This window comes from Winogradskyella sp. (assembly GCF_028282165.1).
Taxonomy (GTDB): domain Bacteria; phylum Bacteroidota; class Bacteroidia; order Flavobacteriales; family Flavobacteriaceae; genus Winogradskyella.
Window position 1 is genome coordinate 1 of the sequence record NZ_JANQIM010000014.1, and the last position, 57,671, is coordinate 57,671.

Sequence of the window (57,671 nt, forward strand, 5' to 3'; positions counted from 1 at the left end):
TCTTATTCCCGTAGAGTTTGTTGACATGAGCGTACTATCAGGCGATAGTTCTACGTGGGTCATTACGGACCAAGCCACAGGCGATATTTTGGGCGCACCAGCGATGCAACCGGCGGGAGGCTTTAATCTAGAGGGTGCACCGACAGGAATCTGCGATATTTGGTACTTACGCTACACAGGTGATATCGGTTTAGGGACGGCAACCAATGTAGCAGACCTATCGGGATGCTTTGACCTATCGAACCCGATCTCAGTATCTAGAAACGCGGTTAATGGAGGAGCGATCCAAATCGCTGGTACTACGGATACTACTCTTTCTATTTGTGTAGGTGAAGGCGTTGATGATTTAATTGATGTGGAGTTTGTTGATGCTGGTGTATTGTCAGGAGATAGTTCTACATGGGTCATCACCGATCAAGCGACTGGTGATATTTTGGGAACTCCTACAGCAGGGCCATTCAATTTGGAAGGTGCACCAGCAGGGATTTGTGATATCTGGTACTTAAGATATACGGGAGACATAGGATTAGCAACTGCAACGAATGTAGTCGATTTGTCAGGTTGTTTTGATCTGTCCAATCCTATTTCTGTGACACGGTTCACTGGTACGGATTGTGATGCTTTAAGTCTTAATGATTTTGATGCTGCTTTCGATTTTAGTGTTTATCCAAATCCTTCAAGAGGTATTGTAAATATTACATTTCAAGAGAATAGGACATTAGACTTGGAAATTCAGGTTATTGATATATTAGGTAAGCAGGTGTATGTTGGTAATTTGACAAATGAAGATGATATGACTGTTGATATCAGCAACTTAGAAAATGGTACTTATTTTATGAATATTATTGATATAGCATCAGGAAATAGAATAGTGAAACGCGTGATTAAAAACTAGCTACAGTTTTTGTAAATGTTTGTTTAAAAAAGAAAGAGCATCAAAATTTGATGCTCTTTTTTATTTGTTAGTTCTAAATTTTAATGCTTGAAGTGACGTGTTCCTGTAAACACCATGGCAACATCATTTTCATCACAATAAATGATGCTTAATTCATCTTTAATAGAACCACCTGGTTGAATAACCGCAGTAATACCAGCTTTATGTGCTATTTCGACACAGTCGGGAAACGGAAAGAACGCATCGCTGGCCATTACTGCACCTTCTAGATCAAAATAAAAGGTTTTTGCTTTGTGAATGGCCTGATTGAGTGCATCTACCCGACTCGTTTGACCCGTACCACTAGCACATAACTGCTTATTTTTGACCAAAACAATAGTATTGGATTTTGTGTGTTTGCACAACTTTGAAGCGAAGATGAGATCTTCAAGTTCATTTTGGGTAGGAGATGAATTTGTTACGGTTTTTAAGTCTTCCAAAGTGTCGGTCTTAGCATCACGATCTTGAACCAAGACACCGTTCAAGCATGTTCTAACTGTAGTTTTTGGAAGGTCTACATCGTTAAGTATCAAAAGAATTCTTTTTTTCTTGCCTTTTAAAATTTCTAAAGCTTCTTCAGTAAAAGAAGGTGCAATGACGACTTCGCAGAATAGTTTGTGAATTTCTTCTGCTGTAACCTTATCAATTTCAGTATTGCTAATTAAAATACCACCAAATGCCGAGACAGGATCGCCTGCTAAGGCACTTAGGTAGGCTTGATGAACGGTTTTTCGCTGCGCAAAACCACAGGCATTGTTGTGTTTTAAGATGGCGAATGTTGGATCTTCTCCTTTAAACTCTAAGATTAAATTTACGGCTGCATCTACATCCAATAAATTATTATAGCTTAATTCTTTACCATGTAATTTGGTAAACATAGCATCAAAATCACCAAAGAAAAACCCTTTCTGGTGTGGATTTTCACCATAGCGCAACACCTTACCTTTGGTCTCACTTATTTTAAGAACTGCTTCGTCATTATTTTTATTGAAATAATTGAAAATAGCAGTATCATAATGGGATGACACATTAAAAGCCTTTGTTGCAAATCGTTTTCTGTCATCTTCAGATGTTTCCCCATGTTTTGTCTCTAGTAATTCTAAAAATTCAGAATAATCTTCGACTGAGGATACACAGGTGACATCGGCGTAATTTTTAGCTGCCGCTCTAATCAGAGAGATCCCTCCAATGTCTATTTTTTCGATGATATCCTGATTGCTTGCCCCAGAAGCTACGGTTTTTTCAAAAGGGTAGAGGTCAACTATGACCAAATCGATTTGAGGAATCTCATATTCTGCTAATTCAGCGATATCGCCATCGTGATTTTGTCGATTTAAAATACCACCAAAAACTTTGGGGTGTAATGTTTTTACACGCCCTCCAAGAATAGAAGGATAAGAGGTAACTTCTTCAATAGGCACCACATCAATACCCAAATTCTTAATAAACTTTTCTGTTCCTCCTGTTGAGTAAATCGTAACGTTGAGATCGGCTAGTTTTTTTACTATTGGTTCTAATCCATCTTTACTAAATACGGAAATCAGTGCAGAGGATATAGTTTTACTATTCATAATATTGTGTTGTGATTTTGATGGTGCAAAAATAAAATAATCAACACGATAATTGTATGGGTTAAGCTAGTTTCTTTAAGTTTTTTGTAACAATACATTGTTGAAAACGTCCTATGTTTAAAATGTTTTAAAACAGTCAATTTATGCTTGTCTATTTGAGGGTTTTTAAGGAGAGTTTTGCGTTTGCACTAAATGCACTTAGAAACAATAAACTGCGTACATTTTTATCACTCTTAGGCGTAACGGTTGGCATTTTCTCTATCATTGCCGTTTTAGCTGCAGTTGACTCTTTGGATAGAGATATAAAAGAAAATCTTTCAGGTTTAGATAAGAATACAATGTATCTTACCAAGTATTCATTCGGTCCTACTGATGTTCCACGCTGGAAACGCGATAATTTCCCTCAAACGGAGTATGATGATTATGAATTTGTAAGACGCAATATCCCAGATATTGAAGAATCGGCTTATGTTATATTTGGTGGAAATGAAACCGTACGTTATCAAGCTGAAACAGTAAGTAATGTTGAGATAACGCCTATATCACATGGTATTTATGTAATCGATGATTTAAAAGTTGAGCAAGGAAGATTTTATTCGGAGTTAGAGTCTGACACAGGGGCACCAGTCATTGTGATTGGTTCTGAATTGGCTGAAAATTTGTTTGGTGAATCAAATCCAATTGGAAAGGTAATTAGGGTCTATGGCAGAAAGCTAACAGTTGTAGGAGTACTTAAAAAGTATGGATCTACTTTAGGTGATTCGCCCGATGGCAAAGGATTTGTGCCAGCAAATTTTGTACGACGATTTAGAAATGGAGGTGTTGATGGTTTGCCTGGAGCAGTAGTCATTAAACCAAAAGCGGGTGTGGATATAGGTGCTTTTGAAAACGTATTAAGACAAAAATTCAGGGCATACAGAGGTCTTAAGGCAGACGAGGATGATGATTTCTTTATCAATAAACTTTCGGGTTTGGTGTCGTTTATAGATGCGATTATCGGAACATTAAATCTTGTAGGTTGGGTCATCAGTGGTTTTTCGTTGTTAGTGGGAGGTTTTGGTATTGCTAATATTATGTTTGTTAGTGTAAAAGAGCGTACTAATTTAATTGGAATTCAAAAGTCTTTGGGCGCCAAAAACCGTTTTATAATGTTTCAATTTTTATTTGAGGCTGTAATTTTAGCTATTGTTGGCGGTTTTATTGGATTGTTCCTTGTTTGGATTACGTCCCTGATAATGAACGGTATTGTGGGTGAAGATTTTAGATTTGTATTGTCCGTTGGTAATATGTTCTTAGGTTTTGCTCTATCGACTCTTATTGGATTGATTTCTGGTGTTATCCCTGCATTTTCAGCATCACGCTTAGACCCAGTCGAAGCGATAAGAACAGGAATGTAGATTCTTGTAGATATTTTAAGCATTTTATAACCTTTTTTATAAAGTAAAGCCATTATCTTTAGGCATCTATTAATGATGCTCTATGCTATTATACTTGCGCTTACTTAAAGAGAGTTTCTCATTTGCTTTTAACGCATTAAGAAATAATAAGCTTCGTACCTTTTTATCTTTATTGGGTGTAACCATAGGAATATTTTCTATTATAGCTGTGCTTGCTGCAGTAGATTCTTTGGACAAACAAATAAAGTCTCAACTCAGTTCATTGGATAGTAATACTATGTATGTGGCCAATATTTCTTTTGGCCCTACTGAAGTCCCTAGATGGAAATACGAAACGTTTGATGAGATTTCGTACAATGAATATAAGTTTCTAAAAGCTGGTTTAACAGATGCCGAGTACGTTGCTTTCCAGTTGTTTGTTAGACGCGAAAATATTAGATACGAGTCTGAATTGGTCAGTAGCGTTAATACTGTAGTAGTTTCTAATGAGTTTACCGATATTCAATATTTAGAGTTTGATAAAGGTCGTTTTTATAACGAATCCGAATCTAATGCAGGAAAACCTGTTGTTGTCATTGGTTCAGAGATTGCAAAATCATTATTTGGGAACCTAGAGCCCATAGGAAAGAAAGTACGTATTTATGGGCAAAAATTTACGGTTATTGGAGTGGTAAAAAAAGAGGGTTCTGGTCTATTTGGTGACAGTAACGATATTTCTATTTTTTTGCCTGCTAACTACGTTAGAAATCGTTATGGTGATAATAATGAAAACTTCAAAAACATAGTTATTATTAAACCTAAAAAAGGGGTCGATATTGCAGGCCTAAAGGCAGATGTGGTACAGATTTTACGAAATAGAAGAGGTCTTAAACCCGACGAAATCGATTCGTTCTTCATTAATATCATCTCTGGTTTACAGGATGCTATAGATAGAATCATTGGGACTATGAATACCATAGGTTGGGTAATCAGTGGTTTTTCACTCTTGGTAGGAGGATTTGGTATCGCTAATATTATGTTTGTGAGCGTAAAAGAACGCACCAATTTAATAGGGATTCAAAAATCATTAGGCGCTAAGAATAGATTTATTTTGTTTCAGTTTTTGTTTGAAGCTATCATACTAGCTTTGGTTGGAGGTTTAATCGGATTGGTAATGGTTTGGATTGGAACACTAATAGGGAATAATGTTACCGAGGACTTTGAGTTTGTACTATCTACAAAAAATATGTTACTAGGGTTTTCAATCTCTTCATTTATTGGATTGATTTCTGGTGTAATTCCGGCTCTTACCGCATCAAGATTAGATCCTGTAGAAGCAATTAGAACTGGAATGTAGTATTTTGGTTAGGAGTTAGGAGCCAATACTTTGCCAAGTTGACAATCTCATTCTAGCCTAAAATTTTTGCAACTTCCTTACAGACAAATTCCAAAAACCGTTCATCAGCTTCGGTAAAAGGGTCGGCAGTGTTGGAGTCAATATCTATCTGGCCAATATTTTCACCATTAACAAAAATAGGAACTACGATTTCAGCTTTAACGGTTATACTACAGGCAATGTAGTTATCTTGCGCCGACACATCTGGTACCACAAAGTTTTGGTTGCTAACAGCAACTTGCCCGCAAATACCTTTGCCAAAAGGAATAATGGTATGATCTGTAGCCTCACCAACATAAGGTCCTAGCTTTAGTTCCATCTTATCGCCGTTCTTAAAATAGAAACCTACCCAATTATAGTAATCGATATGAGCTTCTAGTAGTTCGCAAATATTAAGAAGACGTGCGTCTACACTTAAGTCAGTTTGTGCAACAATTTTTTTTATTTCAGGTTTTAAGGTTTCAAAGGTCATAATTGTATAAACTTTTGGTAAAAGTATTTAAAACGTTCAATTTTAAAATAGGGTTTTCATAAATTTAACAGCAAACTCATACATCTTTTTTATTGAGAGAACTCTTAACAAAATATAAATTGGTTATTCGTTTCATAATCACTTTTTTAGTGGTTTATGGTGTATTGACTATTGGTCACCATTTATATTTAAGCCTTTCGGATGGTTCTAAGTTTTATCCTGATTATATGACCAACTTAGTAGCAAGACAAACCAATACCTTACTGAATAGTATTGGTTATAATGCCGAAGTTCTGCCACATCCCGATGAACCTTCAATAAAAGTTATTATTAACGGAAAATTTATTGCCAGAGTGATTGAAGGCTGCAATGCCTTAAGCATTATTATTTTATTCATGTCATTTATTGTGGCTTTTGCAGGTAAGCTTAAAACTACTATTTTCTATTGCTTTGCAGGAAGCATTATTATCTATGCCTTTAACTTAATCCGTATTGTTATACTATCTGCTGGTTTGTATCATTACCCATGGAGAGAGGAGATTTTGCATAAGGTGATTTTTCCAATGTTGATTTACGGGACTGTGTTTTTACTTTGGATGGTTTGGGTGAATCGTTTTTCAAAATCTGTGAAGACCAATGCCTAAATTAACACGTTACATATTTGTCTTTTTACTGATTCTCGTTTTGGCAGCCATTCGTGGATTTGAAGACTACTTATTCTATGATCCATACTTAACATTTTTTGAAAATGATTATTTGTATATCGACAATCCCAGGCGTGAGGTGGTAAAGCTCATATTTTTTACAAGCCTTAGATTTTTACTCAATACATTGGCATCATTAGGTATTCTTTACCTCATATTTAATGACAAGATAATGATAAAGTTCTCGGTTTTGCTGTATGGTATTGCGTATGTGCTATTGCTTATTCCGTTTTTATATTTTGTCATTAATCCAAGGCAAGAAGACTATTACTTATTTTTTAATGTAAGACGTTTTTTAATTCAGCCTATAGGATTAATTCTGCTTTTGCCAGCTTTTTATTATTATAAATTGAATCGTTAAGGATTTTATAATTTCTGCCATACTAATTGCATTTTCGTAACTTTGCATTATGAAATTGTCCCTTCCATATAAAGTATTTTCAATAGTATTGGCACTTTTAGTGCTGGTATCTACTTTGTCAGTGGCTATAGAAAAACATTTCTGTGGAGGCGTTTTGGTAGATGTTGCTGTATTTACTGATGTTGATAAATGCTGTGGTGACTCTAAGAGTGAAAGCCAGGAAATCACTAAGAATTCCTGTTGCAAGAACGAGATTGATATTGTTGAAGGCCAAGATGAAATCACTATAAAAGCTTTTGAAGATTTAGATATTATTCAGGAGCAAGTCTTAGTTGCCTACGCATATGCTTTTGTAAATCTTTACGAAAGTCTTCCAAAACAAATAATTCCACACAAAGACTATTCGCCTCCCTTGCTCATAAGGGACATACAGGTTTTAGACGAAACTTACCTCATTTGATTGTAGTATAGTATAACGCATAATTGCATTTCGACTGTGCTTACGCTAGCCGACTTCGCCTTAGTAGCAAAAGCTACCACGGTAGAGAAGCTTCAACTATACGCGTGCGCTCTATGTGACAGTAGAAATGCTTATTTCAAGTCATACCTACAATCAAAATAAATGAAGACATATTTAATTATAATATTTATGTTCTTGTTGCACACCATAACAGCGCAAGAACAATTAAAAGGCATCGTTCTAGAATCGAGTGTTTCTAAGGAAATGCCGCTATCGGGAGCCAATATATATTGGCTGGGTTCGTCCATTGGTACGATTACAGCAGATGATGGTACCTTTTCATTACCTTATAAATTTTCGTTTAATAAGTTAGTGATTAGCTATGTTGGTTTTAAAACGGATACATTAACAGTTACAGAAAACAAGTTTATTAGGCATGTTTTACAGGCTTCTGATGAGCTTGATGCCGTTACTGTAACGTCCCGAAAACAAACCACATCTAAATCGTACTTAAAAGCCACCAACACATTTACCGTTAGTGCTGAAGAATTATTAAAAGCTGCTTGCTGTAATTTATCCGAGAGTTTTGAAACCAATCCGTCAATCGATGTTAATTTTGCCGATGCTGTTTCAGGGACCAAACAAATAAAAATGTTGGGCTTAAACTCACCTTACATACTGATTACAACGGAAAATATTCCTGCAATTCGTGGTGCTTCTCAGGCCTATGGATTAAGTTTTATTCCAGGGACTTGGGTAGAGAGTATCCAAATTACAAAAGGAGCAGGAAGCGTTGTCAACGGTTTTGAAAGTATTACAGGACAGATCAATACAGAATTGGTAAAACCAGCTACCGATGATAAGTTTTATCTCAACGCTTATGGGGCGACAAGTGAACGGTTGGAACTAAATACGCATTTTAATACTAAGGTATCCGATAAATGGAGAATGGGTTTATACTTGCATGGTAATACCCATCAAGAAAAACATGATGTTAATGACGATGGATTTTTAGATATGCCGTTGTTTAATCAAATCAATGTGATGAACAGATGGCAATATACCGACCCAGAAAAAGGAGTGGTGAGCTTTATTAATCTAAGGTATTTATATGATGAAAAACAAGCTGGGCAAGTTAGCTTTAATCCAGATAGTTTTAATCCGAGAAACCCTGTGCTGAGTGGAGGGCAAGCTTGGGGAAGTGAAATTAATACAGAGCGTATTGATATCACTACTAAAATGGGATACGTTAACCCAGAGGTTCCTCACCAAAGTCTAGGCTTTCAAACGGCTTTTAGCCATCATAGGCAAGATTCCTATTTTGGTTTGAATATCTATGATATTCAGCATAATAGCTTTTATTCAAATTTGGTTTACAACAGTATCATCTCAGACTCGCGCCACAAGATAAAAACGGGTGTAAGCTTTACCTATGACCATTATGACGAACTGGTAAACACACAAACGTTTGAGCGTACAGAAAATTCCATAGGCACCTTTTTTGAGTATGCCTATGACAATTTGGATAAATTGACGATGACTGCAGGTGTACGTGTAGATCAGCATAATCGACTAGGCTTTTTTGTAACACCCCGTTTGCATGTGCGTTACACACCTTGGGAAAGATCGGCTTTTAGAGCATCCGTTGGACGTGGTAAGCGCAGTGCTAATATTTTTGTTGAAAATCAGAATCTGTTTTCGAGTTCTAGGCAGATAAATATTCAAAATGCAGGAGGAAAGATCTACGGTTTGGATCCAGAAATTGCTTGGAATTATGGTGTCAGTTATCTCCAAGGTTTTAGTCTATTTAACAGAAAAGCCGATGTGACATTTGATTTTTACAGAACCGATTTTCAAAATCAAGTGGTAGTGGATTGGGAGAATCCTTTTGAAATCAGCTTTTACAACCTTGATGGTAAAAGCTATGCCAATAGCTTTCAGTTTGAATTTAATTATAACGCTTTTGAAGGTTTTGATTTAAGAACAGCCTACAAGTATTACGATATAAAAACGGATTATAATTCAGGACGATTAGAAAAACCACTGATTCCAGAAAACCGTTTGTTTGCTAATGCAGCTTACGAAACTAAAATAAGTGATAATGGAAGCCAATGGAAATTTGATGCGACTTATAATTGGTTGGATTCGCAACGTTTTCCGAGTACGGAGCTGAGTACACCAGAGTTTCAATTGGATGAGTTTTCACCAACGGTTGGGACATTGAACTTGCAAGTTACAAAAGTCTTTTCTCCTAAATTTGAAGTATATTTAGGTGGAGAAAATGTAACTAATGTAAGGCAATCTGATCCCATTATTAGTCCGGATGATCCTTTTGGATCAAATTTTGATAGTAATTTTGTGTATGGACCCATTTTTGGAAGTCTCTATTACGCAGGATTACGCTTTAGAATAAACTAACTGTCACTTCGAGTGATTCAGATGTATGATTGAGTAAATGCGAAATCAAACCTGAATTGTATCGAGAAGTATTGAAAAGGTCTCGATACGATTTCGATAACATCGAAATCACTCGACCTGACGAAACGGTCATTTAAATTAGAAAGATTGCCACGACTTTTTTAAAGTCTCGCAATGACAAAAACGAAATGAAATGAAACAAATAATTTTAATTTTTACAGTATTAATTACAACAGCAACCTTTGCGCAAGACAAAAATGCAAAAGCCACTATCGAAGTCGATGGTGTTTGTGAGATGTGCAAAGCACGAATAGAAAAAGCAGCCATACGCACTAAAGGTGTAAAATCTGCCGTTTGGAATATAGATACCCACGAGCTTCAATTGATTTATGATGAGCGTAAAACCGATTTAAAAACTATAGCTCAAAAGTTAGCAGACGTTGGTCACGACACTAAAGAAATTAAAGCAACCGATGAAGCTTATGATTCGGTACATCCATGCTGTAAATATCGCGATAAAGATGTTGTAAAAGACCATGAGGGAGAAAAGAAAACAGAAAACAAGAACTAAAAGTAAAAGAAAAGCCTGAATCGATAGTTCAGGCTTTTTTATTTTCCTTTATTAATCGTTCTCAAGGCCTTCTTGATTATATAGGCCGTCTCTTTGGTCGCAGATTCTTTTTCCCATCTCTTACATACCGAAATCACCCAACTGGGTTTAGATTTGCTGGCGTCATTGAGCCAATTGCCAACAGAGTCGCGTACATACTTTGACGGGTCGGATTTTAAGGGTTCTAATAGGGGTAATCCTCTTTCGGGAGATTCTTGAAAAGTAGGAATCTTTTTTGTCCAAACACCTACAGGGCGAAGCGACTCAATCGCAAAACGACGAATATTCTCATTTTCGTTAATAGTCCATTTTGATAATATGGATATGGCAGTGTCTAAATCTTCAATCATCCGTTCCTTACTTGCAAAAATCACAACTTCACGAACACCAAAATGAGCATCGGAAGCATAAACTTGCATGGCTTTAATTAAGTCTGTAACTGCATCATGATGTGTGCCTTCCGCCCAACAGGCCCAACATCGTACCAAATCTGAAGTATGTGCTTTTAAGGTTTTGTAAATTGATTTATCAGAAGTCAATAAACCCAAAGTTTCACCAATTATTTTAGTATTGCTATTTGCTGTAGGCTTTTTTTGCGCATTTACGGCGACTTCAAAATTTGGATACCAATCATTTTTACCTAAATCGTTTAGTACTAGTTTTAATAATGCCAATTGATCTGTGGCCAACCATTCCATCAGGTTTTTGGTTTCCACTAAACCTTTATTGAGGTAGTCTATGACTTCAGTATCCAAATCTTTTAAACTTCTGGCACCTTTTCGGTTTTGTATGTGTTCTGGTATCATTTTCCTGTATTTACTGCTATCTTGAAGAGTTTCATACTTCTAAGTTATAAAAATAGTCACTGTAAAATAAAAAGCCCTTGATTTTCATCAAAGGCTTTTCAATGTAGCAATATTTTTACTCACAATTATCCGTAAAAATGAGCTTTTTGCCTGTCCGTGCTATGGACTACATCATGCCAGGCATTCCACCGCCACCCATTGGAGGCATAGCTGGAGTTTCTTCTTTTATATCAACTAAAGCACATTCAGTGGTTAAGATCATACCAGCAACAGAAGCTGCATTCTCTAAAGCGATACGTGTTACTTTCTTAGGGTCAATAATCCCTTCCTTAAGCATATCTACATATTCTTCGTTTTTAGCATCGTAACCAAAGTCTTTCTTACCTTCTAAAACTTTGTTGATGACTACTGAACCTTCACCACCAGCATTTTCTACGATAGTTCGCAATGGAGACTCAATCGCCTTATTCACGATTTGCACACCTGTAGTTTCGTCTAGATTTTCAGTTTCTAGCTTTTCAAGTGTTTTCTTAGCTCTTACCAAAGCTACACCACCACCAGCAACGATACCTTCTTCAACCGCTGCTCTAGTAGCATGTAAGGCATCGTCAACACGATCTTTCTTTTCTTTCATTTCAACTTCAGAAGCCGCACCAACATATAGCACTGCAACGCCACCAGCTAATTTGGCTAAACGCTCTTGAAGTTTTTCTTTGTCGTAATCTGACGTTGTAGTTTCTATCTGCGCTTTAATTTGGTTAACGCGTGCCTTAATGTCCGAAGACTTTCCGTTTCCATTAACTATCGTCGTATTGTCTTTATCAATCATTACAGACTCTGCAGTTCCTAGCATTGAAAGGTCAGCGTTCTCAAGAGAAAAACCTCTTTCTTCAGAAATAACGGTTCCTCCTGTTAAGATGGCGATATCCTCGAGCATGGCTTTACGTCTGTCACCAAATCCTGGAGCTTTTACTGCTGCAATTTTTAATCCTCCACGTAGTTTGTTAACCACTAAGGTTGCTAAAGCTTGCCCTTCAACGTCTTCTGCGATAATTAATAATGGACGACCAGATTGTGCAACAGGTTCTAGTATTGGAAGAATTTCTTGTAAGTTAGAAATCTTTTTGTCGAATAATAAGATGTAAGGGTTTTCAAGATCAGCAACCATTTTGTCTGCGTCAGTTACAAAGTAAGGTGACAAATAGCCTCTGTCGAATTGCATACCTTCAACAACATCAACATATGTGTCAGTACCTTTTGCTTCTTCAACTGTAATAACACCTTCTTTACCTACCTTACCAAAAGCTTCTGCAATTAATTCACCAATGGTATTGTCATTATTTGCAGAGATTGAGGCTACTTGCTGAATCTTCTCTGATGAATTGCCTACTTTTTTAGCTTGTTTTTCTAAATCGGAAGTAATGGCATTTACGGCTTTTTCAATACCACGTTTTAAGTCCATTGGGTTTGCACCAGCAGCGACATTTTTAAGTCCTTCTTTTACGATGGCTTGGGCTAAAACAGTGGCGGTTGTTGTACCATCACCAGCTAGATCGTTAGTTTTAGAAGCCACTTCTTTTACCATTTGTGCTCCCATGTTTTCTAATTCGTCTTCTAGCTCAATTTCTTTTGCCACAGAAACTCCATCTTTTGTAACCTGTGGTGCTCCAAACGATTTACCTACAATAACATTTCGACCTTTAGGACCTAATGTTACTTTTACTGCGTTTGCCAAAGCATCGACTCCGCGTTTTAGTCCGTCGCGTGCTTCAATATCAAATTTTATATCTTTTGCCATTTTTTAATATGCTTTATGCCCTTAGCCATATGCTTTAGGCGTTAGTTTAATTTTTGTTTTAGTGTATAGATTTTTCTTTTAATTGTATTGATTTCTTCATTCAATTTCATGAATGATTCACTATCGATATAGTTTAAGTCTTTAGATAGAATAATTAAGTATTCTGCTTCACAAGCTGAGCCCAGAGCTATTGTTAAAAAACGATTGAATTCAGTATCACTAGTTCTTCCGCAGCCCTCACTAATATTTGTTGGGATTGATGAAGAAGCTCTTCGAATTTGAGAGATTACTCCGTAGATTTCTTCTTTGGGAAATGACTGGGATACTTCGTATATCTTAAGTGCAAAAGCATGGCTTAATTCCCAAATATCATATTTTTTAAAATCTCTCATCGCTTGGAGCTTAAGGCTAACTGCTTAAAGCTGATTAAACAATTGCCAGAATGTCGCTCTCGCGCATCATTAAATAGTCTTTACCTTCTAGTTTTAATTCAGTGCCTCCATATTTTCCGTACAATACAGTGTCACCAACCTTAACAGTTAAGGGTTCATCTTTTTTTCCGTTGCCAACAGCAACAACAGTTCCCTTTTGCGGTTTTTCTTTAGCATTATCTGGAATAATAATACCAGAAGCTGTAGTTGTTTCTGCTTCCATCGGTTCTACGAGAACGCGATCTGCTAAAGGTTTAATGTTTAAGCTCATTCTATTTGAATTTTTTATAATTAATTATTGTTTTAACGCTATAGCGTTATTCGAAAATTATGCCAAGTCAAAACAACTGACAAACTTACAGTAATACCTGTATTTTTTGGAAATGAAAAAGCCAACTCTAAAAGCCGGCTTTAAATCTTTAAATAATGTATAAAATTAATTATCCACCTATGGAGTCATTTAAATTAGTTGTGTCTTCTGATGTAGATGGTAATGTAGCTGGCGTTTCAGTGGCTTCATCTTCATCTAAAGCTGTAGAGCCGACACCATTACCACCGTCTAGTGTTAAGTTAGAAGCTAAGATTAAAACAATTAGTGCTGTAGCCAAAAACCAAGTACTTTTGTCTAAAAAATCACCAGTTTTCTTTACACCACCCAATTGCTGGGTGCCACCACCACCAAATGATGATGAAAGACCACCTCCTTTAGGATTTTGAACCATAATTACAGCAACTAATAAAAAAGCTACTACAACAATTAATATTAAGAATATAGTAAATGGACTCATTTTATTTTGTATTATCTTTTAATTCTTCTACCAATTTTATTTGGTCTGCAAAGAAACTACTTTTTTCTGGATATTTCAAACTTAAAATTTTATAAGATTGAATGGCTTTGTCATAGTTTTTCTGCTCTAAATAAATACGTGCCAAAGTTTCTGTCATTAAGTTCTCAGAGACATCATCTTCATTATTGATTAATTTAGGTTTTGGCGTATGGCCTGTTACCGGTTTTATCCTAGGATTTTCAGTAATGAATTTGTCTATAAGATCCAATTTGTTTTGGAGAGGTTGTGTTGTTTTACTCTCGAGTTCAACTTTTGCCGTGGAGCTTTCTTCTCTCACAATAGGCTTAAAGTTTGTGATCTTTAACCATTCGGTAAATGAATGGCTCTCGTTTTTATCGAATTCTAAAGGTTTTCCAATATTAAGTTGCTCTGCTGGTGTAATATTAGCGACATCAACAGCAATGATGGAATCTTCAATCTTTGGAGCTTCTACTTGTGATACAGGATCTATTTTAGCTTTAAATAGGTCAGGATCTAAAACACCCTCAGTAGCTTTAATGTGTTCCTTTAGTGCATCATCGATGGTTACACTTTTATTTACTGAAATATCGTCAACATCACTAACCTCCAATGCTTTAATGTGTTGTGAGTTTTGCTTTATTTGCTCTGAAATTTCGTTTTGGTTAAATACTTCTGAAGTTATATAATCGAACAATACGCTACGGTCTGTTGTATGCGCTGCTGTGATTTTTAATGTACTGTTATACTTGTAGCTTTCTTTTTGTTTTAGGCCTTTAAGATATAAAGCACGTAATGGTTGAAAGTAAGGGAACTCATTAATTCTTTCAGAAAGTGCCTCTGTCTGGGAGTTGGTTATTGCCTCAGGGTGTTGTAAAAGATATGTGAGTTCTTTGACTAGCATAGGTTACCAATTCGCTAATGAAGTATTAAAAATATCTTGGGTTAAACGTTCAAAAATGACTTCGAAAGCTTCATCCTTAATTGCGCCTGCCAATTGTGCGTCGGCATCAAAATCATAGAAGAATGAGAAACTTTGCTCAAAATCTTTTTCTTCGTCTAGTGTATTGAAATAGCGTACATTGACACCGATTGTTAATCGGTTTTGTGCTGCAGTATTTTCTGCAGTAGCCGTCATAGGCGCAATTCGGTATTCTGTTATTTCACCTTCAAAAAGCAAGTCACCACCAGAATTTACCAAGTTGAGACTTGTTTGGTTTTGAATTAAATCTTGCAACGCATTTGTAAAATCGATGTCCAAACCTGGTTCTACCAAATCGGCATTATTCTGAAAGAAATTGACTTGAAATGTTTCGGCATTACCAGTATCGGCTCCCGTAAACGAATAAGTGACTTTACAGGCAGTTAAAAGAGCACATAAAATGAATAATGTTAAGATGTATTTTAAAACTTTCATTTAATAGGTGTTTGGCCGTTTCATAGTCACAAAAGCATAGATATAACCTGCATTATCGGCAACATCAAAATCCACATTGATGAGTCGATATCCTTGATAATGCTTTTCATTGATTAGGTCTTCGGCTTCTTTGCGAATGGCTTCAGAACTGTTTGGTCTAAATGACTTTCGGATCATAAATATTTCTACTGCTTTCATGCTTTGTATTTCTCTTGAGTTTGAATTTTGTAGACTCAACTTTGAAGTAGAACTTTTAAAAAAGTAATTTCTTGTGGCTGATGTCATAAAGTTTTCAAAAATACCAGATTAATTAGGAGGGATGTCATCTCCTTGGTAATAATATTTTGCTGATACATATTCATTCTCTAAGACACCAACAAAGTAAGAACGTACAATACTACTTACGGGTAGGCTTAATGTGTTAAAATCATAAGTGTACTCTTCGTGATGTGGATTTTCGGGGTGATCTGTACTATCCATGTTGTTTTTAGAAAGCAAGTGCGGATTAAAAAGCATATTCGTTAGTGTATTTCCAATATCTTGGAGAAACGAGAATACATAGACAAAATTTGTGTTTTCTTGAAACAAGGGATTAAGACTATCATCATAAGATGGGGTTGAATCTGCGTCAACATTACCATATAAAACAATATTTTGGTCTGAATAATTGAGAACATAATGATCAAAAGCTGCTTCTTGGTATGTTGTACCGTCAGGAAAATAATACACATGGTAACCATATCCTCCATGTATCTCTCTTATTAGACCATTTTCTCCTTCGAATAATAATCTAAATGAAAATACCGCTTCGTTTTCATCGTCGGGCTCAGGAAGTGAGTCCGGTCCACTAAAGCTAGAGTCTTCTATGTAAAAATTATAATCGTTTGGGTTGTCTAGGAGAAAATCATCTATTGGAATATAGTCTGTAATAGTTGGATTATACACAAAAGTTCTATCATTAACTTGAGTTATTCTATTATTTTCATCGTATGAAATGCTATACAACGTAGTTTCCATTGTACCATTAATACTAGCAATAGATGTTAATTGGTTAGACTCATTAAAATTATAAGTATAAGTGTTTTCTTGGGTTTCTAGAGATTCTAATCTTCCGTTTTCATCAAATTTATATCTTGATTTTATTGAACCATCTAGATTAAGTTGATGGTATTCTGCAATTGTTGTAGGATCTGGTGTAATTTCATTGGTTTCGTCTGTATTATTACACGAAACAAAAAATAGGCTATAGATTATAATTAGTAGAATTGTTCTCATATTGTTAAGTTTAGATATACTAAGATAAAAAACTACAGATCGTATTGTTTAATTTTGCGATATAAAGTACGCTCGCTGATGCCTAATTCGGCAGCCGCAAGTTTACGTTTCCCTTTGTGGCGTTCCAAGGATTTTTTAATCAATTCGAGTTCCTTATCCTGTAAAGATAAGGTTTCTTCTTCTTCAATTTCTTCGGCAAAATGATATTTGTCTTCAACTTCTACTGTGGTCGGGTCACTAGATTCCGTATGTTCTGGTATGGATAAGACCTCTAGGTTATCAACGGTTGATGCAGTTTCAAATCCCTCATTGGTTTTATCGCCATATATTTTCTGGATAAGATGTTCATGTTCTTTCTGAACATCAGACACACTGTCCTTCTTCATCAGCTCCATAGTGAGTTTCTTTAGATCGTTAAGGTCACTTTTCATGTCAAACAGGACTTTGTAAAGTATCTCTCGTTCATTGCTAAAATCACTATCATTTTTGGTGCTGTTAACTACAGCTGGTAGATTGGTTCCTGTATTGGGAAGATAAGTCTGAAGGGTTTGCGCATTAATAGTTCGGTTGTGTTCTAATACAGAAACTTGTTCGGCCACATTTCTCAGTTGACGGATATTTCCGTTCCATCTATATTTTAGTAGCAATGCAATGGCATCGTCTGTTAGCTTTATGGTAGGCATTTTGTATTTAAGTGCAAAGTCGCTTGCAAATTTTCTAAACAGTAAATGGATATCGTCTTTACGCTCGCGAAGGGCTGGTAAATTAATTTCAATCGTACTCAAACGGTAGTAAAGATCTTCTCTAAACTTTTCGCGTTTTATGGCTTCGAACATATTGACATTCGTAGCTGCTACGATTCTTACATTGGTTTTTTGAACCTTACTAGAACCTACTTTTATAAACTCTCCATTTTCCAAAACACGTAGCAATCTTACTTGAGTGGTTAATGGTAATTCACCAACTTCATCTAAGAATATGGTGCCACCATCTGCTACTTCGAAATAACCCGAACGTGTTTGTGTAGCACCAGTAAAAGCGCCTTTTTCATGACCAAAAAGTTCACTGTCTATAGTGCCTTCTGGTATAGCTCCGCAGTTAACCGCAATGTACTTACCATGTTTACGATGTGAGAGCTGGTGTATGATTTTTGGAATACTCTCTTTACCAACGCCGCTTTCTCCGGTAACTAATACAGAAATATCTGTGGCCGCCACCTGGATCGCCTTTTCTATAGCACGATTAAGTTTAGGGTCGTTCCCTATAATACCAAAGCGTTGCTTTATGGCTTGAATGGATTCCATTAAACTATCTTTCGTAATACTTGTATTAATTGACGTAATTAAATTCTTCGTCCATGCTGACCGAAAAAACATCACCAAAACTATAGTCAACATCGCGTCTAGTGATTCTTCCGACTGAATTGTATTCTAAATCGAAAGTGAATGTGTCTTCATCAGAAGAAATGCCGGTCCAATTATTTGTGGAATGAAATTGGGCAATGTATTGGCCAATTTCATCAGAGTACTCATCTGCGAGGAAGTTGAGCAAATAATTATCATTATAAACTACTTGCAAGGGATTGGTATTATCATCAAAAGTATACGAATAATCACTATCTAATTCTCCAGTACCCAGGCTACTATTAATATTTCCTACACCATTGTAGGTAATAGTTTCGCTCTGAATGGAAAAACCACCATCGAATGATTCTTTTTTTATGATACGGTCAAAACCATCTAAAGTGAATACTGTAGATATGCTCGAGCCGACTTCTGTCCGAGTGATGGTATTGTCTGCATATTCGAAATTATAAACATAGTCATCAAAATCATCTTCAAAATAGTCATACGTGATTTGAGAGATGCGACCATCTGTGTAAGTAATCAAATATTCATTTGTTGTGACTCCACTAGTATTTACAGAAATATTACTTATAATTTGTCCCTCATTGTTACGTGTGTATGTTTGAGTTTCGGTTTCCGAGGGTGTTCCTTCAACTTCTAAAACAATATTGCTCGATACTATTTTATCGTCGGATATATTGATATCAGAGTTGGTTATGGTGCGAAGTGTAAGGCCAAAAAACTCAATTGAGATATCAGTGTCAAGTTCAAAGACCGAAAGGGTTAAATCTCCACTTTCGCTTCCACTGCCACCTCCGACATCATCGCCACCACCATCATCACCTCCTCCACTTTGTTCGGTTAAATCAGAATCTATAGGTTCGTTGTCACAAGCGGTTAATAACGCCAAGATTAAAAAGGACAATAATAATTTTTTCATTGAAATATTAATTTAATTCGTTGTTTTTAGAATAGCCAACTGCTTTACCAATAAGTGTAGCACTGGTACAATCTAATATTTTTATATTAACAAAGTCACCTGGTTTATAGTGTTCTTTCGGGAATACTGCAACCATGTTTTGGTTGTTTCTACCTGCCCAATGGGCATCAGATTTTCTCGATGTTTTTTCGATTAAGACTTCCTGAGTTTTTCCAACGTGCTGTTGGGCTCTATATAAACTATGTCTTCTTTGTAGTGCTTGGATTTCGTTAAGCCGTCTCTTCTTAACGTCTGCAGGTATATCATCTTCCATTTTGCGACCTGCTAATGTACCAGGGCGCTCAGAATAGGCAAACATAAAACCATAGTCGTATTTAACATAGTCCATTAAGGTCAGAGTGTCTTGATGATCTTCTTCGGTTTCCGTAGGAAATCCGGCAATCATGTCTTGGCTAATACCAACATCAGGGATAATTCGACGGATATTGTCTATAAGCTCAAAATACTCTTCTCTGGTATGTAAGCGGTTCATAGCTTTTAAAATACGATTACTTCCACTTTGTACTGGTAGATGTATATAATTACAGATATTTTCGTATTTAGCCATGGTTTCTATAACATCAATGGTCATATCCTGAGGGTTCGATGTAGAAAAACGAAAACGCATTTTGGGTTGTGCCTTGGCACATAACTCAAGTAGTTTAGCAAAGTTTACTGCTGTCGCTTTTTGTAGTTCTGAGGCTTTATCAAAATCTTTTTTCAAACCACCACCATACCATAGATAACTGTCTACATTTTGGCCTAAAAGCGTCACCTCTCTATAGCCCTTACCCCATAGGTCATTAACTTCTTCTATAACACTCTGAGGATCTCTACTGCGTTCCCTGCCTCTGGTAAAGGGTACAACGCAAAATGTACACATATTATCACAGCCTCTGGTAATAGATACAAAAGCAGTAACTCCGTTACTATTCAATCTTACAGGAGAAATATCGCCGTAGGTTTCTTCTTTAGAGAGAATAACATTTATAGCTTCCCTGCCTTCTTCAACTTCGGATAAAAGGTTGGGTAAGTCTTTGTAAGCATCTGGTCCAACAACTAAATCAACGATTTTTTCTTCTTCGAGGAATTTTGTTTTTAAGCGTTCTGCCATACAACCCAAAACTCCAACTTTCATATTTGGATTTTTGTCTTTAATTGTATTATAGTATTTTAAACGCTTTCTTACAGTTTGCTCGGCTTTGTCCCTGATAGAGCATGTGTTAACCAGAACCAAATCGGCATCTTCTAAACTCTGTGTGGTATTATAACCTTGATTAGATAATATAGAGGCTACTATCTCACTATCACTAAAATTCATTTGGCAACCATAACTCTCAATAAAGAGTTTTTTTTGATTTCCCTCTTTTTGATCTAATATTAAGGCTTCCCCTTGTTTGTTCTCGTCGATAATTTTTTCCATTCTAAATATTTCGCTAATACGAAAAGTCTTAATGTTCTGTGTAAACTCAATAAACATGCAAAGATAGTATTATTTTAGGGATTATGACAAAGTGTCAGCCATATATTTAGTTTGTTAATAGCGAGTAGGTTTTGATATTGCAACTGATAATTCGAAGCTTGATAAAAAAAAGTAGTATTTTAATGCAACCTTTTTATATTTTTACGTCTTATAAAAAAAAGAGGATGAATTTTAGAAAGTTTAGTCATATACTGTTATACGCCTTGTTTTTATTAAATTTTCAGTGTTTTGAAGATGACGCAAATACAGACTTACCGGATAATTGTGGTACCTTTGCACTAATAGATAGTGGTACATTTCAGAACGGTGCCACTAGTCTATATAGCATAATTGGTGTAGATATAACCGATGATTGTATGTCTATAAATTTCTCAGCAACTGGATGTGATGGCTCTACATGGATCATGCAATTGATAGATTCTGGTGAAGTACAGGAAACTTCCCCGCCCCAACGTTCCATTAAACTATTTTTGATTAATGATGAAGCGTGTCTTGCAGAAATTAGCGCTGTACAGATTTTCGACCTTTCAACATTGAGAGTGGAGGGTGAAAGTGAAATAATTCTTAATCTAGAAGGGTTCGATGAGCCAATAACCTATACATATTAAAAGTAAAATATTACAAATTTTTCGCAAATCTATTAAGCCTTGTTTTTCGCAAGGTTTTTTGTTTTGTGATAATTAAAGAGAAGTTAAAATGCGCTGTATTTAAGACCAAATTAGGATTGTAACTTAATTTTCCTATACATTTGTAACCTCAAAAAATAAAGTATGCCGAAGAATCTAGTCATAGTTGAGTCACCTGCCAAAGCAAAAACCATAGAAAAATTTTTAGGAAAGGATTATAAAGTTGAGTCGAGTTTTGGGCATATCTCCGACTTACCGTCAAAAGAGCTAGGCGTTGATGTAGATGGCGATTTTGAACCTAAATATAGAGTCTCTAGCGACAAGAGAGATATTGTAAAAAAGCTTAAGGAATTAGCCAAAAAAGCAGAAATGGTTTGGCTGGCAAGTGATGAAGATAGAGAGGGAGAAGCTATAGCATGGCATTTAGCTGAAGCTTTAGGTCTAGATAAGGACAAAACAAAACGTATTGTGTTTCATGAGATTACTAAAGGAGCAATTAAAAAGGCTATTGAGAATCCCAGAAGTATCGATTACAATTTAGTTGATGCACAACAAGCCAGACGTGTTTTAGACCGCATAGTAGGATATGAACTCTCGCCCGTTCTTTGGAGAAAAGTTAAAGGAGGTTTATCCGCAGGTAGGGTACAATCGGTTTCAGTAAGATTAATTGTAGAGCGCGAAAGAGATATTCAAAATTTCAAGACCAATACGTCTTATAGGATTGATGCAGAATTTACATCTCAAGAAGGTAAATCATTTAAAGCAAAACTCCCAAAGAACTTTAGTTCAGAAGAAGAAGCACTAGATTTTTTAAAAGCTAATAAAGAAGCTTCGTATCAAGTTTCGGATCTACAGAAAAAACCTGCTAAGAAATCACCGGCTGCACCTTTTACAACATCTACACTACAACAAGAAGCCTCTAGAAAATTAGGATTTTCTGTGAGCCGGACTATGAGTAATGCCCAACGTCTATATGAAGCTGGTCTTATTACTTACATGAGAACAGATAGTGTAAACTTATCTGAAGAAGCAAGAAAAAGTGCAGAAAGTGAAATCATTTCGACTTATGGGGTTTCATACAGTAATCCAAGAAATTATAAAGGAAAATCCAAAGGAGCACAAGAAGCTCATGAAGCCATCAGACCAACTGATTTTGGTAACCAAACAGTAAATGTTGAGAGAGACCAAGCGAGACTATACGATTTGATATGGAAACGAGCTATTGCTTCGCAAATGAGTGATGCTAAATTAGAACGTACGAGCTTAAGGATTAAAGTTAATGCATCTAATAAGATAAGCGAGCAATTCATTGCAAATGGAGAGATCATTACATTTGATGGGTTCCTTAAAGTTTATTTGGAAGGCACCGATGATGAAGATGCAGAGCAAGAAGGTATTTTACCACATATGGAGATAGGCGAGGAGCTTAATAATAAATATATTACAGCAACACAACGTTTTACCAGACCACCTTCTAGATATACCGAAGCCTCGTTGGTTAAACAGTTAGAGGAATTGGGTATAGGACGTCCTTCGACATATGCGCCTACCATATCAACAATTCAGAACAGAAATTATATAGAAAAGGGATCCAATGAAGGAGAAGAGAGAAATTATCAACAGCTGACTTTGCAAAATGGTACAATCAATAATATATTACTTTCTGAAAAAGTAGGGGCCAATAAAGGTAAACTAGTACCCACAGATACAGGAATGATAGTAACCGATTTTCTGGTTAACCATTTTGAAAATATCCTAGATTATAATTTTACAGCTAAAGTAGAAGAAAGCTTTGATGATATAGCTGAGGGTAAGGAAGATTGGAAGGCAATGATGAAAGACTTCTACAAAGGATTTCACCCTCAGGTTGAAGATGTTCAGGAAAATGCAGAGCGTGAATCGGGCGAACGTATCCTAGGGGTGGACCCTAAAACAGGTCGTCAAGTGAGTGTACGCCTAGGAAAATTTGGACCTATGGTCCAAGTTGGTACCGTAGAGGATGAAGAAAAACCAAAGTTTGCAAGTCTATCGCCAGATCAACAGTTGAGTTCTATCACGTTTGAAGAGGCTATGGATTTATTTAAGTTACCTAAAGCTTTAGGTCATTACAAGGACGATGAGGTTGAGGTGAATAATGGTCGTTTTGGTCCATATGTTCGTTTTGGTAAAAAGTTTGTATCCTTACCAAAAGGTGTAGATCCGCTCGGTATAGATTTGGATGAAGCCATAATCTATATAAAACAGAAAGAAAAAGCTGATGCTCCAATATATAAGTACCAAGGATTGGAAGTGACTAAAGGGAAAGGTCGTTTTGGACCATTTATAAAGTGGAACAACATGTTTATAAATGTTAATAAAAAATACGATTGGGACAACTTATCTGAAGAAGACATCGTAACTTTGATCGAAGATAAAATTCAAAAGGAGAAAGACAAGCTTATCCATGTTTGGGAAGATGAAGGCATAAGAGTAGAAAAGGCAAGATGGGGGAGGCACAATGTTATTAAGGGGAAGCAGAAAGTTGAACTAGCCAAAACCGTTGATGTCTCTGATATGACGCTAGAAGAAGCAACAGCCATTCTCGAGAAAAACGCACCTAAAAAGAAAACAAAAAAAGCACCGGCTAAAAAGAAATAATAGATAATATGAATTTTAATTTTCTAACGCCTGTTTCAGATGCGGTTTTAGCTCACAACGAGTTAATAGCACAACAAGCACTAGGAAAAAAAATCAAAGTTCATTCGCGACAAAATGGGATTCCAGATTTAGATAATGTGCAGTTAGCTATCATTGGAGTTCAAGAAAATCGAAATGATGTCAATTATATGGGAGCTGACATTAACTTCGATTCGGTAAGAAAAGCACTCTACACTTTATTTCCAGGAAACTGGAATACTACAATAGCAGATTTAGGGGATATTGAACCTGGTGAATCCGTAGAGGATACATATTTTGCAATTAAGACTGCAATCACAGTCTTGATAGAACGAAATATCATACCAATTATATTAGGTGGAAGCCAGGATTTAACCTATGCAAATTATCGGGCTTACGACACGGTTATGCCCATGGTAAATATTGTCAATGTCGATACCAATTTTGATTTAGGCGATGCCAATTTGCCTATTAGAAATAATAGTTATGTTGGTAAAATCATAGTTGAAGAGCCTTACAACCTCTTTAATTATTCAACAATAGGGTATCAAACATATTTTAACTCCCAAGAGGAGATAGATCTCATGGAAAAGTTGTATTTTGAGGCCTATCGTTTGGGTGAAATTTCAAATGAGATAATTAGGGTAGAACCATTATTGCGCGACGCACATATTGTATCCGTTGATTTAAGATCAGTGAGGGCGGCAGAAGTGAGTGACAACCAAAAATACTCACCTAATGGATTTTCGGGCAAAGAGATTTGCGCTATATCGCGTTATGCTGGCATAAGCAATAAAGTGTCTTCTTTTGGTGTCTATGAGTATAAGCATTCAAAAAATGACAATGCTACATCAATGTTGTTAGCCCAAATAATTTGGTATTTTATCGAGGGGGTTAATTGCAGGGTTAAGGATGACGATTTTACAAATGATAATCATTTTCAGAAGTTCAATGTGTTGGTCGATAGTGATGAACTCATTTTTTATAAGAGCCTAAAAACGGGTCGTTGGTGGATTGAAATTCCATTTTTGCCAGATGTTAATAATAAATTAAAAAAGCACACGTTATTACCATGCATGCACTCTGATTATGTTAGCGCTACTCAAGGCGAAATACCAGAAAGGTGGTATAAGGCTTACAGGAAGAACAGTTTTTGAGTATTACGTTTTATCGATAATTTAACATTAAAAGTATCGACGAAATGCATTTTTCAAGGACGAAATGCAAAAAAAATTAGAAAAAAGTTGTTTTTTCGAAAATATATAAATATGTTTACGACCTTAAAATTAAGGACGACTAATTTAACCTCGAGTTACTATGAATATTAAGAAATTTATTTTACTAAGCACTGTATTGGTTTTAGTAGCCAGTTGTAATTCTGGAGACCGTGGACAGCTAGTAGGTGTTAAAGGTAAAAAGTGGCACCCAGAAAAACCTTATGGTATGACACTAGTTCCTGGTGGAGCTTTTATTATGGGTAAATCAGATGATGACATCGCTGGTGTTAAAGATGCGCCTACAAAGACGGCTACAGTACGTGCTTTTTACATGGATGAGACCGAGATTACCAATAGTGAGTACAGACAGTTTGTACACTGGGTAAGAGATTCTATACTTAGACTTAAGTTAGCAGAAATGGCAGACTTAGAGGGTAAAACTCCTGGTAACGGTGATATAGGCGAGTTTGCATATTTAGATTCTAACCCTGAAGAGTTAAATGCTTACGAAAGTTATATGCAAAATACTTATGGTAACGAGCAAAGAAAAATAAATCGTGATGCCGATTTAATTTTTGATACAGATGACTATCCAGACGAATTATATGCAGAAGTAATGGATGGTATGTATTTGCCACTAGAAGAGTCTTATAATGGACAACGTACTTGGGATGTAAAGCAATTTAAGTTTCAATATACTTATATGGACATTGCCAAAGCCGCTAAAGATAGAAGCTTAAGGCGTTCGCAAGTCATAGAACAAGAGGAAGTAGAAGTGTATCCAGATACAACGGCATGGATAAGAGATTTCGCCTATTCTTACAACGAGCCAATGCACAATGATTATTTCTGGCACGATGCTTATGGCGATTATCCTGTAGTAGGTGTGTCTTGGAAACAAGCACAAGCATTCTGCCAATGGCGAACTTTATATCATAACGGATACCAAAAGAGTAAAGGGAGACAGCCTGTTAACTCTTACAGATTACCTTCTGAAGCAGAATGGGAATATGCTGCACGTGGTGGACTTCAAGGTGCTTCTTATCCTTGGGGTGGACCATATACAAAAAATGATAGAGGCTGCTTCATGGCAAACTTCAAACCTTTACGTGGAGACTATGCAGCAGATCAAGCTCTTTACACAGTAGAAGCAGATGCATACGACCCTAATGATTTCAATTTGTATAATATGGCTGGGAATGTTTCAGAATGGGTAAACGGATCTTATGACCCTGCATCTTACGAATATTCTTCAACAATTAACCCAAATGTCAACGACCCAGACAACTCCCGTAAAGTTGTAAGAGGAGGTTCTTGGAAAGATGTTTCTTACTTCTTACAAGTTAGTTCAAGAGATTATGAATACGCGGATTCTGCAAGAAGTTATATAGGATTTAGAACCGTTCAGGACTACATGGGAACTGAGGTGACTAAAAATGCAGCAACGAATTAACAACAATACAAACTTTAACCCGAATTAAATTAACCTACTTAAGTTACGTCCAATTAACTTAAACTAAAAACTAAACAAATTATGGCACAGAAAGGTAAAATGACATTAACAAACATGATCTACGGATTAGGAGCGGCAATCGTAATCGTTGGAGCATTATTTAAAATTCAACACTGGCCTTACGGTTCAGAGATCTTAACTATAGGTATGATTGTTGAGGCATTGGTATTTACATACTCAGCTTTCGAAAAGCAACAGGCCGACTTAGATTGGTCTTTAGTATATCCTGAATTGGCTGGAGGTCAGAATTTAGGAAAGAAGAAAAAAGAAGAACCAAAAGATGCTGAAGGCATATTATCTAAAAAATTAGATAATTTATTAAAAGAGGCCAAAATAGATGGCGAACTTATGGCTAGTCTAGGAAACAGTATCAAAAACTTTGAAGGCGCTGCAAAAAACTTAAACCCAACAGTAGATTCTATGACTGCACAAAAGAAGTATAGCGAAGAGCTATCATTAGCAGCAGCACAAATGGAGTCTTTAAACAGCCTTTACAAAGTACAAATGGAGAGTGCTAATCGCCAAGCTGCAATCAACGAAGAAGCAGTAGAAAATGCGACAAAGTTAAAAGAACAAATGCAATCCCTTGCATCTAACCTTTCATCATTAAATGGTGTATATGGTGGTATGTTATCTGCTATGAACAAAAACTAATTAGTTTTTTATTATCGATTTAATTAATTAACAACATTAAAAACTAATTACAATGGCAGGAGGAAAATTATCTGCAAGGCAGAAAATGATTAACTTAATGTACTTGGTATTTATTGCTATGATGGCAATGAATATGTCCAAGGAGGTACTATCCGCTTTCGGTTTAATGGAAGCTAAATTTGCTGATTCTAACTCATTAACCGGTGATAGAAATACTGCTTTATTAGAAGACTTAGAAAAGAAAGCCGAAGAAAAACCTGAAGAGTTCTTAGTGTCTTCAGGCAAGGCCAAGGCTATAAGTGATATATCTAACGATTTTTACAATTATATAGAAACTCTAAAAGTAGACCTTCTCAAAAATGGTAATTATGCAGTAGATTCTGAAACAGGAAAGTTACCTTTTGAGGCTATGGATAAAACTGATATCCTCGACGAGATGTGGTTTACAGGAGATCGTCTCACTAAAAAAGGCGATGCCGTCATGGTTAAAATAGAAGACTATAAGAAAAGAATAAAAGACATTCTTGGAAAAGATGTTAAAGCTACTAAGGTACTTAACAATTTTGAAAAGACATTTAACACTGAAAAAGTTGAAAATAAAGATGGTAAGAAAATCGATTGGTTAGATTATCACTTTAAAGGTTTTCCTGCTATTGCTTCTTACACAAAGTTGACTGCGATGCAAAATGACGTTAGAGTTACAGAGTCTAATATGATAAATTATTATATGGGTAATGTACTGTCAGATGCAGTTACTTTAGATAAATACAAAGCGATTGTTTTAGCAGATAAGTCAGCATTCTTTGCGGGTGAAAAATTCCAAGGACGCGTAGTAATCGGAAAATATGCAAAAGTTCCACCAACAAAATTAGTTGTTCAGGGAGAAGAAATTGATTTATCAAAAGCTATAGATTCTTCTGGAGCAGCAACGTTAGACTTTAATGTAGGTAACGTTGGTGAGCACCAAATAGATGGTAAGTTTACTTTTATGGAAGATGGTAAGCCATTAGAGATTGACATTAAAGGTAATTATGTCGTTGTTCCAAGACCAAATTCAGCTACAATTTCTGCAGATAAGATGAATGTGGTATACCGTGGTGTAGATAATCCAATGACGATTTCATTTGCTGGTGTCCCAGATAATAAAGTAACAGCAACTGGTACAGGTTTATCTAAAGCGTCAGGACAAGGTAAATATATTATGAAAGCTCCAACTGGAAAGGATGTGACGATTAATGTAACAGCAACTTTAGATGATGGCTCTAAAGCAACGGATAGTAAAACTTTTAGAATTAAGGATATTCCTGCACCAACAGGAATGATATCTGGTCAGACAGGTGTTGTAAAATTACCGAAGCGTAATGTAGAAGTTGGTACAGTAGGCGCTAAATTAGATGATTTTGTATTTGATTTACCGATCGAAACAACATCATTTAAGATTAAGGTGCCTGGACAACCAACGGTTAACGTAGCTGGTACTAAAATGAACTCACAGGCTAAAGCGGCTATACGTAGAGCGCGTAGTGGGGACAATATTACCATTTTTGATATTAAAGCAAGGATAACAGGTAATGCATCATATCGATTAAAGAATGTATCGCCTGTGGTAGTTGAAGTGACCAACTAGCAAATAATAGATTTAAAATTAAAACCCAAATTTTGAGTAAGATGAAATTGAAAAGTTTTTTATATGTTGGATTAACAGTTTTTGCAACACACAGTATGTTTGCGCAAGCTAATATCCTTAATGCAAAAATACCTGAAGAAATAGGTATGAAAACTGAAGCTGAATTACTTTTGGATAATGACAAACCGTTAGAATATGGTTATGTTGGAGATAGAGACATCTTATTTTCTAAAATGATTTGGGAAAAAGTAGTGTTAGATGAACGTGTAAACTTTCCTTTGTATTTCCCGGTTGAAAACAATTTAGGAGATGATAGAAAGTCATTATACCGAGTTTTAAAGGAAAATATGGATAGTGGTATGATCCCTAAAGTTTATGCAGATTCTTACTTTACTGAAGAACGTACTTTAGAAGATTTAGAAGCGTCATTGACCATGACTAGAATCACCGATGCTGGTATAGACTATATGAACGAAAATGGTGTGGGAGAAGATCAGTTACCAGAAGAATACGTTATACGTAGAGATATTGGTCCTGCAGATATTAATTCTTACCTTATCAAAGGATTATGGTATTTTGACAAACGTCAAGGCGAATTAAAGTACAGAATCTTAGGAATTGCTCCAGCGGCACCAGACGTTAACTTTATCGATGAAGAAGGTTCTGAGAATAGTGAACCAATTCCTATGTTTTGGGTATTTTATCCAGAAGTAAGGGATATTTTGCACGAGGCAAAATCATTTAACAATACTAATAGTGCCACACCTATTTCTTTTGATCATTTGTTAAACAGTCGTCGTTTTCATGGTCTAATCTATAGAGAAGAAAACGTATATGGTGACAGAAAAGTTGAAGAATACATTTCTGATAATGCATTGATGCAACTTTTAGAATCCGAGCGTATTAAAAACAAGATCAGGGATTTTGAACAAGACATGTGGAGTTATTAAAACACTCAAATAAAAGTAAAAGCGCTCACCTATAAGGATGAGCGTTTTTTTATTGCTATCTTTTTGAGTAAGGCAGAAATCTTTTTGATATTTTCGTTGTTATGAGTCAAGTAGATTATATTGTTGTAGGTTGTGGTTTGGCCAGTATTGCCTTTTGTGAGCAATTGTTGGCAAATGATAAGTCTTTTGTGGTGTTCGATGATAGCTCTCAACAATCTTCAATAGTGGCCGCAGGTTTATATAATCCTGTAATTCTAAAACGTTTTTCAGAAGTTTGGAAAGCCAAAGAGCAATTAAAAATTGCATTTCCGTTATATAATAAAATAGAGGAAGAATTAGATATTACTATAGATTATAAGCTTCAGCTTTTAAGAAGGTTTACGTCAATAGAAGAGCAGAATTTATGGTTTAATGCTTCAGATAAACCTAGTTTAGAACCTTTTCTTTCAACGACACTCATAAAAAACACTAACAATGCCATTAATGCACCTTTCAGCTTAGGGGAAGTCTTACAGGCTGGTCGATTAGATACAAAAAGACTTATAAGTTCTTATAAAGATTTTTTAAGAAGAATTAATTCTTTGAAGGAAACCCAATTTTTGTATGAAGATCTAGTAATTCAAGTTGATTCCCTTCAATATTCAGATATAAAAGCAAAGCAGATTATTTTTGCTGAGGGTTATGGTATGAAGAAAAATCCTTTCTTTAAGTATCTGCCACTTAATGGAACCAAAGGAGAAGTACTAACCATAAAAGCACCAGAATTAAATCTTGGTACTGCTATAAAATCTTCAGTGTTTATTATCCCTATAGGTAATGACCTCTATACGGTTGGATCGACATATAATTGGGATGATAAATCTAATATACCTACAGAAGAAGGCAAAAATGAGTTACTTTCTAAATTGAGGGGATTCATCACATGCGATTTCGAAATTGTAGAACACGTAGCAGGTGTTAGACCCACAGTAAAAGATCGAAGACCTTTGGTGGGCAGGCATCCAGAACATCAAAATTTATATGTTTTAAACGGTCTGGGAACTCGAGGAGTAATGATTGCACCTTATGTTGCAGATAAGCTTTATGGTTTTATAGAAAAAGCTAATCCTTTGGATGCTGAAATTGATATCTCTCGCTTTACTTTTTCACCAGAGATTTATCGTAGCTCATGAAAAGATTAATCCAAATGTTTCTGGACAAGCGCATTATAACAGGTAAAAAGCACACTAATGTGAGTACGATACTAATAAAGGCAATTGTGATAGAAGATTCAAAAATTAAATAACTGATTACAAATGCGGCAACGGCAAAAGCAATTCCAACACCATAGCTAACATACATTGACCCATAAAAGAATGACGGTTCCATTCTATATCTTGTGCCGCAATGTGAGCAAGTATCATTGATCTTTAACGTCTTAGAAAGTATGTATGGATTTTTTTCGCTGTACATGGATTCTTGGTGACATTTAGGGCAGGCACCAAAAAGAATACTATATAATTTCATTCCTTTTCTAATCATAACTAAAACCTTTACTTTTACATTTTTTGTAGCAATACAAAGGTAATTTTTTACAATACTTAATACAGTAACAATTGTAACTTTATAGCAATTGTATTATTCAAAAATACTATGTTAAATATCCATAATTTATCAATTTCTTTTCAAGGAGAATACCTTTTTGAGGATATTACCTTTAAACTCGGAGTTGGTGATAGAATTGGCCTTATAGGCAAGAATGGTGCAGGTAAATCTACAATGCTAAGAATTTTAGCTAAAGAGCAAGACGCGGATACTGGGCAAATTGCAGCAGATAAAGATTTAAAGATAGGGTTTTTAAAACAGGATATAGATTTCGACTTCGGAAAAACGGTTTTAGAAGAATCTTATGAAGCATTTAAGGAAATAAAAGCTTGTGAAGCAAGACTAGAAGAAATCAATATACAATTGGCCGAGCGAACGGACTATGAAAGCGAATCTTATAATCAGTTAATGATAGATTTAAATGAGATTCAACACCAATACGAAATTTTAGGTGGTTATAACTATCAAGGAGAAACAGAGAAGATTCTCCAAGGTCTAGGGTTTAAGCGAGAAGACTTTACCAAGCTTACGGATACGTTTTCTGGCGGTTGGCGCATGCGTATTGAGTTGGCAAAATTATTACTTCAGAATAATGATTTATTACTTTTAGATGAGCCCACAAACCATTTGGATATTGAATCAATAATTTGGTTAGAAAGTTTTCTCAAAAACTATATTGGAGCTGTTGTCATAGTATCTCACGATAAAATGTTTTTAGACAATGTCACCAATCGTACTATAGAAATTTCCCTAGGTCGCATTTATGATTATAATAAACCTTATACCAAATTTTTGGCATTGCGAAAAGAGATGAAGGTACAGCAATTGGCCGCTCAGAAAAATCAAGAAAAGCAGATACAGCAAACGCAAAAGCTTATTGAGAAATTTAGAGCAAAGGCTTCTAAAGCTACTATGGCACAATCGCTTATAAAGAAACTCGACCGTATGGAGCGAATCGAGGTCGATGAGGATGACCATAGTGTTATGAGCTTAAGTTTTCCGGTATCCATAACACCGGGAAAGGTGGTTGTAGAATTAGAGAAGGTCTCTAAAAACTATGGTGAATTACAAGTCTTACACCATGTAGATTTAATTATTGCGAGAGATACCAAGACTGCCTTTGTTGGCCAGAACGGACAGGGCAAATCTACTTTAGCCAAAATTATAGTTGGTGAGATAACTCACCAAGGGCATTTAAAGTTGGGGCATAATGTACAGATCGGTTATTTTGCCCAGAACCAAGCGGAATACTTAGATGGTAACAAAACGGTTTTGGACACCATGATTGATTCAGCCAATGAGACCAACAGGAGTAAGGTAAGAGATATTTTAGGAGCATTTTTGTTTCGAGGTGATGAGGTTGAAAAATACGTAAAGGTCTTATCTGGTGGTGAACGCAATCGATTAGCTTTAGCCAAGTTATTATTACAACCTTTGAATGTTTTAATTATGGATGAGCCCACGAATCATCTGGACATAAAATCTAAAAATGTACTTAAAGAAGCTTTAAAGAAGTTTCAAGGTACCTTAATTTTAGTATCGCACGACAGGGATTTTCTTCAAGGCTTAGCGGATACTGTTTACGAATTTAAAGATCAAAAAATAAAGGAATATTTAGGCGACATCGATTACTATTTGGAACAACGTAATCTTGAGAATTTAAGAGAAGCCGAAAAACGCACAATTATTGAAAAGCAACCTAAGGCAAGCAATAATAAAAAGAGCTACGAGGATCAAAAGAAATTAAAATCCTTAAATAATAAGTTGAGCAATATAGAGTCTAAAATCAATCAACTAGAAAAGGCTATTAAAAATGATGATGTGGCTTTAGCTACCAATTACGACGAAACGGTCTCCGACCCTAATTTTTTTGATTCTTACCAATCTAAAAAACGCGATTTAGAAAGGCTCATGGAAGATTGGGAGACCCTACAAGAACAAATAGAACTCTTGAGTTGATGGAAGAACATTTTTTTCAATGTCCATATTGTTGGGAGCAAATTTCCATGTTGGTTGATATCTCTCAAGCCCATCAAAACTATGTAGAGGATTGTGAAATATGTTGCAATCCAATTCAAGTTTCAGTATCTGTTGATAATCACGAAATAGTCTATTTCCAAGCTGAAAACCTAGAACAATAGAAAAAATTTAAATTATTGATAATCAATTATTTATATTTTAAAGACATGCAGTTCGTCGAAAAAATTTGCACTTTAAAGGATTAGTATTTATTTTCGAATTATTATTGTGCCCCTCCACAAAATCTGCTATTATGAAAACTATTAAATTAACCCTACTATGTTGCTTGCTTTCTGCATTTACATTTGCCGACGTATCACAAAGCGAAAAAGACGCCCTGTTGGCACTTTATAATGCAACAAATGGTGAATCTTGGAAAACATCTTGGAATATTAACGAACCCATTTCAGATTGGTACGGTGTAACTATTGAGAATGATAAGGTTGTGGCTATAAGCTTAACCTTTAATAATTTGAATGGACAATTACCAAATGAAATAGCCCAACTAAAATCTTTAAGAAAGCTCAACCTTTCGTTCAACAAATTGCAAGGCGAATTACCAAAGGCGCTTACGACTATGATTGGTTTAGAGGAATTAAAACTATTTTCCAATAATTTTATTGGTGCTATTCCAGAAGACATAGGTAATTTAACCAATCTTAAAATGCTTGAGTTATATAATAATGGTTTTTCTGGTGTGATTCCATCCTCTATCGGTAACCTTTCTAATCTAGAAACGTTGATCTTAAGCAGCAATCAACTTATAGGAAAATTGCCTGCAAGTATTTCTAATCTTAAGTCACTAAAAGTATTGAGTCTTTTTGATAATAGTTTGCTAGGTACTGTACCTTCTTCAATTGGCGATTTAACAGAATTGGAAGAATTGGTATTATCCAACAATGCATTTTATGGTAATTTACCAGGCGAATTGGCTCAGTTATCTAACCTTAAAACCTTGCTTTTAAGCAATAATGGGTTTAAAGGAAACTATGCGAGTTTAAAGGATGAATTGCCAAATATTGTGGATTTCGATTTAGATGAAGTAAATTTAAAAGGTGCTTTGGCCACATTAGATGACGAAGAGGATGACGATTAGTATATAAAGTTTTAATTATATTGGTTAAATAGCGTTCAATATGTTTTTTGAACGTTTTTTTTTGTTTTAATACTTGTTAAAAGTAAAAAGGGTTGTATATTTGCTGTTCGATATCGCGGGATAGAGCAGTAGGTAGCTCGTCGGGCTCATAACCCGAAGGTCACTGGTTCGAGTCCAGTTCCCGCTACTAGTAAAGATAAGGCTTTCAATTTTTTGAAAGCCTTTTTTTATTTCTTTCCTAAAACATACCTAAAACAAAGTGTTTTTTCACTTATAGCTTCTTTAGCCAATTTCTTTCGAATGGATATTTTGGCTGTAGTTGTTTCGTTTTTCACTTGTCCGTTTGTTTTAGCATTTGATGCCAAAAATTAAAAATTTTAAGATTAAACATTTTTTATTATTTGAGATCTGCACTAGTTCAGATGCCTAAGCAGGGCTACAAGTGCTCTAGTAGTGGTAAAAACAAGGCATTGTCGGTTATTTTTTCACAGAAAAAATGTTCGCAATCAGCGCTTGGCCTTGTCAGTAGGGCAAATGCATACAGCTATCTTTGCACTGATTAGGTCTTCTGCAAACAAGAGCAGATGCAAGTCAGAGAGTATTTATCTGTATGTTTATGTTCATAAAAAGAGCAAGGAACAAATGTCGAAGATGTATGTAGTAAATTAATCAGACTCTTATAAAGTTTTAATGCTTTATTTCACCAAATCCTACGCGCCATTGCTCTCTCCTCAGGACCAACTACTTCAAGATAGATAGCTGTAGTCTCTAACGAAGCATGTCCAAGCCATTTTTGAACCAGAGTTAAAGGAACTTTACCAACAGCGTATACGGCAAAACCATGACGTAAGCCCCTAGCACAGCTTCTTACACCTGTTATGTGTGCTTTATGCATTATCTTTTTCACACGTCTAGAAGCTGTTCGTGGTGAAAACCACCATAGGCGAGTATCATCATCAACATGATCAAGATTATCTATATAAGTTAGTAAATCATGTAAAAGGTGCTTTGGTAATGGGATTTCTCTATAGATACCTTTTTGTCTTTTTTTCAAGGTCTCTATCACAACGGTGTCATTATCAAAATCAATGTTGCCAATACTGAGATTGAGAATTTCAGAAATACGAGCACCAGTATAATAGAGTAACTGGCAGAAGAGTTTAGTGTCAGTTTTGCATGTTTTTGTTACTTCTAGGAATGTCAGTCGTTCAGCTTGATTAAGATATTTATGTTCCCCTTTACTATAGTGTAGCGAGAATTTTGCTCTGTACATAACCTAGAGATATTTCTTTATTCATAGATATAACTGACCGATTATTAGATATTTTCGGACAAAAATCAAAACAAAAAATATCTTTTTTCGCTATTTAGAATAGTACAGAGTTGTATCGTGAATGATTTACTTTGGGATGCGGTGATATGAGAATTGTACGAGTTAGAGTTAACCCTTCGTGAATTATTCCTAACGTGTTCGTGCATGGATTGTGGTGTTTGAGAACTAAGTTAGCAAAAAAGGGCAGGAGTTTGATTGGATTTCGCAAGAAGTCCGCGAACCTTCTTTAAACACTATGAACTATAGACGTTGTTAGGTGATGTTCATTTGTGAAATTTCCATAATCTGTAATTGAATTTGCTTAATTTTTTCCCTGTCATTAACTTTTATTTGGAAATTACTTTTGAAGTTATTGGCAATAAGGAATTGATTTTTATTCCACTCAGTAATAAAGGCATATTCTCTAAGATGCCCAAATATAATTGGAATTGCACCTCTATAATCAACTATACTTTTCTTAGGGCTAAATTCTAGTTTGTTTATTAAGTTTATAAGAGCACTTATTTTAGAGTCAATTGTAATATTTTTTTTCGAAATGGTATATAGATGGTTCTTAATTAAATTGATAATTTTTGTTATTACATCAAGTGATGAGTTTAAATAATCGTTTAAAGAAAGGAAAAGAACAAGACAAGAAAAGGCTACTTCATTTTCAGGTTGTAAACTGTTTAACAATAATTTTTTAAACCAATCTTGGCCTCTTTTGTGTGTTATATTCTGAGTATATAAAATTAATAACCACGGTGATCTAGAATTTTGAATTTTTTCACTTAAAGTTTCATTGCTACTAAATAAGTATAGTATTTTCAATACTCGATAGCTTAATTGTCCTTTGTGAAAAATTACTTTTTTCTCAAGTAGCCCAACATCTACTTTGCCCATTAATTCACTAACGAAGTAATAAACTTCATCGGTCAAGTATTTGTTCAACCAGTCGAAGCCTACGAACTCATCACTTGGCTTTAAAGAATCTACTATGTGTTCAGCAACAAAATATTCTTGAAATGATTTGTGAGGAAAATAAATTGATTCACCAAATTTCCTAGAGAGAAAGCATCCGGATATTAAGTCTCTTTTTAACTTATTCAGATTGTTACCAGTTGCATTATATATTTTAGTGAATATGAAATCTGGAATATCTTCATTTTTTATGCTGTATTCATTTGAGTTTTCCCACAGGTAAGTTGCAATTAATTGAGTGAATTTTTGTCGTTCAGATTTTCCGATATTGAACTTTGATTGTTTGATAATTTCTCTATTAAGAATTTGTTGAGTAAATTCTTGATAAAGTGAAGTAGTAGTTAGTTTTTCTACATTTATATTTGTCTCTGGTAAAATATCAGCAAGCATCTTGAGTTGAACAGGTCTTGAACTAATTTCTCTTATTTTTTTATTTCCTAATTTTTCAGTTTTGAAAGTTAAAGTATGTTGATATTTCCGTTTTGACTTCTCATCTGTTGTGTTTTCGGCCAAATAATTATAATATCGCTTAAGGAAACTTTTTATTTGGTCAGTCTTCAATAAATCAATCTCTATTTCATGATATTGAGGCCAATTAACATCTTTAATAATGCCTAAATTAGTTGATCTTTCTCCTCTTAACGCTAAACGATATTCTGCATCTGTAATGAAAGCATTGGGTCTTCCTAAAATAATCACTTTGCTATTTATTGAAATCAATGAATTGATTTGAGTGAAATTATACTGAAATTCTTCCCAAGTCAATGAATGTTTCATTTCGTCAAATCCATCTAAGATTATTGTAAACTTTCCTAGTTTATTTAACCTAATAAATGAATGAAAGTTATAATTTTTAACTAGATTATTATTAGCTAATTCAATGGCAATTAAACCTTCAATTGATTGCTCTCGGGATATTTTACTTAACCTTATAAGGATAGGAATTCGACTATCTTCTGACTTATTTAAAGATAGTTGATATGCTAAGAATTTCGCAAAGGAAGTCTTTCCTTGACCGTAACTCCCTAGAATTGCTAGTGGTGTATTGTCTGATTTACTAATCCAATTTTGAATAATATTGAATAAGTCAGTTTCAATTCGTCTTTCATACTCTGCATTTTTGTTAAATTTCAATTCATTTTCGTGATTATAAAAACTTTTACTTGGTCTTAATTCATATGGTAAAGTATTTGGTTTTGCATTTAAATAAATGAAATAATTAGATATTCCGTCTGGACTATTTAGAAACTGATCTTTTAAATAACTCTTGTATTTAGAAAAATCGATAACGCTATTTAGAAGTTCATCATAGGTTACATAGAATATATTTTTACAATAATCAAGATATTCTTTTGAAGCAACAGAAAAATTACTTTTTGAAACAATAACAACTTCATCCAGTAATCTATTAGAAACTAATACTGAATAGTCTTGGACAATTTTTTTTACAATACTAACTCCTAGATTTCGTTGATAGAATTTACATTCAACTGCGATTTTTTTTACTCTATTGAAGTTCTTTTCCTCAAAATAAAGATCGACTTTTTTGTTGCCTATCCTTTTTTCATCTTCAACATCCAGTCCTTTAAGAACTAATAACTCTTTAACGTCTTCTTCAAATAATTTTCCTTTATCTAAGTCATTCATTATTTATTACAGCAGTTTTTTGAGAATTGCACCTAATGGGTATTGTATGGCGTCGTGAGGCTTGCCTCACGGGGTAACCATAAATTTAACAAAAAATGATAAAATTTCGATTAGGAATTTCAGCTGTAATGAATTATAGCCATTGTTAGCAAAAGTTTTTTATAAATTCATTTCCTCAATATATACTCCACTTCCTGCGATATCATTCATTGTCATTTTTTGAATTGATAATTCATACTTGTCAGGAAGCCTTTTTGCAATGAGTAATTTATTTGTTTTGTAACCTAAAGAGGCAAATAATTTAATCGTGGAATATCTGTCTTTAGGTGTAGATTTACAACCAAAAATTATTTCTGTTATGCTACTCCGCTTTATTTTCAATGACCCTTGGTCTTTATGTATTAATCTTATTTCATTTTCATACTTCCATTTAGAATATTTATTACTCAATATTTTAAATTTTAAGTCTTCAAGTTTTATGATTGAATAATCAAAAATATTAATTGGGTCATCAGAATAATTAACCTTTAAAACATCCAACTTTTCATTGGTGTCAAAACAAATATTTTGCGTTGTATCATTTCCTAAATCATATTTTATACATATACCTTTATGATTATTAGCATAATGTCCCCACATTACAGGACATTTTGGATTATTTGAACCACAAGAAACACCTATATTGTGTTGGTCAATTATAATAAAAATATAATCGTGGTACATTTTAATTTGCAGATATTCAGAATTTTGAGCTAAAAGCTTCTCGAAATTTGATTCGTCGGAATAGAAAGTATAAAGTTCAATTAGTTTATTTGTCTTATCTAGAATCTCATTTTCATACAATTCTTTTTCAAATAATTTAGCTGAAAAAAATGTCTCAATTAATCTTTTATACTGTTCGTGTTTATTAAGATTATTACTGTTTTCGAAAATTTCGGCCTTAAAGTTGTTTAGTTTACTACCTAAAAAATCGAAGAATGACTTGAGTTTTATTTCGTCAGATGTTAAAGAAAATCTCGGATAGCTGTCAAATGGGTCGTTAAAATTCCTTGGGTTTGAGAAGAATAGTTCATTATTAATGATGGAACTATAAAAGTTTTGATTTATCGTAGAATATTTATAGAAATGTTCTTTTCTCATTATTTAGCAATTTGTTGTCAAGTTTTTGATAACGGTCAAGGCTATGAGTAGTTGTATGGGTTTGCGTTAAACTTTGCAAGTACACACTAAGCTGAAAATCTGTGAGGATTTTCAGAAATAGGCGATAACAAGCAATTACTTATAGCCATTGTTAGCTGTAGTTTTTTATTTTATTATCAATTTCTGAAGTTATTTTGTTAAAATTATTTTCAATTAACAAATTGGGAGTTAAGGCATTCATGTCCATTATAAATGATGTCAAATCACCAAAATTATTTGTTATATTTTTAATTTTTTCATATTCAATATATTGTTCTTTGCTAATTTGATGAACTCTTTTTTGAATTAAATCGATCCATGCTTTTTCTTTTTCCTCCCAATATTTATAGTAACTTTCTAATATTTTTGGATCATTTAGTTTAATATTTTCTAAATGAATGGGAAATATCTTATTTGTAAATAGATGTTTTTCGAATTTAGAGTTACGATAAATCTCAAAAAGTTCAAACATACAATAAGTCGATTTTAAGTATTTATCTGAAAGAACAATAATAATCATCATACTTTTTCCTATTTCTTTCATGAAAGCACTTATCAGTCCACGATATCCTATCTCCATCTTGTCTCTTTTAACGTTGTAGTTTTTTGATTTCAAATAATCGAATAAGCTATCTACTATTTCTTCTCTGTCGACATTTTTATCATCTTTCCAAGCGTATGATATATATATATTGTTTTTTTGCTTTATCTGTGAGGTGGTAGTAGTCGGTTCTTTATTATAATCATTTATATTGTAAATAGGATTTCCATGAGCATCGCAAAAAGTTCCACCTGCTTTTAAAATTCTATCAATATTTTTTTTTATCAAGTTATGATTTAGCTGCCTGTGCTTATCGATTTTTGGATTTTCTATTATAGAATTTAATAAATCAAATCCCATAGTAGAAGCATTTTGAAAATTATCAAATAGTTTTAGTAATAAGGGTCTTTGTATAGGAGTATTAGATAATAGAATTGTTTCTGTCTGAAGATTACATAAGTGAATGTATTCTGCAATTCTTAATGAATAAAAATTAGGAAGCGTTAATGGTAATATTATTAAATTAACAGACGGGTCTATACATTCAATAAATTCTTTATCTGAGAAATTATCTCTTTTAAAAAAAATGATTTCCTTAACTTTTAGATTTTTTGAAAGAAACCTATTAAAAATTAGTTTTTGAATTTCTTCTTTGTATACTATTATTATTTTCATTATGCATATTTAATATAGAAATCAAGCTCATTTTTTCAAATTGCAGCTAACGGTTTTGTGTATGGCTCGTTGCGGAAATCAGCTATGATTTTCCACCATAACCTAAAGATAGCAAATTGTAGGCAGTAGTCTATTGTCATTCTAAGGAAAGCTTGGACTAGTAATGTAGTTTCTAATTTTTTTTCTGAGAATTTTCTCGTCCTTAAAAATTCTACTTGCGGAAAACAACAATTTATTAAATTGATGTCTCTCCATTTTTTTATCACTTGAAAGGTCTCCTCTCTTATATAAATAGATTTTCTTACATTTTGAAATATTCATAATTTCATCAAGAAGTGTTTTGTCCGTGCTCCCTAGTGAATGTCCAAGTACATGAACCTCATAAGATGGAAAGGAATTTATTGCTTCATTATACAACCTTTCATAATAATTTTTAGATAGGTACTGAAATGTTTTAAAATGTTCCAAGAACTCATCTATTTCGGTGTTTTTGATGTCTATATAATCTTTGTTTTGATCATTTCCGTAACCTAAAATAATATCATTATTAATTATTGACCCATGAATATAATTTACATTAAAAACTGCCCTCGAACTATTTAGATCAATATACTGTTCAATGGTATTGGTGTAATTGAAATTTAGAATGTACCCATTTTTGGCATCTCTAAAGATTTTTTTTAGGAACTCATCTACCTTACAATGTTTTGTGATATCCAGACTTTTTAAGTATTCAATGAGAAATCCTTTGATTTGCTCAAAATCACTATTTAGAGATTCTAGTTTATGTCTCGTTAATGAAAAATCTCTATTACTGTCGAATGACTTTTTTATAGTCTTTAATTCACCGAAATATGAATTTTCTACATCAAACCAATTGTTGTAATTGTTTTCATATAATTTACTTAAAAATTTATTGGACAGAATTAAACCTAAACTACCTAGGTTTTTTTTTAAATACTTGTTTAGAACTTCCTTGTCATCATTAAGCGCTGAACGAATAAGATTATTGAAATAATCGTTGCCCAATTCGTCGATTTTTTCTACCCTGATATTTATTTTCTTAAGTGCATTTGAGAAAAAATATGAATTGTTATTGATATTTTTTACAATTACATCCTTGAGCTCAGGTGCGATTTTGTCAGTTACTATAAAATTTGCTAAATCAGAGAAGCTTGTTTTAAAACCATGAGCCAAATCAAATCCATTACCAATTAAAATTATTTTATTTTTTATGTTCATTGCTAGGATTGTGTTCTGAAGATTACTGCCAATGGGCTCTGTGTATGGCAGCGTGAGGTGATTCTACATCTCACAGAGTAGCCAGCATCGAGCCTTATGAGCTATACACTTGGTTGATGGCAGTACCTTTTGCTCATTGCGACAACTAAGTTAATAAAACATTTCATAGAAGAAAACTTCAATCCCAATATACGAAGTGCTAGTCGGAATAAAAAAATATGTAATGGCGCAATATATCTAATTTTCGGTCATCTTTTTCAAGTATATGTTAATGCTGAATCCAGATACTGTCCAAAGTCTTTTTTGTGCATTCAAAGCTTTAAAGAGGTGGCAAATCATCAAGCATATGAAATTCATCAAAGCATCTGTCATAGGACTACTCTTCTCATTATTTAGCATGTTGGGCTTTGCCCAGGAGATGGAATGGGAAGGGTTGGATTTATCAGATTATCCGTTTATTGAAGGCAATTTTGCTAAAGCAGAGCGATATTCTTTTCAGAAGAATAAACTAGTCATACATATTTCAGGTGGGCAGGGAATTGAAGAAGAGCCGGAACCCTATACAGCCAGAGAACATGCCGAGATTTTATACAATGGGTTCAAAAACTTTGAATACACCAATTCCCCAACCGAGATTATCGTGTTTTATTATAAAGCAGGGAAGAACAGAGTAACGAAGGCCAGTGTAGTGATTTGCGGTGAAGAATATACATCCAAAAGCGGTGAGACAAATTTTTCGCCAGCCGCAATAGGCAATGCCATAGATATATTCACTAAACGCTTTTATCAAGCGCGAGGATGGTTGAAGAAACCAAAGAAAAAGGGATGAGTTTAGTTTAAGCCTATACCTTTAGCCTCAGGGAAAAGAAGTTTCGTTTCTTTTTGCGAGGGGTCATGGATACCAGTTATTTAAATAAAGATTAATATTTCTAAATGTTACAGCGATATTTTAAGTATGGAGTATCGCTGTTTTTGTTTTAACAAAAAAGTAATATCTTTTTGGTATGAAAGTCGTCGTAGGTATATGGAAAATTAAAGCGGGCAAACGTCAAGAATTTATTCTTGAGAGTAAACGTGTTTCTGAAGCCTCTAAGGATGAATCAGGACTATTAAGTTATTCATTTTCTGAAAGTCATTTAGAAGAGAATACTTTCATTTTTTTTGAGGAATGGAAAGATGATAAAGCTATTTCGTATCATAAGTCGCAACCATATTTTAAAACTTTTATAGAGAACACTAAGGAAATGCTGGTAGAAGACTTCTCGGGAAATATATACAGCATAAATAGCATTCATTCTTTTTAACAAAACAACGATCTTATTAATTTGAAAATAGACGGGATTTATTTGTAAAGAAAAAACAGGCAAAACACCGCTTCAACTGCGTAATACTTAAAATTGGTCATCTCTTATTTGTTTATGGTTTAGCCTGTTGCTTATAGCACAGGTACATTTGTAGTGTTTATTAATTATAGGTTATGAAATTTTCAGAAACAAAAAACAGAACAGAGCCATCATTAAACCTTTATAGTTAAGTTTACACACATCATAAAATGAAAAAGCTAAAATCAACATTTATTGCTTGGATAGCTATCTATCCTGCAATTGCAGCTGTATTATTGGTGTTTGGAAACTATTTAACACACAAACCAATTCTGTTGCGTACCTTTATTATAACTGTCGTTTTAGTACCATTAATGATATATATTGATTCCGTTTTGGACTAGAGTCTTTACAAGAATTACATTCCGCAGTATTTATTATATTTATTTTAGAAAAGATAAATAACACAGTTTTATGTCTAAGGTGAATTGAAATTCTACACGCAAATACAAGACTTGTTGAGTGACTGGAATATTGATACGCCATTATTGCATCCCGATATATTTATTTTCAAGATTGAAGACTATTTTGGTGAACAATCTATGTCGTTTGGACCATACAGGCACAATTTTTTTGAATTAACTTTTGGAATAGGCCATGATGTAGATATAAAAATAGGCACTTCTGTATTTAAGCCTATGGATGCTTCGCTATCATTTACCTCACCCTATCAAATATCATCTTGGAGGGTTAATAAATTTAAAAGCGATTCGCTAGGTTATATGATTTTGTTTAATCCTCAACTTTTTGGAAGTACAGTTAATAAAATTACCCTCTACAATCACTATTCATATCTTAACCTTCATACTTCGCCAAATTTATTCTTAAACGAAACTCAGCAAGGCATAATTGTAAGCTTAATGCAGCAATTGTATAAAGAATATAGGGATGATGAACAGAAGGGTTATGAGCGTATTATAGCATCCTATTTAACTATTTTGTTGGAAAAAATAAGAACCTTTTTTGAAGAATCCACAACAAAAAGAGCATTTGCCAATAGGGCTGAGGAGATTACTTTTCTTTTTGAAAACTTATTGAAGGAGCAGTCTAGTTATAAAAACAAGATGCCGTATTATGCATCTCAACTACATATAAGTACATCATATCTCACTGAAGTAGTAAAACGGGTAACAAGTAAAACACCTATTTCAATTGTACAAGAATATTTGGTGTTAAAAGCAAAAACTTTACTCTCCCAGAATAATAAGCCAATAGCAGTAATAGCAGACGAATTGGGCTTTAATGAAGCTTCTAACTTCAATAAATACTTTAAAAAAAATACAGGGTTAACACCAAGCGCATATCGTAAATTACCTTGAAATTTATATGTTTATCCTAATTATTTATAAATAAAATAGTTTTGATTGAAGGTAGATTTGTAGTGAACTATAAGTCTATATTTTCATGACGTATAAATCTATCTTTTTAAGTTGCATTCTTTCCGTCTCTTTCCAAATCAGCTATGGGCAAACTTCAATAGAAACCTTTAGTAGTGAAGATAATTTTATTGTTGAAGCTTGGTGGTATAAAGTTATAGAAGCAAATCCCAAGTTTAATGTATTTAGTCTCAATGAAGCCATACATAACTATGGGATAGAGGAAACTTTTTTTATGAATTACACCATTGTAGGTTATGAAATTTCAAAAGGCTTTGGACCCGTTGCCGGAGCACGATTTTTAAGTGATAGAGTTTCGGGTTTAGCAGGTATACAGTACGCTTACTATACGCCAATATTTTTTATTACTACAAATATTACGGGTGAGCTGCGAAGCAATCCTTTATTTGAATGGTACACATTATTACAATATAGACCAAAGCTCACTGAAAAACTAAAACTATTCGCACAGTTCCAAAATGCGATGAACTTCGATGAAAGTGGAAACGACTTTAGCCTACAGCGTCTTAGAGTTGGATTAGATTTTAAATGGCTTCAAGCGGGTTTTGCATTAAACACAACACAAACAGGGAAAGATTGGGACTTTGATGCTGAACCTGGACTCTTTTTACGATTAGAATTAAATTAAAAACAAATCATAATGAAAAATCTATTTTTTAAAACAGATAACAACCTAGCTTCTCCAGTATTACGGATTCCATTAGGGATAGTAATTTTAGTTCATGGTGTAACCAAACTTGGTTCTGGTTTTGAGCCATTTGAGCAGTTTATAGTTGATTATATGGAGCTACCTAGTATTGTCGCATATGTCACTGTATTTATTGAAACTGCAAGTGCCTTAATGCTTATTTTAGGATTTGCTACAAGGCTAAACGCCATTGCCTTTTTCGGACTTTTTACAGGAATGATTGTTACGGTTCACTATGCCATTGGTTTTAGCATGAACTGGAACGGACAACTAGAACCAGGTCAAGAAGGTTATGAATACCATTTGTTAGTCCTAGCTATAAGCTCTGCTTTGGTGGTTTTAGGTAGTGGCAAATTCTCTATAGACCGTTTAATTGAGACCAGAAATGAGAATAGACGTATAAAAGCAAAAAATTAAGTGTTATGAAGTGGATTTATCTTGTAGTAGCAATTATAAGTGAAGTAATTGCCACATCTGCACTTAAAGAGAGTAATGGCTTTTCTAAACTTTTACCCTCAATAATTACTGTGATTGGTTATTGTTTTGCTTTCTATTTCCTTTCCTTGGTACTTAGAGAAATATCAGTAGGCGTAGCATATGCGGTTTGGGCAGGTTTCGGAATAATTTTGATAACTACAATAGCCTATTATAGATATGGTCAAAAATTAGACATTTATTCGATTTTTGGTATTGCTCTTATAACATTAGGTGTTATTATAATCAATGCGTTTTCAAAAACTCTTAACCAATAGAATTTTGTTTTAAGTACTTTACAATTAGTATAGTGTCTTATCATCAATTATACAAAATGTTGGAATATCATTATCTTACATAAGTGAAACATAGCACCTCATATTATAAAAATATTCAGGCGTTACTTCAAGGTTTAAAAACAGTTGAGCCTCTGAGCGCGAACTTTCATATTCATAAGTTTTCGGACACACCAACAACCTGGGTTAAGGAAACCAGTATTTTTAGAAGTAATACCTACTCTATAATTCTTTTGACTAAAGGTGAAGCCAAGTATAAGATTGGACTTTCAGAATATAGCATCACCAGTGGTAGTCTTTATTTCCAAGCACCACAGCATTTACGATACTACAACAGGCTATCGGATTGGGAAGGCTACGTCATTGTTTTTATGGACAGTTTTTTTGAAGACCATCCAACATTAAAAGCACTTGTTACGCAATTTGAAGGTTTTAAAATAAGTTCAAAAGTAGTTGTTCCAATGAAGAGTGATGTCCTCTCAGAAACACATTTGATGTTTAAACATTTATATGCCATTAGCTATTCCAAAAGCGAAGACCGCTTAAATAAAGCAAAAGCACTTTTAGAGCTTATTATGTTTCAAAGTGTAGAGCATTATAATCAGCTTTACAAAAACCAAAAAGAATCCAAACAACATCGTATTGTAAAACAATTTGAACAGATTATTGAAGAGCATTTGTATTTTATAACACAAAGGCAAGTTGAGCGGCAGCTTACCATTTCTGAAATTGCAGAAAGGATTAATGTCAATGCTACTTATTTGGGTGAAGTCCTTAAAAAAATTACTGGCAAGACACCAAAGGAAATCTTTTCGGATAGAATTGTTCTTGAAGCACGTTCCCTATTGGCCAATACAGATATGGCTATTAATGAAATCGCCTATTTTTTATTATTTCAAGACGCCTCAAACTTCACCAAGTTTTTTAAATTAAAAACAGGTATTTTACCTTCAGAATACCGTAAATAACATCTTATTTTCATAAAAACTGGAGTTTTCACCAGTAGTTCTTAATTCTTCACCATAAAAACGCATGTAATTCGTCAGACATTTGTACTGTAATTAAAAACATAGTATATCATGAAAACGAATAAAACATTTAAACTCGGAAATTTTGAAATTAATAGAATTGGTTTCGGCACCATGAGAGCTACTACTGGTGCTGGTATTTGGGGCGATTCTTTGAATAAAGCAAATGCAATTAAAGTCATTCGTACTGCCATAGAAAATGGGGTTAACTTTATTGATACAGCAGATTCCTATGGGCCATACACATCAGAATTATTGGTGCAAGAAGCCATTAGCCCTTTTGGTGATAAAGTAATGCTAGCTACAAAAGGCGGGGCCATAAAATATAGACCTGGTGCTGTTATGGCTAATGGTCATCCATATTATTTGCGCACTGCTATCGAGGGGAGTTTGAGACGATTGCAAAGGGAAACTATTGATATGTATTTTTTACATCGGGTAGATCCAAACATTCCCATTGAGGAATCGGTTGGTGCATTGGCTCAATTTCAAAAAGAAGGCAAAATAAAGCACATAGGTATCTCTAACGTAACACTAGAACTTCTTGAGCGAGCGCAATCTGTAGCCAAAATTGATGCGGTGCAAAATGCTTTTAGCTTTAAAGACAGACGATACGAAAATGTAGTCAATAAAACTAAAGCAGAAAATATTGCTTTTGTTGCACATACGCCAGTAGCAAAAAATACTTGGGATGATATTGCTTTTGCGAAAGCAAAACAAAAAGATATCTCAGCAAACCAATTATCTCTTTCTTGGTTATTGCAATATGCTCCCAATGTCATTTCCATTCCAGGAACATCTTCTGAAAATCATCTTTTGGAAAATCTAGCGTCGTACAATCTAACAACTAAAATCTGATGAAAAAGCTAAAAACATCTTTCATTGTTTGGATAGCTATTTATCCTGCAATTACGGGAATACTTTTTTTGTTTGGTGATAGTTTGAATGAACTTCCGATCACAATAAGAACTTTAATTTTGACCCTAGTTTTAGTGCCTTTAATGGTGTATGTATTGATTCCTTTTTGGACTAAAGTTTTCCTCAAAATAAAAGACCTTTAACAAGCTTATATACCATAACTTTGTAAAAATCTATTTTATACTGAAATGAAGTATACTTTCTATAAGAAGTTTTGTTTTTTAGTAGCGCTTATGCTTTTGAATTCATGTCGAGAGTCTAATAGGACTAAAATGGAAGAAGGTATTAGCAATTCTGTCGTTACAGTGAGTGCCATGAAAAATGTTATGTGGAAGGGCGAGCTAGAAGGAAAGGTAAAATTAGATACTATTGTTCCTAGGAAAGGATTATATGGTATCGGACCTTTAGCTTTTCTTAAAGGAGAGATATTAGTTAATGATGGACTAACTTACGTGTCAAAAGTGGTTAGTCCAAATGAAATGAAGGTTGATGTATTACCCGAAGCCCAAGCACCATTTTTTGTTTATGGGCATGTTACGAGTTGGAGAGAACAAAAACTACCCAAAAGTGTTATTGATATGTTATCATTGGAAAAGGCACTAAATGATTTGTTTAAAGACATAAATGAACCGCTAATATTTAAATTAAAAGGAAGAGTTAAATCGGCAGAAATTCATATTCAAAATCTACCAGATAACACAAAAGTTAGCTCACCAAAAGAAGCACATCAAGGGCAAGTAAATTATTCTCTCGAAGATGAAATTGTAGAAATGATAGGTTTTTACTCAAGAGCGCACCATGGTGTTTTTACACATCACGATAGCAATATGCATATCCATTTAATGACTCAAGACAAACAAAAAATGGGACATTTGGATGGACTGGAAATTGGAAAAATGAAACTATATTTGCCTAAAAAGTAAAATGAATTCAAGGGTGTTTAGTTTAAATATAGATATTTTTCTAATCTATCGCGGTTATGAATAATAGGTGGCTATAAGTTTCTTTATCAATCACCAATTTGTAAAATACTTTTAACTACAATTAGCTAGTGTTTCTTGTTTTTCCCAACTATATTGGTAGTTTCATGTAAATATATTTTAATAAAGAGTAAAACCTCAAAACAATTTAGTATAATGGACTTTAAAGTATTAAATTGAATTTAAATTCATTTATAATAATGAGAACAAAGGATGAAAATAAATTATTTGCCATTTTTGATGCTACGGTTAGTCTAACTGCAAAAGTTGGAATTGCAGGGTTGAAAATGTCCTTGATAGCAAAAGAGGCAGACATAGCGGCTGGGACTATATATCTTTATTATAAAAATAAACAGGACCTCTTAAACGCAGTTTATGCAAATCTAAAATCCGAAGGTATATTTTCTGTAATTGGAAGAATTGAGCATCTTCCTATTCAAGTTCAACTTTTTAGACTGTGGGAAGTTGCATTTGAATATCATGTTGCAAATAACAATAAGTCTATTTTTATAGAACAGTTTGAGCTATCACCTATGATATCTCCAGAAAATAAGATATTGGAAGAGGACAGCATATCATATTTGCAAAAAACATTGGAAGAAGCAAAGAAAAAGGGAATAGTTAAACCAATAGATAATCATATCATCATTTCTTTAATCCTTGGCTTTATGAAACACTTGGTAGTTCAGGCAACTAAGGATGTGCTAGATACAAACGAAGAAGTTAAGCTCCTATGCTATTCAATGTGTTGGGATGCCATTAGAATAATCAATAATGAATAATTATTCATTTTAGATTTTTTTAAGTATATTTAACCATGTTAGTAGATGGTCATTTATAAATCGATTCTAAAAAAACGAATTGATATAGACAAATCTCTAACCATTATTCAATACTTAAATTAAACACAATCTAAAATGAAATCCTACCCAATTTTCTTTCTTTCAGTCCTATTTGTTTTGTCAAGTTTTTCACCACAAACTAATTTTGATAAGGACACTAAAATACTCATGTCGGCTAAGATCGTATCGAGTGAAGAATCCGTTAACGTCTTATTTTTTACAGACGGTTCTTATAGTCTTCAAAAACTTAAAAATGGCACTGAAACCAATTCTAAGTCTTTAATGCTCTCAGAATCTGAGTTAAAAACATTGGAGAAGCTCATTGCAAGAGCAAAACCGCTTGTACTTAAATCCACTTATACCTGTATAGAAAAAAAGGTAAATAAGACAAACGCAACACTATATTATTTTGGGAAATCAAAAAAAACGGTAATTGTTAATAATGATTGTCAAAGTAATACCAAGCTCAATAATATAAGAGCCTTTGTAGACAAAATTTTGAAAGACGACTTATAGGTCTAAAAAGACTGATATAATAATCTCACATATTACTACTTAGGTCAATTTATCCAAATATGAAAAAGCCATTAGTTAAAATAGCATCTGTGCTTTTTCCTAATCGGGTTGCTTCTTTTGCATACAATCAACTGACTAACCCTCAAGTTCGTAAATTACGAGAAAATGAATTAGCCACCCTTAATAAAGCAGATAGAGCAAGTATTAAATTTAAGGGTTTTAACATTCAGCTATACACTTGGATGGGTGGCACTAAATCAGTGTTGCTTATTCATGGCTGGGAAGGCCAAGCAGGAAATTTTTCAGATATTATTGAAGCTTTGCTAAAAAAAAGCTACACCGTTTATGCATTTGACGGTCCGTCTCATGGATTTAGTAGTAAAGGAAAAACCAGTTTGTTTGAGTTTACCGAACTCGTTGGATTACTCATTAAAAAGTTTAAAGTTAAGAACTTAGTAAGCCATTCATTTGGTGGCGTTGCAACAACTTATGCCTTACATCAAAATCCAGAAATCATAATTGACAAGTATGTGTTATTAACAACGCCAGATAAATTCGTTGAGCGTATTGATGATGTTTGCCATATAGTAGGCGTTAATAATAGTGTAAAAAAACGTCTAGTGAATAGACTTGAACTTGAAACTGGTAAAACCGTGTTAGATTTAAACGTGAGTGATTTTGTAAAATCGATTTATGTAAAACGAGCATTAATAATTCATGATAAAGATGATAAGGTGATACCTATAAATCGCTCACGAAATGTTAGTGATTATTGGTCCCAATCTGAATTTAAAGAGATAGGTGGTACAGGTCATTTTAGGATATTAAGAACACAATTCGTTATAGACTTGGTTTTGGAATTTTTTAATGAGTAATCCAAGATATTATAATGCTTTAAATTTTGGTCATTTTTTAAATTGTTTTGGTTAACACTTTGGCTTCTTATGGCGGTAGCTTTGTAGTGAATTTAAAACCATAGAAATCATGAAAAATGAATGCAACCAACTAAACAAACCTTCACTATTATACATCTTTATACGGGAAATGGTCTTTTTAAAAGAGACTCAAAGAGCATTAGATGATGTATTAAATCAAAAGAAACTATTTTTTGGTAGTATAAAAACTTGGTACAAAAAACTATTAAAAAATGAGCTGGTTGAGGCTTCGCTAATGCTTAGCGGTTACATGGCAGTATCTACTTTAATACTATTGATAGCGTATAAGTTAGTATTGGTTTATTAACAAACGTACCTCATAAGACGCTTTAGATTTTGGTCAGTTTCTTATAATTTTATGTAACTTTAAGCTATGGCAAAAAAAGAGATTCCTGTATTTGAGACTAGTAACGATATCCATGAAGCCACGGGTTTTGAGCACCGTAGTCATATTCCTGGGTTTGATATTTTTACGATGGAATCACTTGAGCCGTCTGCTAGGCGATGCATGCCACCATACCGTCAAGGGTATTATCAAATAGGAATTTTGAGTGAATCTGCTGGTGCAAAAATCAATTTAAATACAAATGAAGTCGACCTAGAGCAATTTCCACTGTGGTTTGTAGTACCGGGCCAAGTTTTTTCTTGGGTTCGTGACCCAGAAACCAAAGGAATTCATATTCAATTCAGAAAAGAGTTTGTTTCTCAATCTATACCTAACTTAACCGAAACATTTCCCTTTTTAAAAATTACAGAGAATAGTGTGTTTTTGATGACACCAGAGGAGCAAAACTCGTTAGAAATTGATATGAACCGTATGCTCTCCGTGTTTCAAAACCCACATCCTTATCAGGAAAAAATGTTAGAGGGTATGCTAGTATCATTATTGTATAATTGTAAATCGGTTTATGAGCGCTTTAAGACCAAAGAGAGTCATCTTTCACGTAAACAGGCCTTATCCCAACAGTTTCAACAGCTCGTTGATAAGTTATACATAGACTCTAAAAATGTAAGTGATTATGCTTCTCAATTGAATGTTACGCCTAATTATCTTACCACTGTCATCAAGGAAGTTACAGGAAAAACGGCAAAGGACGTTATTCAGCAGCGTTTATTCCTAGAGAGTAAAACCATGCTATCATTTACCTCATTGGATATAGCAGAAATTGCATATCAGCTCAATTTTCAAGAGCCTACACACTTCACACGTTTTTTTAAAAAGTACAGTGGAACTACACCTAATAAATTTCGTCAGTCGTTATAGATTAGTTTTTTGCCATTTTCTATAAGAATCTGGTTATTTTATTGATCATAGTAATCCGAACTTTGTATTGTAATTAAAAGTTGTGGATTATGAAAACAGATAATGTAGCACTCATCACTGAAGCAGGTAATAACTTATCTTTAAAATTCGCTAAAATTTTAAAAGATAAAAACTTCAATGTCATAATAGTAGCAAAAGGTGAATCCTATGACAGATTAAATGAAATCGAATCAGAGGACATTAAACTCTTAAATATTGATTTGACCAATTTATCTGAGATTTCTCAATTGTATTCATATTTAAAATCGGAATATGGAAAACTAGATTTATTGATTAATAATGCTGAAGTAGCAAACGGTTTTGGTCAAAAAATTACAGATATTGATATCACTGAATTTAAGCACCTTTACGATCAGAACCTTTTTTCTGTTATCAATATTATTAAAACATTATTTCCCTTACTAAACAAAAGTAAAAAAGCTAGTATTGTAAATATAACAAGTGCATTAGGAAGCATGGATAAAATGAGTGATAAAGACTTTTGTTACAGGGACTATAGAATGACAGCATATTCTACTGCTAAGTCTGCACTAGATATGCTAACATCTATTTTAAGTAAGGAATTAGAGCCAAATAACATAAAAGTAAAGAGCTTCGATCCAATAAGAAAAGCAAATTGTACACATAATAGTGTTAGATTATGCAAAGATGTAAAAGAAGAATTATTAAGCCTGATTTAGGGAACTATAGGATTTAAATTATAATACCATCAAATTCTTCTAGTTGCTCAAAAAAACTAGGTATTTTTCTTTACGCTCTGCAAGGAGCTACATAAAAAGTATTTAACTTATTATACATCATTGTATTGTTTCACAAAATGAATTAGTTAGGTTGAATCACAGTTTAATCATAATATGAAATATCCCAATCAGAATTTATTACTTTCCGTTAACTAACGTTTCAAGTTTTCTTAAGGCTCCGGACCAAGCATGGCTAAAATACGCTCTTGCAGATTCCCAATCATCGCCTTTTCTCCAGCCAGTATGTATTAATGTTACTTTTGTTATATTTAAATTAATTGTTGTAAATATAACAGTCACATTCGTTAATGGTCTTATGCTGTTCATAAACCTTTTCTGTTCTGCGTTTCCTTTCCATTCAATATTAAAGAAATTTGGTTTATCGACAGCCAATACTTTACAGCCATATGTGCTATTGTTTGTAAGGTCAGGATCATCTGGTGTCCAAAATAATTCGTACTTACCTCCAATTTTCATTTCTACTTCAGCTTCATTGGTAAGCCAATTAGACAGTTGGTCATTTTTCTCAAAATAATTAAATGCCTTTTCTTTAGAACAATTTAGAATTACACTCGTCACAATTATTTCATCTTTTTGATCTAATTCACTCATCCTACTAGCTTCATTGTTTTGTATAAAATTATAAATAATAGTACAAACTGATTAAAAGCTCTCATTTTTTTAGCGATTATATTTAGAGAACAAGATGCTTTTGGTGGTGAAAAAACTGTCAGCGGATGCGAATTGAGTTCAATTTTATAAGATTGGAAAGAACTTCTGTTTCCGATATGTACTTTTAAAATATATAATGTCTATTAACATTTACCACTTCTCACTAAATGTAACTTGTTGACAAACTAATTTTATTTTTAAAATGAAAAAGTATTCATTGAAAGGATATATTGCCTATGCGGTCGCAATATTTATTCTAGTTATAACAAATTCCTGCTCTACCTTAAACAAAAACGAATCAACAAACAGTGCTTATATATTGTATAATGCCAATATAGTCAATGTGAAGGATGGAACTATTTCCAAAAGTGATGCCATTGTTATAGACAAAGGGACTATAAAGCATATAGGAAGTGCTATAGACTTAAAGAAATCCTTTGCAAAGAATAATCAATATAACCTTAGTGGTAGATACGTCATTCCCGGATTGTGGGATATGCATGTACATGTAGATAAGCTTTCTAGGGATTACGAACACTCAGAGAGAATGTTAAGTCTCTTTACTCTAAATGGAGTGACTTCAATAAGAGAAATGGGAGGGGATTATGAAAAAATCAGTCGATTAAAATCGGCTACCAAAACCAATTCCCTTTTGCCCTCTCTGTATAACGCTGGACCCATATTTGAAAATAAAAAATGGTTAGATCGTCTTGCATTAGATGATCCAGAACTGGCTTCAGAAAGGATAGGTATAGCAGATCCTTCAAGAGTATCGGGGGTCTTAGATTCTATTTTAAAGCTAGATATCGACTTTATTAAGATACGAACAGCTGCTTCGGATAGTGTTTTCTTTGAGCTAGCGGATCAGTGCAAGAAAAAGGGAATCAAACTTTGTGGGCATATAGATGGAAAAGTAGATTTGTATGAAGCCGTTAAGTCGGGAATCAACTCAATAGAGCACGTTGATATTTTTCAATTGAAAGAGAAGGATATGACTGACTCCAAAATGGATTCTATAGTTTCTCTAATGGAGGATTTAAAAACAGGCTATTGCCCAACTTTGCTTGTCTTTAAAACCTTACGAATATATAGTCTGAAAAAAGCACATGAATTTTTACAAGACTCTACGGATTCCAAGTTTCCTATGCGGGCGTATGCCTCTCAAAGGCTTATAGAAAAATCTGATCAGTCTGTGGGATGGGCAGTTAGTGCCAAGAAAGTTGTTCCTTGGGAAGATTGGGAAGTTAGTTTTTTGAGATTTGCTGATAAAATTGTGAAGAGCAATGTCCCAATCTTGGCAGGAACTGACGGATCCAATGCTTTGATATTACCTGGTTTTAGCTTACTTACAGAGCTAGAGATGTATCAAAACGAATTACACATGACGCCACTTCATGTTTTACAATCTGCAACAATGAACGCAGCAAACTTTTTTGAATTGTCTCATAAAACTGGATATATCAAAGAGGGCTATGATGCTGACCTGGTCATTTTAGAAAAGAATCCTTTAGAGAATATTAAAAACTTACGTAGTATCTATAATGTTATAAAATCTGGGAAAATTATCGATCAAAACGAAAGAAAAAAAAGACTCAAAAAAGTTAGAGACTATAACATTAACAATAGATTATAAAACCTAGTGACACTATTTTTTATATCTTTTTAATGAAAAAGAATGAAAGGACAATAAAACGTATAATCAGGACAATATTTACCTTAGAGAAGAAATATCCGAAGGTAGAATACCCTTATGCTTTTTGAGAATTCTTCTTAATTGGTTGGCACTATAAAAACCACATTGTCTTGCTACAGATTCAACTTTATTTTTTTCTGATAACAACTGTATTGCGCGATCTACTTTAAGTTTTTCCAAATAGTCTCCAATTGTAATTCCAGTAGTTTTTTTAAAGAGTCTTGTTAGGTTGCGAGTACTCATGTTTACGGTTTCCGCAATATCGGAAATCGTAAAAGTTGATGACAAATGTTTAACTATATAATCTTGTGCATCATGGATTCTGTAATCCAGATGATTCCTGTATTGAAGAAAAGCACTTAATTGCGGATCAGATTCGCTTCTTCGAAAATAAATGACAACCTCTTTAGCTATATCTGTAGCGAACTTGGAGCCAAATTCTTTTTCTATGATGTAAAGCGCCAAATCAACCCCTGAAGATACTCCAGCACTTGTATATAAATTGTTGTCAGCTGTAAATAATTGGTTCTTTTTTACATTTATGTCGGGATATTTTTGGGATAATTCATTAACATATTTCCAATGGGTCGTACATTCTTTACCTTTTAGAATACCAGATTCAGCTAATAAAAATGTACCAGTACATACCGAACTGATATTGACTCTCTTATGGTATTGATTGTGTAACCATTTGAAAAAAGAGTGGTTATCCTTGAGGAAGTTATGATTTGAGAGCAGCTCATACTCTAGGCCAGAAATAAATATATGATCATTTTCTGATAATTGAAACTCATGATAAGGTACTAGTTTAGAGAATCCCAATCCGGCACTACTTTCAATAGTTGTGTCATTGTTAATTGATACAAAGTGTAGCTCAATATCGGCACCGTATTCTCTTGCTTCATAAAAAATATGAGCAGGTCCATTTATATCTAGGAGATGTACTTTTGGTGGTACTATGAATAAAATACTCTTAATAGTTTTGGTCTTTTGATTATTGTTAGTGTTAGGCTTAGTCTTTTATCCACTTAATAGCATTTTTAAGTATCTTCCTATAATCGGGACCTACATTCTTATTATGCCTATGTTTCAATTAAATAACCAGTTATTCTGCCGACTTAGTTTCTCATTCACATTAAAAAAAGTGTTGCCATGTTCTAGTCTGTATGTTCCTTGTTTCATTGCCAACTCGTTTGTTCTAGAAGTCCCTTCTTTAAAATTCTAAACGTTCTGTTCATTTCAATCTAATCTAAATGAAATCGTAATTGTAGAAGTTAATTTTTTCATTTCAGTATCCATTTTGATTAGATAGGAGCTGACGGTTCAACGCTATAGTCGAAAGATAGTGAATTGAAATGAATTAGGGCACGGTCAAGTTTAGTTATGATAAACCTAGCATATGGTTAAGTGCTGACTATTTACCTAAACCAAAAGGCTAAACGAATATACCGAATACAGAAGTTGAATTTTGAATTCATATCACTAAATTGCATCGATTATAAACAATTATTGAGATCAGCTTAATGACTATTGAGAGCTTTATAAGAGCATTCTTATTTCTGTCTTTCTTCTTAGGAGGCTTTATATCCATATCCTTAATTATTTCTAGAAAGCATAGATCACTG

General features: G+C 34.1%; 59 protein-coding genes and 1 tRNA gene (1 of these 60 running past the window's edge). 38 read left to right on the forward strand and 22 right to left on the reverse strand.

Features of this window, described 5'->3' with window-relative positions; all coding sequences use genetic code 11:
- Nucleotides 1–895: T9SS type A sorting domain-containing protein (locus Q0972_RS06455; RefSeq protein ID WP_299363966.1), on the forward strand; the 895-nt coding region annotated here is incomplete at its 5' end.
- A gap of 80 nt (nt 896–975) precedes the next feature.
- Here the strand turns inward: Q0972_RS06455 and purH are convergent.
- The gene (gene purH / locus Q0972_RS06460; RefSeq protein ID WP_299363968.1) at nt 976–2,505 is read right to left on the reverse strand and encodes a bifunctional phosphoribosylaminoimidazolecarboxamide formyltransferase/IMP cyclohydrolase; all 1,530 of its coding nucleotides are present in this window, start codon (nt 2,503–2,505) and stop codon (nt 976–978) included.
- Between the two features lie 143 nt (nt 2,506–2,648).
- Here purH and Q0972_RS06465 point away from each other — a divergent pair, with 143 nt between their 5' ends.
- Entirely contained in the window at nt 2,649–3,902 is a 1,254-nt protein-coding gene (locus tag Q0972_RS06465; RefSeq protein WP_299363970.1) for an ABC transporter permease, read from the forward strand.
- Nucleotides 3,903–3,984: 82 nt separating this feature from the next.
- Complete coding sequence (locus tag Q0972_RS06470) at nt 3,985–5,238, forward strand: ABC transporter permease (RefSeq protein ID WP_299363971.1); 1,254 nt, start codon at nt 3,985–3,987, stop codon at nt 5,236–5,238.
- A gap of 52 nt (nt 5,239–5,290) precedes the next feature.
- Here Q0972_RS06470 and Q0972_RS06475 read toward each other — a convergent pair whose 3' ends face one another.
- On the reverse strand, nt 5,291–5,749 hold the full coding sequence (locus Q0972_RS06475; protein ID WP_299363973.1) for a GAF domain-containing protein: 459 nt from the start codon (nt 5,747–5,749) through the stop codon (nt 5,291–5,293).
- A 92-nt stretch (nt 5,750–5,841) separates the two neighbouring features.
- On the opposite strand from Q0972_RS06475, the gene xrtF reads away from it, so the two are divergent.
- The 5 genes from xrtF (at nt 5,842) to Q0972_RS06500 (ending at nt 10,263) form a co-directional block, all read left to right on the forward strand.
- A complete protein-coding gene (gene xrtF, locus Q0972_RS06480) occupies nt 5,842–6,393 on the forward strand; it encodes an exosortase family protein XrtF (RefSeq protein ID WP_299363976.1) in 552 nt (183 codons plus the stop codon).
- Nucleotides 6,386–6,814, forward strand: a complete 429-nt coding sequence (locus Q0972_RS06485; RefSeq protein ID WP_299363978.1) for an exosortase F system-associated protein — start codon at nt 6,386–6,388, stop codon at nt 6,812–6,814. The genes xrtF and Q0972_RS06485 overlap by 8 nt, the downstream gene beginning before the upstream one ends.
- A gap of 49 nt (nt 6,815–6,863) precedes the next feature.
- A complete protein-coding gene (locus Q0972_RS06490; RefSeq protein WP_299363980.1) occupies nt 6,864–7,274 on the forward strand; it encodes a hypothetical protein in 411 nt (136 codons plus the stop codon).
- 162 nt (nt 7,275–7,436) lie between these two features.
- A complete protein-coding gene (locus Q0972_RS06495) occupies nt 7,437–9,692 on the forward strand; it encodes a TonB-dependent receptor (protein WP_299363983.1) in 2,256 nt (751 codons plus the stop codon).
- 193 nt (nt 9,693–9,885) lie between these two features.
- Complete coding sequence (locus Q0972_RS06500; protein WP_299363985.1) at nt 9,886–10,263, forward strand: heavy-metal-associated domain-containing protein; 378 nt, start codon at nt 9,886–9,888, stop codon at nt 10,261–10,263.
- 38 nt (nt 10,264–10,301) lie between these two features.
- On the opposite strand, the gene Q0972_RS06505 is transcribed toward Q0972_RS06500, so the two are convergent.
- The 12 genes from Q0972_RS06505 to miaB all read right to left on the reverse strand — a co-directional run bounded on the left by Q0972_RS06505 (nt 10,302) and on the right by miaB (nt 20,583).
- A complete protein-coding gene (locus tag Q0972_RS06505; protein ID WP_299363987.1) occupies nt 10,302–11,108 on the reverse strand; it encodes a DNA alkylation repair protein in 807 nt (268 codons plus the stop codon).
- A gap of 166 nt (nt 11,109–11,274) precedes the next feature.
- Complete coding sequence (groL, locus tag Q0972_RS06510; RefSeq protein ID WP_299363990.1) at nt 11,275–12,906, reverse strand: chaperonin GroEL; 1,632 nt, start codon at nt 12,904–12,906, stop codon at nt 11,275–11,277.
- Nucleotides 12,907–12,947: 41 nt separating this feature from the next.
- On the reverse strand, nt 12,948–13,298 hold the full coding sequence (locus tag Q0972_RS06515; protein ID WP_299363992.1) for a four helix bundle protein: 351 nt from the start codon (nt 13,296–13,298) through the stop codon (nt 12,948–12,950).
- Nucleotides 13,299–13,332: 34 nt separating this feature from the next.
- Nucleotides 13,333–13,608 carry a co-chaperone GroES gene (gene groES, locus Q0972_RS06520; RefSeq protein ID WP_224476726.1) on the reverse strand — a complete coding sequence of 92 codons (276 nt, stop codon included), beginning with the start codon at nt 13,606–13,608 and terminating at the stop codon, nt 13,333–13,335.
- Between the two features lie 169 nt (nt 13,609–13,777).
- Nucleotides 13,778–14,125, reverse strand: coding sequence for a preprotein translocase subunit SecG (secG, locus tag Q0972_RS06525; RefSeq protein ID WP_299363995.1), 348 nt, complete (start codon nt 14,123–14,125; stop codon nt 13,778–13,780).
- 1 nt (nt 14,126) lies between these two features.
- Nucleotides 14,127–15,047 (reverse strand): hypothetical protein, encoded by a 921-nt coding sequence (locus Q0972_RS06530; RefSeq protein ID WP_299363997.1) that lies wholly within the window; start codon nt 15,045–15,047, stop codon nt 14,127–14,129.
- Between the two features lie 3 nt (nt 15,048–15,050).
- The gene (locus Q0972_RS06535) at nt 15,051–15,560 is read right to left on the reverse strand and encodes an LptE family protein (RefSeq protein WP_299363999.1); all 510 of its coding nucleotides are present in this window, start codon (nt 15,558–15,560) and stop codon (nt 15,051–15,053) included.
- Nucleotides 15,561–15,758: a hypothetical protein gene (locus Q0972_RS06540; RefSeq protein WP_299364001.1), complete on the reverse strand. Its 198-nt coding sequence runs from the start codon at nt 15,756–15,758 to the stop codon at nt 15,561–15,563.
- Between the two features lie 108 nt (nt 15,759–15,866).
- On the reverse strand, nt 15,867–16,835 hold the full coding sequence (locus Q0972_RS06545; RefSeq protein WP_299364004.1) for a hypothetical protein: 969 nt from the start codon (nt 16,833–16,835) through the stop codon (nt 15,867–15,869).
- Nucleotides 16,836–16,867: 32 nt separating this feature from the next.
- Nucleotides 16,868–18,139, reverse strand: a complete 1,272-nt coding sequence (locus Q0972_RS06550) for a sigma-54-dependent Fis family transcriptional regulator (RefSeq protein WP_299364006.1) — start codon at nt 18,137–18,139, stop codon at nt 16,868–16,870.
- Between the two features lie 25 nt (nt 18,140–18,164).
- Nucleotides 18,165–19,121 carry a hypothetical protein gene (locus Q0972_RS06555; RefSeq protein ID WP_299364009.1) on the reverse strand — a complete coding sequence of 319 codons (957 nt, stop codon included), beginning with the start codon at nt 19,119–19,121 and terminating at the stop codon, nt 18,165–18,167.
- Nucleotides 19,122–19,128: 7 nt separating this feature from the next.
- A complete protein-coding gene (gene miaB / locus Q0972_RS06560; RefSeq protein ID WP_299364011.1) occupies nt 19,129–20,583 on the reverse strand; it encodes a tRNA (N6-isopentenyl adenosine(37)-C2)-methylthiotransferase MiaB in 1,455 nt (484 codons plus the stop codon).
- Between the two features lie 224 nt (nt 20,584–20,807).
- On the opposite strand from miaB, the gene Q0972_RS06565 reads away from it, so the two are divergent.
- The 8 genes from Q0972_RS06565 to Q0972_RS06600 all read left to right on the forward strand — a co-directional run bounded on the left by Q0972_RS06565 (nt 20,808) and on the right by Q0972_RS06600 (nt 31,057).
- Nucleotides 20,808–21,251, forward strand: coding sequence for a hypothetical protein (locus Q0972_RS06565; RefSeq protein WP_299364013.1), 444 nt, complete (start codon nt 20,808–20,810; stop codon nt 21,249–21,251).
- Nucleotides 21,252–21,413: 162 nt separating this feature from the next.
- Nucleotides 21,414–23,906 (forward strand): type I DNA topoisomerase, encoded by a 2,493-nt coding sequence (gene topA, locus Q0972_RS06570; RefSeq protein ID WP_299364015.1) that lies wholly within the window; start codon nt 21,414–21,416, stop codon nt 23,904–23,906.
- Between the two features lie 8 nt (nt 23,907–23,914).
- Entirely contained in the window at nt 23,915–25,081 is a 1,167-nt protein-coding gene (locus Q0972_RS06575) for a formimidoylglutamase (protein ID WP_299364017.1), read from the forward strand.
- A 160-nt stretch (nt 25,082–25,241) separates the two neighbouring features.
- Nucleotides 25,242–26,594 (forward strand): gliding motility lipoprotein GldK, encoded by a 1,353-nt coding sequence (gene gldK / locus Q0972_RS06580; protein ID WP_299364019.1) that lies wholly within the window; start codon nt 25,242–25,244, stop codon nt 26,592–26,594.
- An 81-nt stretch (nt 26,595–26,675) separates the two neighbouring features.
- A complete protein-coding gene (gene gldL / locus Q0972_RS06585; RefSeq protein ID WP_299364021.1) occupies nt 26,676–27,308 on the forward strand; it encodes a gliding motility protein GldL in 633 nt (210 codons plus the stop codon).
- A gap of 52 nt (nt 27,309–27,360) precedes the next feature.
- Complete coding sequence (gldM, locus tag Q0972_RS06590) at nt 27,361–28,935, forward strand: gliding motility protein GldM (protein WP_299364023.1); 1,575 nt, start codon at nt 27,361–27,363, stop codon at nt 28,933–28,935.
- Nucleotides 28,936–28,976: 41 nt separating this feature from the next.
- Nucleotides 28,977–29,885, forward strand: a complete 909-nt coding sequence (gldN, locus tag Q0972_RS06595) for a gliding motility protein GldN (RefSeq protein WP_299364025.1) — start codon at nt 28,977–28,979, stop codon at nt 29,883–29,885.
- 101 nt (nt 29,886–29,986) lie between these two features.
- On the forward strand, nt 29,987–31,057 hold the full coding sequence (locus Q0972_RS06600) for an FAD-binding oxidoreductase (protein ID WP_299364026.1): 1,071 nt from the start codon (nt 29,987–29,989) through the stop codon (nt 31,055–31,057).
- On the opposite strand, the gene Q0972_RS06605 is transcribed toward Q0972_RS06600, so the two are convergent.
- A complete protein-coding gene (locus Q0972_RS06605) occupies nt 31,023–31,406 on the reverse strand; it encodes a DUF983 domain-containing protein (protein ID WP_299364028.1) in 384 nt (127 codons plus the stop codon). The two genes, Q0972_RS06600 and Q0972_RS06605, sit on opposite strands and share 35 nt — an antisense overlap.
- Before the next feature lie 111 nt (nt 31,407–31,517).
- On the opposite strand from Q0972_RS06605, the gene Q0972_RS06610 reads away from it, so the two are divergent.
- The 4 genes from Q0972_RS06610 (at nt 31,518) to Q0972_RS06625 (ending at nt 34,771) form a co-directional block, all read left to right on the forward strand.
- Complete coding sequence (locus Q0972_RS06610; protein ID WP_299364029.1) at nt 31,518–33,428, forward strand: ABC-F family ATP-binding cassette domain-containing protein; 1,911 nt, start codon at nt 31,518–31,520, stop codon at nt 33,426–33,428.
- A complete protein-coding gene (locus Q0972_RS06615; RefSeq protein WP_299364138.1) occupies nt 33,428–33,610 on the forward strand; it encodes a CPXCG motif-containing cysteine-rich protein in 183 nt (60 codons plus the stop codon). The genes Q0972_RS06610 and Q0972_RS06615 overlap by 1 nt, the downstream gene beginning before the upstream one ends.
- 131 nt (nt 33,611–33,741) lie before the next feature.
- Nucleotides 33,742–34,584 carry a Two component regulator three Y domain protein gene (locus Q0972_RS06620; RefSeq protein WP_299364031.1) on the forward strand — a complete coding sequence of 281 codons (843 nt, stop codon included), beginning with the start codon at nt 33,742–33,744 and terminating at the stop codon, nt 34,582–34,584.
- A 114-nt stretch (nt 34,585–34,698) separates the two neighbouring features.
- Nucleotides 34,699–34,771: transfer RNA gene (locus Q0972_RS06625), tRNA-Met, on the forward strand.
- Nucleotides 34,772–35,284: 513 nt separating this feature from the next.
- On the opposite strand, the gene Q0972_RS06630 is transcribed toward Q0972_RS06625, so the two are convergent.
- The 5 genes from Q0972_RS06630 to Q0972_RS06650 all read right to left on the reverse strand — a co-directional run bounded on the left by Q0972_RS06630 (nt 35,285) and on the right by Q0972_RS06650 (nt 42,161).
- Nucleotides 35,285–35,857, reverse strand: a complete 573-nt coding sequence (locus tag Q0972_RS06630; protein WP_299364033.1) for a site-specific integrase — start codon at nt 35,855–35,857, stop codon at nt 35,285–35,287.
- A 312-nt stretch (nt 35,858–36,169) separates the two neighbouring features.
- Nucleotides 36,170–38,524, reverse strand: a complete 2,355-nt coding sequence (locus tag Q0972_RS06635; protein ID WP_299364034.1) for a restriction endonuclease — start codon at nt 38,522–38,524, stop codon at nt 36,170–36,172.
- Between the two features lie 159 nt (nt 38,525–38,683).
- Nucleotides 38,684–39,664 carry a DUF2971 domain-containing protein gene (locus Q0972_RS06640; protein ID WP_299364036.1) on the reverse strand — a complete coding sequence of 327 codons (981 nt, stop codon included), beginning with the start codon at nt 39,662–39,664 and terminating at the stop codon, nt 38,684–38,686.
- Between the two features lie 151 nt (nt 39,665–39,815).
- Nucleotides 39,816–40,919, reverse strand: coding sequence for a toll/interleukin-1 receptor domain-containing protein (locus tag Q0972_RS06645; RefSeq protein ID WP_299364037.1), 1,104 nt, complete (start codon nt 40,917–40,919; stop codon nt 39,816–39,818).
- Nucleotides 40,920–41,060: 141 nt separating this feature from the next.
- The gene (locus Q0972_RS06650; protein WP_299364038.1) at nt 41,061–42,161 is read right to left on the reverse strand and encodes an AbiH family protein; all 1,101 of its coding nucleotides are present in this window, start codon (nt 42,159–42,161) and stop codon (nt 41,061–41,063) included.
- Between the two features lie 346 nt (nt 42,162–42,507).
- Here Q0972_RS06650 and Q0972_RS06655 point away from each other — a divergent pair, with 346 nt between their 5' ends.
- The 16 genes from Q0972_RS06655 to Q0972_RS06730 all read left to right on the forward strand — a co-directional run bounded on the left by Q0972_RS06655 (nt 42,508) and on the right by Q0972_RS06730 (nt 53,621).
- The gene (locus Q0972_RS06655) at nt 42,508–42,990 is read left to right on the forward strand and encodes a hypothetical protein (protein WP_299364039.1); all 483 of its coding nucleotides are present in this window, start codon (nt 42,508–42,510) and stop codon (nt 42,988–42,990) included.
- 175 nt (nt 42,991–43,165) lie between these two features.
- Nucleotides 43,166–43,465: a putative quinol monooxygenase gene (locus tag Q0972_RS06660; protein WP_299364041.1), complete on the forward strand. Its 300-nt coding sequence runs from the start codon at nt 43,166–43,168 to the stop codon at nt 43,463–43,465.
- 248 nt (nt 43,466–43,713) lie between these two features.
- Complete coding sequence (locus Q0972_RS06665; protein WP_299364042.1) at nt 43,714–43,887, forward strand: hypothetical protein; 174 nt, start codon at nt 43,714–43,716, stop codon at nt 43,885–43,887.
- A gap of 84 nt (nt 43,888–43,971) precedes the next feature.
- Entirely contained in the window at nt 43,972–44,862 is an 891-nt protein-coding gene (locus tag Q0972_RS06670; RefSeq protein ID WP_299364044.1) for an AraC family transcriptional regulator, read from the forward strand.
- Between the two features lie 85 nt (nt 44,863–44,947).
- On the forward strand, nt 44,948–45,568 hold the full coding sequence (locus Q0972_RS06675) for a hypothetical protein (RefSeq protein WP_299364046.1): 621 nt from the start codon (nt 44,948–44,950) through the stop codon (nt 45,566–45,568).
- A gap of 12 nt (nt 45,569–45,580) precedes the next feature.
- Entirely contained in the window at nt 45,581–46,045 is a 465-nt protein-coding gene (locus Q0972_RS06680) for a DoxX family protein (protein ID WP_299364048.1), read from the forward strand.
- A 5-nt stretch (nt 46,046–46,050) separates the two neighbouring features.
- Complete coding sequence (locus Q0972_RS06685; protein WP_299364050.1) at nt 46,051–46,380, forward strand: multidrug efflux SMR transporter; 330 nt, start codon at nt 46,051–46,053, stop codon at nt 46,378–46,380.
- Between the two features lie 83 nt (nt 46,381–46,463).
- Nucleotides 46,464–47,366, forward strand: coding sequence for a helix-turn-helix transcriptional regulator (locus Q0972_RS06690; RefSeq protein WP_299364052.1), 903 nt, complete (start codon nt 46,464–46,466; stop codon nt 47,364–47,366).
- Nucleotides 47,367–47,477: 111 nt separating this feature from the next.
- Complete coding sequence (locus Q0972_RS06695; RefSeq protein ID WP_299364054.1) at nt 47,478–48,284, forward strand: aldo/keto reductase; 807 nt, start codon at nt 47,478–47,480, stop codon at nt 48,282–48,284.
- Between the two features lie 332 nt (nt 48,285–48,616).
- Entirely contained in the window at nt 48,617–49,267 is a 651-nt protein-coding gene (locus Q0972_RS06700) for an acetolactate decarboxylase (protein WP_299364056.1), read from the forward strand.
- Nucleotides 49,268–49,524: 257 nt separating this feature from the next.
- Complete coding sequence (locus tag Q0972_RS06705) at nt 49,525–50,106, forward strand: TetR/AcrR family transcriptional regulator (RefSeq protein ID WP_299364057.1); 582 nt, start codon at nt 49,525–49,527, stop codon at nt 50,104–50,106.
- A 135-nt stretch (nt 50,107–50,241) separates the two neighbouring features.
- The gene (locus Q0972_RS06710; RefSeq protein WP_299364058.1) at nt 50,242–50,682 is read left to right on the forward strand and encodes a hypothetical protein; all 441 of its coding nucleotides are present in this window, start codon (nt 50,242–50,244) and stop codon (nt 50,680–50,682) included.
- Nucleotides 50,683–50,741: 59 nt separating this feature from the next.
- Nucleotides 50,742–51,557 (forward strand): alpha/beta hydrolase, encoded by an 816-nt coding sequence (locus Q0972_RS06715; protein ID WP_299364059.1) that lies wholly within the window; start codon nt 50,742–50,744, stop codon nt 51,555–51,557.
- A 109-nt stretch (nt 51,558–51,666) separates the two neighbouring features.
- Nucleotides 51,667–51,924 (forward strand): hypothetical protein, encoded by a 258-nt coding sequence (locus tag Q0972_RS06720; protein ID WP_299364060.1) that lies wholly within the window; start codon nt 51,667–51,669, stop codon nt 51,922–51,924.
- A 66-nt stretch (nt 51,925–51,990) separates the two neighbouring features.
- Nucleotides 51,991–52,881 carry an AraC family transcriptional regulator gene (locus Q0972_RS06725; protein ID WP_299364062.1) on the forward strand — a complete coding sequence of 297 codons (891 nt, stop codon included), beginning with the start codon at nt 51,991–51,993 and terminating at the stop codon, nt 52,879–52,881.
- An 89-nt stretch (nt 52,882–52,970) separates the two neighbouring features.
- Entirely contained in the window at nt 52,971–53,621 is a 651-nt protein-coding gene (locus tag Q0972_RS06730) for an SDR family NAD(P)-dependent oxidoreductase (protein ID WP_299364064.1), read from the forward strand.
- Nucleotides 53,622–53,819: 198 nt separating this feature from the next.
- On the opposite strand, the gene Q0972_RS06735 is transcribed toward Q0972_RS06730, so the two are convergent.
- Entirely contained in the window at nt 53,820–54,293 is a 474-nt protein-coding gene (locus Q0972_RS06735) for an SRPBCC domain-containing protein (RefSeq protein WP_299364066.1), read from the reverse strand.
- Between the two features lie 262 nt (nt 54,294–54,555).
- Between Q0972_RS06735 and Q0972_RS06740 the strand changes: the two genes are divergently transcribed.
- On the forward strand, nt 54,556–55,986 hold the full coding sequence (locus Q0972_RS06740) for an amidohydrolase family protein (protein WP_299364069.1): 1,431 nt from the start codon (nt 54,556–54,558) through the stop codon (nt 55,984–55,986).
- A 78-nt stretch (nt 55,987–56,064) separates the two neighbouring features.
- On the opposite strand, the gene Q0972_RS06745 is transcribed toward Q0972_RS06740, so the two are convergent.
- Nucleotides 56,065–57,024 (reverse strand): GlxA family transcriptional regulator, encoded by a 960-nt coding sequence (locus Q0972_RS06745; RefSeq protein ID WP_367182395.1) that lies wholly within the window; start codon nt 57,022–57,024, stop codon nt 56,065–56,067.
- 545 nt (nt 57,025–57,569) lie between these two features.
- On the opposite strand from Q0972_RS06745, the gene Q0972_RS06750 reads away from it, so the two are divergent.
- Nucleotides 57,570–57,671: the beginning of an AraC family transcriptional regulator gene (locus Q0972_RS06750; protein WP_299364070.1), read on the forward strand. 1,032 nt of this gene lie beyond the right edge of the window; only the first 102 of its 1,134 coding nucleotides appear in the window; it begins with the start codon at nt 57,570–57,572; its stop codon lies beyond the right edge, outside the window.

What these genes read in the sequence shown, in the direction of transcription:
- purH (WP_299363968.1), bottom strand. Translation starts at nt 2,505, where the DNA reads ATGAATAGTAAAACTATATCCTCTGCACTGATTTCCGTATTTAGTAAA.
- Q0972_RS06465 (WP_299363970.1), top strand. Translation starts at nt 2,649, where the DNA reads ATGCTTGTCTATTTGAGGGTTTTTAAGGAGAGTTTTGCGTTTGCACTA.
- Q0972_RS06470 (WP_299363971.1), top strand. Translation starts at nt 3,985, where the DNA reads ATGCTATTATACTTGCGCTTACTTAAAGAGAGTTTCTCATTTGCTTTT.
- Q0972_RS06475 (WP_299363973.1), bottom strand. Translation starts at nt 5,749, where the DNA reads ATGACCTTTGAAACCTTAAAACCTGAAATAAAAAAAATTGTTGCACAA.
- Q0972_RS06485 (WP_299363978.1), top strand. Translation starts at nt 6,386, where the DNA reads ATGCCTAAATTAACACGTTACATATTTGTCTTTTTACTGATTCTCGTT.
- Q0972_RS06490 (WP_299363980.1), top strand. Translation starts at nt 6,864, where the DNA reads ATGAAATTGTCCCTTCCATATAAAGTATTTTCAATAGTATTGGCACTT.
- Q0972_RS06495 (WP_299363983.1), top strand. Translation starts at nt 7,437, where the DNA reads ATGAAGACATATTTAATTATAATATTTATGTTCTTGTTGCACACCATA.
- Q0972_RS06500 (WP_299363985.1), top strand. Translation starts at nt 9,886, where the DNA reads ATGAAACAAATAATTTTAATTTTTACAGTATTAATTACAACAGCAACC.
- Q0972_RS06505 (WP_299363987.1), bottom strand. Translation starts at nt 11,108, where the DNA reads ATGATACCAGAACACATACAAAACCGAAAAGGTGCCAGAAGTTTAAAA.
- groL (WP_299363990.1), bottom strand. Translation starts at nt 12,906, where the DNA reads ATGGCAAAAGATATAAAATTTGATATTGAAGCACGCGACGGACTAAAA.
- Q0972_RS06515 (WP_299363992.1), bottom strand. Translation starts at nt 13,298, where the DNA reads ATGAGAGATTTTAAAAAATATGATATTTGGGAATTAAGCCATGCTTTT.
- groES (WP_224476726.1), bottom strand. Translation starts at nt 13,608, where the DNA reads ATGAGCTTAAACATTAAACCTTTAGCAGATCGCGTTCTCGTAGAACCG.
- secG (WP_299363995.1), bottom strand. Translation starts at nt 14,125, where the DNA reads ATGAGTCCATTTACTATATTCTTAATATTAATTGTTGTAGTAGCTTTT.
- Q0972_RS06530 (WP_299363997.1), bottom strand. Translation starts at nt 15,047, where the DNA reads ATGCTAGTCAAAGAACTCACATATCTTTTACAACACCCTGAGGCAATA.
- Q0972_RS06535 (WP_299363999.1), bottom strand. Translation starts at nt 15,560, where the DNA reads ATGAAAGTTTTAAAATACATCTTAACATTATTCATTTTATGTGCTCTT.
- Q0972_RS06540 (WP_299364001.1), bottom strand. Translation starts at nt 15,758, where the DNA reads ATGAAAGCAGTAGAAATATTTATGATCCGAAAGTCATTTAGACCAAAC.
- Q0972_RS06545 (WP_299364004.1), bottom strand. Translation starts at nt 16,835, where the DNA reads ATGAGAACAATTCTACTAATTATAATCTATAGCCTATTTTTTGTTTCG.
- Q0972_RS06550 (WP_299364006.1), bottom strand. Translation starts at nt 18,139, where the DNA reads ATGGAATCCATTCAAGCCATAAAGCAACGCTTTGGTATTATAGGGAAC.
- Q0972_RS06555 (WP_299364009.1), bottom strand. Translation starts at nt 19,121, where the DNA reads ATGAAAAAATTATTATTGTCCTTTTTAATCTTGGCGTTATTAACCGCT.
- miaB (WP_299364011.1), bottom strand. Translation starts at nt 20,583, where the DNA reads ATGGAAAAAATTATCGACGAGAACAAACAAGGGGAAGCCTTAATATTA.
- Q0972_RS06565 (WP_299364013.1), top strand. Translation starts at nt 20,808, where the DNA reads ATGAATTTTAGAAAGTTTAGTCATATACTGTTATACGCCTTGTTTTTA.
- topA (WP_299364015.1), top strand. Translation starts at nt 21,414, where the DNA reads ATGCCGAAGAATCTAGTCATAGTTGAGTCACCTGCCAAAGCAAAAACC.
- Q0972_RS06575 (WP_299364017.1), top strand. Translation starts at nt 23,915, where the DNA reads ATGAATTTTAATTTTCTAACGCCTGTTTCAGATGCGGTTTTAGCTCAC.
- gldK (WP_299364019.1), top strand. Translation starts at nt 25,242, where the DNA reads ATGAATATTAAGAAATTTATTTTACTAAGCACTGTATTGGTTTTAGTA.
- gldL (WP_299364021.1), top strand. Translation starts at nt 26,676, where the DNA reads ATGGCACAGAAAGGTAAAATGACATTAACAAACATGATCTACGGATTA.
- gldM (WP_299364023.1), top strand. Translation starts at nt 27,361, where the DNA reads ATGGCAGGAGGAAAATTATCTGCAAGGCAGAAAATGATTAACTTAATG.
- gldN (WP_299364025.1), top strand. Translation starts at nt 28,977, where the DNA reads ATGAAATTGAAAAGTTTTTTATATGTTGGATTAACAGTTTTTGCAACA.
- Q0972_RS06600 (WP_299364026.1), top strand. Translation starts at nt 29,987, where the DNA reads ATGAGTCAAGTAGATTATATTGTTGTAGGTTGTGGTTTGGCCAGTATT.
- Q0972_RS06605 (WP_299364028.1), bottom strand. Translation starts at nt 31,406, where the DNA reads ATGATTAGAAAAGGAATGAAATTATATAGTATTCTTTTTGGTGCCTGC.
- Q0972_RS06610 (WP_299364029.1), top strand. Translation starts at nt 31,518, where the DNA reads ATGTTAAATATCCATAATTTATCAATTTCTTTTCAAGGAGAATACCTT.
- Q0972_RS06615 (WP_299364138.1), top strand. Translation starts at nt 33,428, where the DNA reads ATGGAAGAACATTTTTTTCAATGTCCATATTGTTGGGAGCAAATTTCC.
- Q0972_RS06620 (WP_299364031.1), top strand. Translation starts at nt 33,742, where the DNA reads ATGAAAACTATTAAATTAACCCTACTATGTTGCTTGCTTTCTGCATTT.
- Q0972_RS06630 (WP_299364033.1), bottom strand. Translation starts at nt 35,857, where the DNA reads ATGTACAGAGCAAAATTCTCGCTACACTATAGTAAAGGGGAACATAAA.
- Q0972_RS06635 (WP_299364034.1), bottom strand. Translation starts at nt 38,524, where the DNA reads ATGAATGACTTAGATAAAGGAAAATTATTTGAAGAAGACGTTAAAGAG.
- Q0972_RS06640 (WP_299364036.1), bottom strand. Translation starts at nt 39,664, where the DNA reads ATGAGAAAAGAACATTTCTATAAATATTCTACGATAAATCAAAACTTT.
- Q0972_RS06645 (WP_299364037.1), bottom strand. Translation starts at nt 40,919, where the DNA reads ATGAAAATAATAATAGTATACAAAGAAGAAATTCAAAAACTAATTTTT.
- Q0972_RS06650 (WP_299364038.1), bottom strand. Translation starts at nt 42,161, where the DNA reads ATGAACATAAAAAATAAAATAATTTTAATTGGTAATGGATTTGATTTG.
- Q0972_RS06655 (WP_299364039.1), top strand. Translation starts at nt 42,508, where the DNA reads ATGAAATTCATCAAAGCATCTGTCATAGGACTACTCTTCTCATTATTT.
- Q0972_RS06660 (WP_299364041.1), top strand. Translation starts at nt 43,166, where the DNA reads ATGAAAGTCGTCGTAGGTATATGGAAAATTAAAGCGGGCAAACGTCAA.
- Q0972_RS06665 (WP_299364042.1), top strand. Translation starts at nt 43,714, where the DNA reads ATGAAAAAGCTAAAATCAACATTTATTGCTTGGATAGCTATCTATCCT.
- Q0972_RS06675 (WP_299364046.1), top strand. Translation starts at nt 44,948, where the DNA reads ATGACGTATAAATCTATCTTTTTAAGTTGCATTCTTTCCGTCTCTTTC.
- Q0972_RS06680 (WP_299364048.1), top strand. Translation starts at nt 45,581, where the DNA reads ATGAAAAATCTATTTTTTAAAACAGATAACAACCTAGCTTCTCCAGTA.
- Q0972_RS06685 (WP_299364050.1), top strand. Translation starts at nt 46,051, where the DNA reads ATGAAGTGGATTTATCTTGTAGTAGCAATTATAAGTGAAGTAATTGCC.
- Q0972_RS06695 (WP_299364054.1), top strand. Translation starts at nt 47,478, where the DNA reads ATGAAAACGAATAAAACATTTAAACTCGGAAATTTTGAAATTAATAGA.
- Q0972_RS06700 (WP_299364056.1), top strand. Translation starts at nt 48,617, where the DNA reads ATGGAAGAAGGTATTAGCAATTCTGTCGTTACAGTGAGTGCCATGAAA.
- Q0972_RS06705 (WP_299364057.1), top strand. Translation starts at nt 49,525, where the DNA reads ATGAGAACAAAGGATGAAAATAAATTATTTGCCATTTTTGATGCTACG.
- Q0972_RS06710 (WP_299364058.1), top strand. Translation starts at nt 50,242, where the DNA reads ATGAAATCCTACCCAATTTTCTTTCTTTCAGTCCTATTTGTTTTGTCA.
- Q0972_RS06715 (WP_299364059.1), top strand. Translation starts at nt 50,742, where the DNA reads ATGAAAAAGCCATTAGTTAAAATAGCATCTGTGCTTTTTCCTAATCGG.
- Q0972_RS06720 (WP_299364060.1), top strand. Translation starts at nt 51,667, where the DNA reads ATGAAAAATGAATGCAACCAACTAAACAAACCTTCACTATTATACATC.
- Q0972_RS06725 (WP_299364062.1), top strand. Translation starts at nt 51,991, where the DNA reads ATGGCAAAAAAAGAGATTCCTGTATTTGAGACTAGTAACGATATCCAT.
- Q0972_RS06730 (WP_299364064.1), top strand. Translation starts at nt 52,971, where the DNA reads ATGAAAACAGATAATGTAGCACTCATCACTGAAGCAGGTAATAACTTA.
- Q0972_RS06735 (WP_299364066.1), bottom strand. Translation starts at nt 54,293, where the DNA reads ATGAGTGAATTAGATCAAAAAGATGAAATAATTGTGACGAGTGTAATT.
- Q0972_RS06740 (WP_299364069.1), top strand. Translation starts at nt 54,556, where the DNA reads ATGAAAAAGTATTCATTGAAAGGATATATTGCCTATGCGGTCGCAATA.